This window comes from Paenibacillus sp. FSL W7-1088 (assembly GCF_037969855.1).
In the GTDB taxonomy this organism is placed as follows: Bacteria; Bacillota; Bacilli; order Paenibacillales; family Paenibacillaceae; genus Paenibacillus.
Genome location: NZ_CP150216.1, coordinates 6,801,778 through 6,859,448 on the forward strand (window position 1 = coordinate 6,801,778; position 57,671 = coordinate 6,859,448).

48 protein-coding genes (1 of these 48 running past the window's edge) are annotated in these 57,671 nt (G+C 49.7%); 23 read left to right on the forward strand and 25 right to left on the reverse strand.

Translation table 11 applies throughout. From position 1 onward, the window contains the following. Positions 1-863, reverse strand: the 5' portion of a protein-coding gene (uxaC, locus tag MKY42_RS30640) for a glucuronate isomerase (protein WP_339847143.1). Its footprint begins 580 nt before the window's first position; the window shows 863 of its 1,443 coding nt (coding positions 1-863); it begins with the start codon at positions 861-863; the stop codon falls past the left edge of the window. 204 nt (positions 864-1,067) lie between these two features. Between uxaC and MKY42_RS30645 the strand changes: the two genes are divergently transcribed. Further along, positions 1,068-1,814 (forward strand): MBL fold metallo-hydrolase, encoded by a 747-nt coding sequence (locus tag MKY42_RS30645; protein WP_339847145.1) that lies wholly within the window; start codon positions 1,068-1,070, stop codon positions 1,812-1,814. Between the two features lie 87 nt (positions 1,815-1,901). Here the strand turns inward: MKY42_RS30645 and MKY42_RS30650 are convergent, their stop codons facing one another. The 3 genes from MKY42_RS30650 to MKY42_RS30660 form a co-directional block, all read right to left on the reverse strand. Then, a complete protein-coding gene (locus MKY42_RS30650; protein WP_339847147.1) occupies positions 1,902-2,516 on the reverse strand; it encodes a hypothetical protein in 615 nt (204 codons plus the stop codon). 210 nt (positions 2,517-2,726) lie between these two features. Next, positions 2,727-4,205, reverse strand: a complete 1,479-nt coding sequence (locus tag MKY42_RS30655) for an alpha-amylase (RefSeq protein ID WP_339847149.1) — start codon at positions 4,203-4,205, stop codon at positions 2,727-2,729. Positions 4,206-4,371: 166 nt separating this feature from the next. After that, on the reverse strand, positions 4,372-6,693 hold the full coding sequence (locus MKY42_RS30660; protein ID WP_339847151.1) for a helicase C-terminal domain-containing protein: 2,322 nt from the start codon (positions 6,691-6,693) through the stop codon (positions 4,372-4,374). A gap of 138 nt (positions 6,694-6,831) precedes the next feature. On the opposite strand from MKY42_RS30660, the gene MKY42_RS30665 reads away from it, so the two are divergent. Then, entirely contained in the window at positions 6,832-7,329 is a 498-nt protein-coding gene (locus MKY42_RS30665; RefSeq protein ID WP_179262591.1) for an antibiotic biosynthesis monooxygenase, read from the forward strand. A 311-nt stretch (positions 7,330-7,640) separates the two neighbouring features. After that, the gene (locus tag MKY42_RS30670; protein ID WP_339847154.1) at positions 7,641-9,629 is read left to right on the forward strand and encodes an LTA synthase family protein; all 1,989 of its coding nucleotides are present in this window, start codon (positions 7,641-7,643) and stop codon (positions 9,627-9,629) included. A gap of 503 nt (positions 9,630-10,132) precedes the next feature. Here MKY42_RS30670 and MKY42_RS30675 read toward each other — a convergent pair. The 4 genes from MKY42_RS30675 to MKY42_RS30690 all read right to left on the reverse strand — a co-directional run bounded on the left by MKY42_RS30675 (position 10,133) and on the right by MKY42_RS30690 (position 13,403). Beyond that, complete coding sequence (locus MKY42_RS30675; protein WP_090903309.1) at positions 10,133-10,804, reverse strand: GNAT family acetyltransferase; 672 nt, start codon at positions 10,802-10,804, stop codon at positions 10,133-10,135. Between the two features lie 45 nt (positions 10,805-10,849). Beyond that, a complete protein-coding gene (locus tag MKY42_RS30680) occupies positions 10,850-11,524 on the reverse strand; it encodes a GNAT family N-acetyltransferase (protein WP_339847158.1) in 675 nt (224 codons plus the stop codon). 72 nt (positions 11,525-11,596) lie between these two features. Continuing rightward, the gene (locus MKY42_RS30685; protein ID WP_339847161.1) at positions 11,597-12,454 is read right to left on the reverse strand and encodes a carbon-nitrogen hydrolase family protein; all 858 of its coding nucleotides are present in this window, start codon (positions 12,452-12,454) and stop codon (positions 11,597-11,599) included. 64 nt (positions 12,455-12,518) lie between these two features. Continuing rightward, positions 12,519-13,403, reverse strand: a complete 885-nt coding sequence (locus MKY42_RS30690; RefSeq protein WP_090903303.1) for a LysR family transcriptional regulator — start codon at positions 13,401-13,403, stop codon at positions 12,519-12,521. A gap of 157 nt (positions 13,404-13,560) precedes the next feature. Here MKY42_RS30690 and MKY42_RS30695 point away from each other — a divergent pair, with 157 nt between their 5' ends. From MKY42_RS30695 to MKY42_RS30715, 5 genes are all read left to right on the forward strand, one after another. After that, on the forward strand, positions 13,561-13,932 hold the full coding sequence (locus MKY42_RS30695; RefSeq protein ID WP_090903301.1) for a CidA/LrgA family holin-like protein: 372 nt from the start codon (positions 13,561-13,563) through the stop codon (positions 13,930-13,932). Then, on the forward strand, positions 13,929-14,609 hold the full coding sequence (locus MKY42_RS30700) for a CidB/LrgB family autolysis modulator (RefSeq protein ID WP_090903299.1): 681 nt from the start codon (positions 13,929-13,931) through the stop codon (positions 14,607-14,609). Before MKY42_RS30695 ends, MKY42_RS30700 begins: the two co-directional genes overlap by 4 nt. A gap of 105 nt (positions 14,610-14,714) precedes the next feature. Continuing rightward, a complete protein-coding gene (locus MKY42_RS30705) occupies positions 14,715-15,233 on the forward strand; it encodes an AbrB/MazE/SpoVT family DNA-binding domain-containing protein (protein ID WP_090903297.1) in 519 nt (172 codons plus the stop codon). A gap of 127 nt (positions 15,234-15,360) precedes the next feature. Then, the gene (locus MKY42_RS30710) at positions 15,361-16,056 is read left to right on the forward strand and encodes a Crp/Fnr family transcriptional regulator (protein ID WP_339847168.1); all 696 of its coding nucleotides are present in this window, start codon (positions 15,361-15,363) and stop codon (positions 16,054-16,056) included. 79 nt (positions 16,057-16,135) lie between these two features. After that, complete coding sequence (locus MKY42_RS30715; RefSeq protein WP_339847171.1) at positions 16,136-16,972, forward strand: DNA alkylation repair protein; 837 nt, start codon at positions 16,136-16,138, stop codon at positions 16,970-16,972. A gap of 117 nt (positions 16,973-17,089) precedes the next feature. Here MKY42_RS30715 and MKY42_RS30720 read toward each other — a convergent pair whose 3' ends face one another. Next, a complete protein-coding gene (locus MKY42_RS30720) occupies positions 17,090-17,476 on the reverse strand; it encodes a DoxX family protein (RefSeq protein WP_090903292.1) in 387 nt (128 codons plus the stop codon). Between the two features lie 419 nt (positions 17,477-17,895). On the opposite strand from MKY42_RS30720, the gene MKY42_RS30725 reads away from it, so the two are divergent. Next, positions 17,896-18,183 carry a helix-turn-helix domain-containing protein gene (locus tag MKY42_RS30725; RefSeq protein WP_062321783.1) on the forward strand — a complete coding sequence of 96 codons (288 nt, stop codon included), beginning with the start codon at positions 17,896-17,898 and terminating at the stop codon, positions 18,181-18,183. 117 nt (positions 18,184-18,300) lie between these two features. Here MKY42_RS30725 and MKY42_RS30730 read toward each other — a convergent pair whose 3' ends face one another. The 5 genes from MKY42_RS30730 to MKY42_RS30750 form a co-directional block, all read right to left on the reverse strand. Then, entirely contained in the window at positions 18,301-19,305 is a 1,005-nt protein-coding gene (locus tag MKY42_RS30730; protein ID WP_090903290.1) for a Gfo/Idh/MocA family oxidoreductase, read from the reverse strand. 68 nt (positions 19,306-19,373) lie between these two features. Continuing rightward, positions 19,374-21,032 (reverse strand): FAD-dependent oxidoreductase, encoded by a 1,659-nt coding sequence (locus MKY42_RS30735; protein WP_339847177.1) that lies wholly within the window; start codon positions 21,030-21,032, stop codon positions 19,374-19,376. Positions 21,033-21,424: 392 nt separating this feature from the next. After that, positions 21,425-22,912, reverse strand: coding sequence for a glycerol kinase GlpK (glpK, locus tag MKY42_RS30740; RefSeq protein WP_090903286.1), 1,488 nt, complete (start codon positions 22,910-22,912; stop codon positions 21,425-21,427). A gap of 23 nt (positions 22,913-22,935) precedes the next feature. Beyond that, positions 22,936-23,514: a glycerol-3-phosphate responsive antiterminator gene (locus MKY42_RS30745; RefSeq protein ID WP_110002207.1), complete on the reverse strand. Its 579-nt coding sequence runs from the start codon at positions 23,512-23,514 to the stop codon at positions 22,936-22,938. 257 nt (positions 23,515-23,771) lie between these two features. Beyond that, a complete protein-coding gene (locus tag MKY42_RS30750) occupies positions 23,772-24,539 on the reverse strand; it encodes a GTP cyclohydrolase II (protein ID WP_090903282.1) in 768 nt (255 codons plus the stop codon). 372 nt (positions 24,540-24,911) lie between these two features. Here MKY42_RS30750 and MKY42_RS30755 point away from each other — a divergent pair, with 372 nt between their 5' ends. The 4 genes from MKY42_RS30755 to gntK all read left to right on the forward strand — a co-directional run bounded on the left by MKY42_RS30755 (position 24,912) and on the right by gntK (position 29,713). After that, positions 24,912-26,135 (forward strand): extracellular solute-binding protein, encoded by a 1,224-nt coding sequence (locus MKY42_RS30755; RefSeq protein ID WP_339853180.1) that lies wholly within the window; start codon positions 24,912-24,914, stop codon positions 26,133-26,135. Between the two features lie 129 nt (positions 26,136-26,264). Continuing rightward, positions 26,265-27,131 (forward strand): sugar ABC transporter permease, encoded by an 867-nt coding sequence (locus tag MKY42_RS30760; protein WP_090903630.1) that lies wholly within the window; start codon positions 26,265-26,267, stop codon positions 27,129-27,131. Positions 27,132-27,152: 21 nt separating this feature from the next. Further along, positions 27,153-27,980, forward strand: coding sequence for a carbohydrate ABC transporter permease (locus MKY42_RS30765; protein ID WP_072733733.1), 828 nt, complete (start codon positions 27,153-27,155; stop codon positions 27,978-27,980). Between the two features lie 182 nt (positions 27,981-28,162). Then, positions 28,163-29,713, forward strand: a complete 1,551-nt coding sequence (gene gntK, locus MKY42_RS30770) for a gluconokinase (protein ID WP_339847185.1) — start codon at positions 28,163-28,165, stop codon at positions 29,711-29,713. Between the two features lie 628 nt (positions 29,714-30,341). On the opposite strand, the gene MKY42_RS30775 is transcribed toward gntK, so the two are convergent. After that, complete coding sequence (locus tag MKY42_RS30775) at positions 30,342-30,716, reverse strand: polyketide cyclase (RefSeq protein ID WP_090903272.1); 375 nt, start codon at positions 30,714-30,716, stop codon at positions 30,342-30,344. Between the two features lie 161 nt (positions 30,717-30,877). On the opposite strand from MKY42_RS30775, the gene MKY42_RS30780 reads away from it, so the two are divergent. Then, the gene (locus MKY42_RS30780; protein WP_256222296.1) at positions 30,878-31,195 is read left to right on the forward strand and encodes a metalloregulator ArsR/SmtB family transcription factor; all 318 of its coding nucleotides are present in this window, start codon (positions 30,878-30,880) and stop codon (positions 31,193-31,195) included. Positions 31,196-31,258: 63 nt separating this feature from the next. Continuing rightward, the gene (locus MKY42_RS30785; RefSeq protein WP_090903271.1) at positions 31,259-32,074 is read left to right on the forward strand and encodes a hypothetical protein; all 816 of its coding nucleotides are present in this window, start codon (positions 31,259-31,261) and stop codon (positions 32,072-32,074) included. 241 nt (positions 32,075-32,315) lie between these two features. On the opposite strand, the gene MKY42_RS30790 is transcribed toward MKY42_RS30785, so the two are convergent. Both MKY42_RS30790 and MKY42_RS30795 read right to left on the reverse strand, forming a co-directional pair. Continuing rightward, positions 32,316-34,640: an FtsX-like permease family protein gene (locus MKY42_RS30790; protein WP_339847191.1), complete on the reverse strand. Its 2,325-nt coding sequence runs from the start codon at positions 34,638-34,640 to the stop codon at positions 32,316-32,318. Further along, the gene (locus MKY42_RS30795) at positions 34,640-35,344 is read right to left on the reverse strand and encodes an ABC transporter ATP-binding protein (RefSeq protein WP_179262577.1); all 705 of its coding nucleotides are present in this window, start codon (positions 35,342-35,344) and stop codon (positions 34,640-34,642) included. Before MKY42_RS30795 ends, MKY42_RS30790 begins: the two co-directional genes overlap by 1 nt. Before the next feature lie 248 nt (positions 35,345-35,592). Here MKY42_RS30795 and MKY42_RS30800 point away from each other — a divergent pair, with 248 nt between their 5' ends. From MKY42_RS30800 to MKY42_RS30815, 4 genes are all read left to right on the forward strand, one after another. Beyond that, entirely contained in the window at positions 35,593-35,979 is a 387-nt protein-coding gene (locus tag MKY42_RS30800; protein WP_339847196.1) for a GntR family transcriptional regulator, read from the forward strand. Between the two features lie 19 nt (positions 35,980-35,998). Beyond that, complete coding sequence (locus tag MKY42_RS30805) at positions 35,999-36,856, forward strand: ABC transporter ATP-binding protein (protein ID WP_339847200.1); 858 nt, start codon at positions 35,999-36,001, stop codon at positions 36,854-36,856. 1 nt (position 36,857) lies between these two features. Further along, positions 36,858-37,535: a hypothetical protein gene (locus MKY42_RS30810; protein ID WP_339847203.1), complete on the forward strand. Its 678-nt coding sequence runs from the start codon at positions 36,858-36,860 to the stop codon at positions 37,533-37,535. Positions 37,536-37,639: 104 nt separating this feature from the next. Then, positions 37,640-38,599: an MraY family glycosyltransferase gene (locus MKY42_RS30815; RefSeq protein WP_090903258.1), complete on the forward strand. Its 960-nt coding sequence runs from the start codon at positions 37,640-37,642 to the stop codon at positions 38,597-38,599. Between the two features lie 202 nt (positions 38,600-38,801). Here the strand turns inward: MKY42_RS30815 and cydC are convergent, their stop codons facing one another. The 4 genes from cydC to MKY42_RS30835 are packed head-to-tail and all read right to left on the reverse strand — an operon-like array spanning position 38,802 to position 45,044. Continuing rightward, positions 38,802-40,751 (reverse strand): thiol reductant ABC exporter subunit CydC, encoded by a 1,950-nt coding sequence (gene cydC / locus MKY42_RS30820; RefSeq protein ID WP_339847206.1) that lies wholly within the window; start codon positions 40,749-40,751, stop codon positions 38,802-38,804. Position 40,752: 1 nt separating this feature from the next. Then, positions 40,753-42,627: a thiol reductant ABC exporter subunit CydD gene (cydD, locus tag MKY42_RS30825; RefSeq protein ID WP_339847208.1), complete on the reverse strand. Its 1,875-nt coding sequence runs from the start codon at positions 42,625-42,627 to the stop codon at positions 40,753-40,755. A gap of 1 nt (position 42,628) precedes the next feature. Further along, entirely contained in the window at positions 42,629-43,645 is a 1,017-nt protein-coding gene (cydB, locus tag MKY42_RS30830; RefSeq protein ID WP_090903628.1) for a cytochrome d ubiquinol oxidase subunit II, read from the reverse strand. Then, entirely contained in the window at positions 43,629-45,044 is a 1,416-nt protein-coding gene (locus MKY42_RS30835) for a cytochrome ubiquinol oxidase subunit I (protein ID WP_110002215.1), read from the reverse strand. Before MKY42_RS30835 ends, cydB begins: the two co-directional genes overlap by 17 nt. A gap of 429 nt (positions 45,045-45,473) precedes the next feature. Here MKY42_RS30835 and MKY42_RS30840 point away from each other — a divergent pair, with 429 nt between their 5' ends. Genes MKY42_RS30840 through MKY42_RS30855 form a run of 4 tightly spaced genes read left to right on the forward strand, consistent with a single transcriptional unit; the run spans position 45,474 to position 49,864 of the window. Then, positions 45,474-46,772, forward strand: a complete 1,299-nt coding sequence (locus MKY42_RS30840) for a hypothetical protein (RefSeq protein WP_339847209.1) — start codon at positions 45,474-45,476, stop codon at positions 46,770-46,772. After that, the gene (locus tag MKY42_RS30845) at positions 46,769-47,761 is read left to right on the forward strand and encodes a glycosyltransferase (protein ID WP_339847211.1); all 993 of its coding nucleotides are present in this window, start codon (positions 46,769-46,771) and stop codon (positions 47,759-47,761) included. The genes MKY42_RS30840 and MKY42_RS30845 overlap by 4 nt, the downstream gene beginning before the upstream one ends. A gap of 1 nt (position 47,762) precedes the next feature. After that, positions 47,763-49,196 (forward strand): glycosyltransferase family 4 protein, encoded by a 1,434-nt coding sequence (locus tag MKY42_RS30850; RefSeq protein WP_090903247.1) that lies wholly within the window; start codon positions 47,763-47,765, stop codon positions 49,194-49,196. After that, entirely contained in the window at positions 49,193-49,864 is a 672-nt protein-coding gene (locus MKY42_RS30855; protein ID WP_090903245.1) for a class I SAM-dependent methyltransferase, read from the forward strand. The genes MKY42_RS30850 and MKY42_RS30855 overlap by 4 nt, the downstream gene beginning before the upstream one ends. A gap of 91 nt (positions 49,865-49,955) precedes the next feature. Here MKY42_RS30855 and MKY42_RS30860 read toward each other — a convergent pair whose 3' ends face one another. The 4 genes from MKY42_RS30860 to MKY42_RS30875 all read right to left on the reverse strand — a co-directional run bounded on the left by MKY42_RS30860 (position 49,956) and on the right by MKY42_RS30875 (position 57,647). Continuing rightward, entirely contained in the window at positions 49,956-51,968 is a 2,013-nt protein-coding gene (locus tag MKY42_RS30860) for a glycosyltransferase family 2 protein (RefSeq protein ID WP_339847213.1), read from the reverse strand. A 45-nt stretch (positions 51,969-52,013) separates the two neighbouring features. Next, positions 52,014-53,918 (reverse strand): glycosyltransferase, encoded by a 1,905-nt coding sequence (locus tag MKY42_RS30865; protein ID WP_339847215.1) that lies wholly within the window; start codon positions 53,916-53,918, stop codon positions 52,014-52,016. Then, positions 53,875-56,247, reverse strand: a complete 2,373-nt coding sequence (locus tag MKY42_RS30870) for a TPR domain-containing glycosyltransferase (protein ID WP_177185823.1) — start codon at positions 56,245-56,247, stop codon at positions 53,875-53,877. The genes MKY42_RS30865 and MKY42_RS30870 overlap by 44 nt, the downstream gene beginning before the upstream one ends. Before the next feature lie 80 nt (positions 56,248-56,327). After that, positions 56,328-57,647, reverse strand: a complete 1,320-nt coding sequence (locus tag MKY42_RS30875; RefSeq protein ID WP_179262563.1) for a DUF6385 domain-containing protein — start codon at positions 57,645-57,647, stop codon at positions 56,328-56,330. Positions 57,648-57,671 lie beyond the last annotated feature (24 nt).

Below are 57,671 nucleotides of genomic sequence, written 5' to 3' on the forward strand. Positions count from 1 at the left end.
TACAGCTTGCCGAGGAAAGTCAGCGTTACCGTCTTGTACTTGTCCTCTTCCTCACGGCTAACCTTCTGCCCAGCGAGAGCCTTCGCAAATATTGCCCCTGCTTCCTCCCGTGTAGCGACACCGAAAGGTACATAATCCAGTGCATGGTCAGATACCCGGCCTCCTACGGAATGGAAGAACTCTACCCGTGATTCCAGAGCGGAGAGGAACGAGTCATAATCGGAAATGGCCGTTCCGGCTGCCTGCGACAGCTTGCCTACCCATTCCGAGAAGGTATCGCGGTTTAGTTCCAGCCCTTTATCCGGACGGAATGAAGGCAGTACAGCTGTATCGAATCCTTCAATCTCCTGAATCTTCAGGTGATATTCCAGGGAATCACATGGATCATCCGTCGTGCATACCACGGTAACATTGGATTTGGTAATGAGATCACGTGCACCGAATCCGTCACTGTTCAGCTTGGCATTTACTTTTTCCCAGATCGCCGGGGCGCTCGTCTCATTCAACACTTCATAGACACCAAAATAACGCTGTAATTCCAAATGGGACCACGCGTACAGCGGGTTACCAATCATCATCGGGACGGTTTTGGCATACGCCAGAAAACGATCGTAATCGGTTACGCCCTCTCCACCCGTAATGTACTGCTCCTCAATTCCGTTTGCGCGCATCAGCCGCCATTTGTAGTGATCACCGTATAACCAGGCCTCTGTAATATTGCCAAAGGTTTTATTCTCGTAGATCTCCTGTGGACTCAAGTGGCAGTGATAGTCAATAATCGGCATGTCCTTCGCATAGTCCTCATATAACTTGATCGCCGTTTCACTGTGCAGCAAAAATTGTTCATCCAGAAAAGACTTCATTCGCCTCGCACGCTCCCTTTAGGTGAGTTTACGTTCATATGGGTTCACTTCCCAATCTTTACGCTACACTGTTTGCCCACAAAGTTCAATATAAAATGATAGCGTTATCACAAAAGGTTGATTTAGGCATATTTCCTGGAACGAGGTATACTGGTTTTAATCTAATTGATGCTGATCTGAAGATGATAGAAGGAGATGAAATGGATGAAAATAACATTTCTCGGTACGGGAGACATGTTCAGTGTAGAGCAACACCACAACAGTATGCTGGCCGAATTCAGCGATACACATCTGGTGATTGATTTTCCGGAATCCAACGCAAAAGCATTAAAGGAATACGGCTATCCCATGACGGATATTCATAATGTGTTTATCACTCATCTGCATGAAGATCATATTAACGGAGTACAGATGCTCGGATATTATTCACAGATTGTGGGCGACCGCAAGCCACGTCTGTTTATCCACGAAGAACTGGTTGATCCGTTATGGAGCATTTTATCCCCAGGCATGCGTTATACAACCGATGGGGAGCGTACGATGAGAGACTATTATGATATCGTACCTTTACCGGATGGAGGCACATTTGAGCTGGGGGGCGTGGCGTTTGAGACTTTTCGAACACAGCACGTGCCGGGTATGGTTAGCAATGGCCTTCTTGCAAAGCCCTACTTCTACTATAGCGCAGACAGCACGCTGGATCAGAAACGGGTAGAGCAGGCTGCCGCAGATGTACAGCTGATTTTCCATGAATGTCATATGCATGATCTGGTGATCAAATCACACACCTCACTGAAGGATCTGCAACAACTGCCTGCCGAAGTGAGACAGAAAACCGTGCTCATGCATTATCATGATGAATACGCGGATGCGGATATACGGACACAGTTCAACCAAGAACATGATCTAAGAATGGTGGGCACGCTGGAGTCGTTTGAACTGGAAGTGTAGTACGTAACTTGACCTATATGTATTACCAAAATGAAGAGGCAGCATCCATTCAGGTTCCTTTGCAGGAGCTTTTCGGGTGCTGCCTTTCTATTGATCTGTTTTCCATGATTTCATATATTCAATAGTTTCAGGAGATGGTTCAGCTTTCACATGAACGTAATCTTCCGTACGCTGATCATTTGGTCCGTAAGAAATTTTGATATACATATCCTGATAAGTATGAATGATATTGCTATGGATCTCCGCTTTGGGCTTCAAAATATAATCTCGGAGTAAACTCAATCCCAACGGTTCTTTTCCAGGACCCAGAGTCGTCTCGTGCGTATTTCCCGTATTGGAGTTAAGGAGCTCTGTGGCGTTAATGCTATTCATCAAGGATGGATCAAGTGTAAAAGACTGTATCACATTGACCATCGGCACCTTGGCCTCGTTAACAGAAATCTCATATATAATGCGGTCCAGATCCGATTCATGATGAACGCTAACAGTAGCAGTCAAGCTATAATCATCTGGCAAACGCTCCTGAAAGGAATCCGGATTTTTCAGCAAACGCTGGGTCAAATCTCTTCGCTCGGTATTCAACGTATAATCATCCGTTCGCTTCGGTTCTCCTCTTGGCCCTTGGTTTGTTCCCAAACCGCAAGCCCCCAGACAGACCGCCATTACAAGCAGCCACACCCCCAAGTGTACTAATCTCCTCATCCGATTTCCCCCCTCGGTATGATCTATCTAAAATGATCCCTAATCGATTCTAATTGCAATCATAATATTGGTTTATTATTCCATATAAGGATAACACGAGTAGACTCACTCCACCTAACATAAAAAAACCACCTGCCTGGCAGATGATCACCAGTTCAGATGGTTTAACTGTCTATATGAAGATTCACTAATCAATGATCCCTCAACGTATTATTGAGCGGCAGATTCCTCACTCTGATCCGGGAGAGCCCACACGGAGACGCCCCCACCACATACATGAAAAGTGGCCCAGCCGTCTTTCTCAATAGTAATGCTGTCCTTACAGCTGTGCGTCAGATCGGTCCAGACTTCGCCAGCACGGTGTTCGCCAACAAACATTCGTTTCTCACCATCATCCCCATTCGAGATAACTACTGCACAACCGGAGCCTTCAATTTCGTCCACCCCGCGGCGTACCCACCCAATCGTGTTCGCGTGATCGAAGTAATCCTCCTGCTCTCCATAAGCTTTTTCGTAACGGGCTGACATCAGAATGTCCAGAATGTCCTTCTTGCCCTCAACAGGTTCGGGACCTCCTATGCCGTAATAATCACCGTAAAAGACAACCGGATAACCGTCACGACGCAGCAGTGTCAGCGCATAGGCGCTCGGCTTGAACCAATCGCCCACCCAGGATTCCAGCGCTTCATGCGGCTGGGAGTCATGGTTATCAACAAACGTTACAGCATGCGTTGGATGTGTCTGCACCAAGGTGTCATCAAAAATTTTGGTAAGATCAAAGTCCCGGCCAGCCAGAGAGGCTTCATGAAGTTTGTAATGCAGGGACACATCGAACAGATCAATCTGATAGTCCACCGTATCCAGAAATTCACGGCATGCATCGAGATTGGAGTTCCAGAACTCGCCTACAATGTAGAAATCCTGCCCCCGTTTGCGGAGCATCTCAGCTGCGAATTCCTTAATGAATTCGTGATTGATATGTTTGATCGCATCCAGTCGAAAACCGCTGCATTGCAGCGTATCGATGAGCCATTTTCCCCATTGTAGCATTTCCTGCCGGACATCCGGGTGATTGTAATCAATATTGGCGAACATCAGGTAATCATAGTTGCCAAACTCATCGTCGACGTTCTGATTCCAGTTCTTGTTCTCCCCTACAATGCGGAACACACCATTTCGTTCTTCCTTGGCATTAAAGTCGGTACCGTTGAAATGTTCGGCGTTCCATTTGAAGGAGGAGTACTGATCCCCGCGGCCCGGAAATGTGAATTTGGTCCAGCCCTCAATCTCGAACGGTTTGGAGATTTCCTTCAATCGATCATTGGGATCAACCTCAATCACCTTGAAGACTTCCGTCTCATCCGCACCCGCCTTATGGTTCATCACCAGATCCACATAGACGGCAACACCATTCTTCTGGCACTCGGCAATCGCATCGACCAGTTCCTGCTTGGTGCCATATTTGGTACGCACACTGCCTTTCTGGTCAAATTCGCCCAGATCGTACAGGTCATATACGCCGTAACCGGTATCCTCGGCAGATACGGCTTTGGTCACCGGAGGCACCCACACCGAGTCTATGCCTTTGGCTTTCAGCTCTGGCGCCATTTCGGCCAATCTTTTCCAGTGGTTTCCGTCTGCGGCCAGGTGCCATTCAAAAAATTGCATCATCGTATGATTTCTCTTCATTCCCAACCGACCTCCTTGATTGCTTTCGAAGCGGACCACGGCACGCATCTGTATCGTCCTTGTTCGTTCGTATGCTATCCAAGTAATACCCTTTTCGGCCTATCCTTCAATCATGCACAGAAAAGAAAGCTGAAAAAGTCTATGATCGTTCTTTAGCTAAATATCCTTATTGGGGTGAAATCCGTGTGTAGTCCTGCCATTCCTCGGGCAGCAATGAACGATACGGTTCCTCGGTGAAACGATCGTCGACCAGTACCAGTACGCCCTTGTCCTCTTCTGTACGTATCAGCCTTCCACCCGCCTGCAATACCTTGTTCATCCCGGGGAAAACATAGGCATAATTGAATCCGTTTCGCCCTGTACGACTATAATAATCGCGGAGTACGTTGTTCTCCAGACCAATCTGGGGAAGTCCGGCCCCGACCACCACAACTCCATTCAGACGATCACCCGGCAGATCCACACCTTCGGAAAACACACCGCCCATAACAGCAAATACCAATCGTGTTCGTTCCGGATGTGGCTGGAACGCGTTCAGAAACGCCTCCCGTTCCTCTTCACTCATGCCCTGCTCCTGCATCACGACTTCTGCCTCGCCCGGCTGTTCCATATACGTCCCATGGACTTCGCGCATATATGGATAGGATGGGAAAAAGACCAGCAGGTTGCTATGCGGCCACTCGGCAACCAATTGGCGCAGCATATTGGCAATAGGCTGTCTGGAACGTTCACGATCCCGATAGCGAATCGATAATGGCATCAATCTTACATCCAGCTGTTCTCGCTGGAAAGGCGAAGGTATACGCAAGGTATAATCCTCTTCCTCCGCACCTAACATATCCCGGTAATAACCAAGAGGTGACAATGTCGCAGAGAAATGAATGGTAGAACGGAATCCTTTGGCAGTCTGGCGCAGCAGTACGGACGGATCAAGGCAGAACAGCTTCACTCGTACTTCACTTCGTACACATTCCGCATAGGTAATGAAGCGTTCATCGTACAGCTTGGCAATACGCAGGAAATTCTGTGCGGTGAAATAGGCTGCCAGCAGCAACTCATCCGTCTCCGCATTCCCCGAACCGCCTTCAACAAGGCATTGCTCCGCAACCATGACAAAAGGCTCCAGCAGTTCAATCAGTTCCTCCGGTGCCTCCTGTTGCAGCAATTTACCCTCTTCCCCACCGTTTTTGCGGAGCGTAATCAGGTATTTGTCGATAGCGCCCGTACGATCCGCGATGGCTTTAGCGGCGGTCACACTGCTGCCCAGGGTTTGGAATTCCCTTTTGACATCCAGAAAGACGGCCTTCTCCAGCTCCGCCGAAAACATCATTCGGCCCCGATCGACCAGATTATGTGCCTCATCGACCAATAATACCGTCTTGCGCTTCTGCTCCTCCAGCATGCGTTTGAGCGAGATACGCGGGTCGAAAATATAGTTATAGTCGCAGATCACCGCATCGGCTGCATACGCAGCATCCAGTGAAAATTCAAACGGACATACCCGATGCTTGCGTGCGTACTGTTCAATAACCGGGCGTGTCATTAACGTCTCATGTTCCAGCATATCCAGCACAGCTCCGTTAATACGATCATAATATCCTTCGCACATGCCACACTGTCCCGTATCACAGGCTTCCTCTTCCTTGAAACAGATCTTGTCCTTCGCGGTCAGACTGATCACATGCATCTTCAATCCTTCCGCCTGCATCCGGGCAAAAGCCTCTTCTGCCGCCACTCTCGTCGTCGTTCTCGCGGTCAGATAGAACAATCGTTTGGCTTCTCCTTCACCAATGGCCTTGACCGTGGGAAACAGGACGGACATCGTTTTGCCAATACCCGTTGGCGCCTTCGCCATCAGACCCTGTCCCTCGCGGATGGTCTTGTATACGGCTCCTGCCAGCTTGCGCTGTCCCTCCCTGTATTTGCGAAAAGGAAAAGGCAGCTCTCGCACGCTTATATCGCGCTTCTCTTCATACGCCACAATCATCTCTGCATATGGCGCGTAACCAGCGACCAGCTCTGCTGCAAACTGTTCCAGCTCCTGCCGTTCCAGCATCCGCCGAAACCGTCTTTCTTCATTACTCACGGTGTGCACGTATGTAAGCTGTACCTGCATACGGGGTTCATCATGCTGAACGGCGTACATATAGGCATACATCATGGCCTGTGCCCAGTGTACGGGGGCCCCATCGCCCAGATCGTCCAGATTGCCCGCAGTTGATTTGATCTCATCCACCGTCAGCTGACCCTCCAGACGAATCAAACCGTCACATCGCCCCTCCACCACGTAGGTCAAGTCTCCATGCTGCAGTTCCACTTCGAGAACCACTTCCTTCAGATCCTCTTCTGTGTAATCCTTCTGCACCCGCTGGTGTATCCGGGTTCCCTCCTGCATCGATGCATTCGTGCGGAACCCTGGACGTATGCTGCCACTACGGTATACATATTCCACCAAAGGCCTCACTGATATTCGAATTGCGGTTGTCATGCGATCACCCGTTCTGTTTGTAGTGACTATACTTTATCATGAAAAGCAGTGCTCAAACCAGCCAATCAGCCGATTGGACTCGTCCCTTCCCATATGCTATGTTGAAGTAGAATGTACTTAAATGAGGAGGCATCTTCTATGTATATCTATTTGGTCCCTTCACCGATTCCGGATGCACTTGCTGCATATCCGCATCTGACGTTGCGCAGCGAGGAGCAGGTTCGATTGGCCTTTGAATCGACAGAACGTCTGATGAACATCGAGTCCGATGACAACGTAGCGGCGTATGAAGCCTTCGATGCCGCAGGCTCCTGGACAGGCGGCGGTTATGCCGTTCTCAACAATATACCCGTAACCGAAGATGGACGGAACGACTTCGAGGAACGCTTCAAGAACCGTGCGCGCAAAGTGGAAGACGAACCCGGCTTTGTTGGCATTCGTGTGCTTCGTCCGCTAAAGGACGATACGTATGTCGTACTTACATTGTGGCAGTCCGAAGATCATTTCAAAAACTGGCAGCAGTCTCAAGCTTATAACCATGCTCACCGCAACCGCAGCACGAGTGAAGGGCTGACCGCACAGAAGCCCACCATGTTTCCAAGACCTTCTTTCGTCACGACATTCACCATAGAGTAAACGAACGGGAGCAGACCTGATGTTATGTTATGCTGCAGAACCTGTATGCAAGTTTACAGATATACTGTGATCACATTTGGACTAGCATCATTTAATTATTTGTACTTTAAAATGACGCCCCTTCCGTCTCTTCCTCAATGGAAGGGGCTTTTTGTATACGTGAGGTCATGAATGACCCAAATTCCTCTCTGCTTTTTTCCAATAATTTAAAAAATTGAGCAACCAAGAAGTTCGGTGCTTTTGACACGACATGCCATGAGATAGCATAATACTTGTTAAATGAAACTTCGGAAAGGAAGGAAGGTGGTAACTTGTCACGCAATTCACTCACCCGGTTTCTAAGCGGACCGTTTATCGTGTTCACCGTTATTATGATGATCAAAAGCTCTCTGGCCTGGATTGTGATCTTCGATGACATCCCCGTCTGGAAACCGCTGCTGACAGAGTTGCCGCTGATCTGGATCTGCTTCTGTCTGATTGAATGGTTCGCAGCCAAACGCCGGATGTGGCTCTATCTCGGACTAAATCTGGTGTTATCGGGCATCTTCTTCGCAGCGATCATGTATTACAAATATTATGGTGTCATTGTCAATTATCACGCGCTCGCACAGGTTAATCAGGTAACCTCTGTCAAGAGCAGCATGTTCTCTTTGCTCGATCCGTATTATTTGTTTATTTTTGCAGATGTTCTGGTTATCGCGGGAATTCTGATTCGTCGGCGGATTAAGCTCGGCGGGACTGAACGTCCAGGCAGAGTGCCGCTTGAACGAAGCGCCAGAAGACGGATCGCCTCGGTCATTCTGGTTCTGTCGATGATGCTGTGCATGCTCAACATATACCCCAATCGGGCGAGTATGAGCGAGATTACACAGGCGGAGCAGATGGGGATTCTCGGTTACGAAGCGTACACCATCCTGGCTGATCGGCCTGACAAACCCGTGCCCCTCGATCAAATCGATCAGAATCATATCGACGAGATTAAACAAACGACAGCACTACCCGCTGTTGTGGAGGAAGGTGCAGCCAAAGGACGCAACGTCATTGTCCTCCAGCTCGAATCATTTCAGAACTTCCTGATCGGATTGCAGGTGGATGGACAGGAAGTCACACCCCATCTGAATAAGCTCGCTGGTCAAAGCCTGTATTTCCCGAACTTTTATCAGCAAGTGGGACAGGGAAATACGTCGGATGCCGAGTTTGTGGTGAATACATCGTTTTATACACCGCCTAACGGAGCCGCAGCTACTGTCTATGCCAATAAGGAATTGCCAAGTCTGCCCAGACTGATGTCCGCGAACGGTTATCAGACAGCCACATTCCATACGAATGATGTGCACTTCTGGAATCGCGATCAGTTATACAAGGCGCTTGGATTCGACCAGTATTATGACATCAATTATTTCGGAACAGAGGATTCCATCGCCTTCTCGGCATCGGATGAAGTGTTGTACAGCAAAACACTCGACAAACTCGAGGCCATGCAGGCATCAGGGTCACCTTTCTATGCACAAATTATATCTATGTCTGCACACCATCCTTACCATTTGCCAGAAGATAAAAAAAGTCTGACGTTGCCGAAACGGTACGTTAATACGTTGCCAGGGGATTATCTTGTGTCCCAGCATTATGCCGATCAGGCGGTGGGGCAATTTATTGAGGGACTTAAGGAACGTGGACTATGGGAAAATAGCTTGCTGGTCGTTTACGGTGACCATCTGGGTCTGCCTATCTACTCGCTGGATCGGACTGACGAGAAGCTGATGCAGGAAATTTACGGTCGGGAGTACACATCTGCGGACATGATCAATATTCCACTCATTATCACGGCTCCTGGCATCACGCCGGCAGCTCAGCTGGAACAGATCGGAGGACAGGTGGATATTCTGCCAACGATCGCCGGGTTGACCGGTGCCTCTCTCCAGAACCAACTGCATTTTGGACAGGACTTGCTGCATGAGGGAAATAATCTGCTGCCAGAGCGCTATTATCTGCCCTCCGGTTCCGTACTGAATGATGCTTCACTGTTCGTTCCTGAGACGGGATACGGTGATGGTACCCATTACTCTCTTGCGGATGCCGGGAGACAGGATGTCGTTTCGGCAGAGCTTAATCAGAAGAAGGGGGCGAATCCGGACAGTCTGAAGGATGAATCGTCCGTGCCCGCATCTGCCCTACCACCTGAAGAGGAATCAACCTCTTCCGAATATATCACGAAGGAACAGTACGAATGGGCTTTGGATCTTCTACACTTGTCCAACAGTTATCTGAGTCAGTTACCGAATCGAAAAGGCGTTAAATAAAAATTAATCGTTAAAATATTTGTTTATAGGCTTTATTAACAATGAACTAATTCTCTAGGGTATGTCTTCAAACTCAGGTAAGCGATATGATGCTAGATGTCAGGATGTCAGCATACCGAAAGTAATGTTTCGCCCCTCTGAGGTACGATCTTGCCGATCCTGGCGAATGGGTAGACGATTTTCTAAGGAACTCGGGACGTCTTATTTGACCTTTAGGTCCTCTTTATACATTGTAAAGAACATCAGACACGTTATTTTCCAAAATACCCCGAAAAAACGCTGCAAACAGCTGTTTATTCTGATATAGCGTGTCTCAGGTTCCTTAGATTTCGGCAGACGTTTCAAATCCCTGAATAAGGCACCTCAGATTCGTTAGGGCAATAACCTTAATGAAACCGGAAAGGCCCATTGAACAGAACCGATCACGGTCTGATTAACGGGCCTTTTCTTGGTTTTATTGCTGCTCAGAACATTACAATCACCAGTGACGGTCCTGCTCCCGTTTACAACGGCAGTAGTGCAACCGACTTGCGAGCAGTCAATTTCTCTACCATGGCAAGCCATTCTTGCGGTTTGTTCGGTAGCACCGCATAATATCGATTCAGGAAATCAGCCACCAGACTGGCTGGCAGTTCACCAAGCGACTCATCACCCGGCATAAAGCACAGGTCCAAGCCGCCAACCGCTTCCCCGTCCCCTTGCCAGGATGGATGAACATACGGGAAGTCCAGACGCTGGTATCCCAGATGAGACAATACTTCGCGACGTACATACGGGTCCATTGGCTTGATGCCGCCAAACTCGTGATCTTGACTCAGATAAGGGTTATAGATTTCGGCAAACATGCCGAACAGCTCTTTTCCGTTTGCCGCAGCCAACTTTTGCAGATCACGCTTGCGGTGATTCGCCAGGAAACTGCCGATCCCCAGTCCTTCGCGACTAATAATGGTAAAGTCTGTCATGGCTACGTTCCAATCCTCGTAATAACGGTACTCTGTCGCTCCCACAACTTGTCCTTCATGCACAGCCACGAACACCCGAATACCCGGATCTTCCAACGGTTCTGCCCACAGGGGGAAGTCCAGCACTTCTTCTCGCGGGAAGATCTCCTGCATCAGCTTGTGCATCTGGGCAAACAGTGGATCGTTGATGGATGTAATGCGCGTGAATTCCATGGAAAAATGCCTCCTCAATTGATGATGTATTTCATTTGATATTTTTTATTTAAACGGATTCCGCCACTCCATCAGGGCTGCATAGTTGCAGGATTCCTCATCGTCCAGATAGTCTGCGGTCACACCAACCGGCATGCGGCCACAGCGAAGCAGGAACGATATCACCGGATCACGCCTCTCGCCCGCCGCCACTTGGTCCAAATATTCCTGCGCAGACAGTTGGTCTGCAACCAAATGATAACCGGGCATTCTACCAGCACCTAGTAACCGATCCATACCCTGTGCAATCACTAGGTGGTACATCGCCTGCATCATAAGCTGAGCCAGTCCCCATTTGCGGTACTTTGGACGAACACAGAGATCGACAATATACAGCGTGTTGCCATCCGGGTTGTGGTTACGAATATAGCCGTCATCCGTTACTTCGGCCCAGGTATGACTTGCTGGATGTGCAGGGTCCCACTGCATCCGCAGCGAAGTCATCGAGCCGGCCAATTCTCCATCCACTTCAATACAGATGGCACCTTCCGGGTAATGCTGCACATGACTGGTGAGCTGCTCGTGACTCCAGAGCAGCTCTTCCGGATAAGGTGGAGGGAAACTCTCCGCCTGAATGCGAATGAGTTCCTCATAGTCGGCTGCAACATAATTGCGAACGACTGCTTTTACCCTTTTGCCACTTCGCTCCGGGTCGGTAATCAGCATTTCTTTGGTATACATGTTACCGGGTCGCCCCTTCCCACTGACATATGAATATCCTGTTCTGTTTCGTTCGGTTTTAAAAGTAGCTCGCTACTCCCAATCGGTATACAGATCAGTGCGGCGGTCACGCCAGGTCGTTACCGATCCACGTTCGCGCACCTCATACAACAAGTCCAAATCCAGATCGGCGGTCACGATCATATCATTGTTAATCTCACCCTCGGCCAGAATGCCACGTGGCGGGAATGGGATATCATTCGGCGTAATAATTGCAGCCTGTCCGTAGTTGGCACGCATGAAATCAACCGTCGGCAAGTTGCCTACCGTTCCGGTTAACACAACATACACCTGATTCTCCACCGCGCGGGCATGACTCGTATAACGCACACGGTAGAATCCGTGACGATCGTCCGTACAGGAAGGACAGAAGATCACGTCAGCGCCTTTGGCTTTGGCCATCCGTACAATTTCCGGGAATTCAATATCGTAACAGGTCAGCATGGCAATACGGCCTTTATCCGTGTCGAACACCTCAAGTCCATCTCCGGGAGCCATATTCCATTCCTGTACTTCGGTTGGTGTAATGTGAATCTTGTCCTGGCGCGCGATGCGACCATCCGGATAGAAGAGATGGGCTGTGTTGAACAGCTTCCCTTCACGGCGAATGACGTGGGTTCCCCCAATGACATGCATGCTGTACTGGGCAGCAAGTGATGTGAATAGTTGCTCATATTGCTCCGTAAAGTTCGGCAGATCCTCAATTGTCAGCGCATTACCTTGTTTGTCCCCAATGGACATTAACTGCGTTGTGAAAAATTCCGGGAACAGCACAAATTCGGTTCCGTATTCACTCGCTGTCCGTATGTAATGCTCAGCCTGAGCGGCGAACTGCTCAAACGAGCTGATTGTGTGCAATTGGTATTGTACAGCGGATACCCGCAGTTTCATGTTCGTACACCTCCACTATAATTATGCTTCCATTGTAACAACGATCCGGGGTCAACAAAAGAGTTTACTCACTCAGCATGGACTGTGTAAAACTGATCCACTCCCGGGTTGCGAAGGATAAATATCGGTCTTTCCGCCAGATCATGCCGAGCTGCCAAGGAATCACAGGTTCCATCACGGGTATAATGCGCACACGCATATGATCCACCTCACGGCAGATCGTCTCTGGCAGCAACGCCACGCCCAGATTGGCCGCTACCATCGCACTGAGCAGATCCCACTGGGAGCTCTCATACACTACCCGAGGTTGAAATCCCACATGCTGACAAGCGGCGATAATCCGGTCATGCAGCGCAAAATCCTCCCGGAACAGCACAAATGAGTCATGCTCCAGTTCACGCAGCGCGATCGACTCTTTACCCGCAAGCGGGTGCGAAGGATGTACGAGCAGATTCAGCTTCTCTTTTACAAAAACAAAATGATCCACCAATTCATCCACCGTCGGAAGAACGGCAACACCAATATCCAGTGCACCGCTGATCACGTCGGCCTCCACTTTTTTCGCACCATCCTCGAACAGCTGAATGGTCACCTGCGGATAGGCTTTGTGAAACTCACCGATAATCATTGGGAAAAAGCTGGACCCCACCATCGGTGGCAGACCAATCCGAAGATGTCCTTTCTTCAGATTCATCAGATCGTCCAGCTCGGACGATAAGCTGCGGAATGACTTTTCAATCTCCAGCGCCTGCCGGAAAAAGACATGCCCAGCATCCGTCAGCGCTACCTTCTTGCCATACCGATCCAGCAGCGTTACGCCCAATTCGTCTTCCAAGCTTTTGACGGTTTTACTAATGGTCGGTTGTGTAATGAACAGCACTTCGGCCGCTTTGGTGAAGCTTTGCTGCCGAGCGACTTCCAGAAAATATTGCAAATGGCGGATATCCATCGTCTGATCCCCGTCTCTCATAGATAAATGGAATGGTAAACATTCTTAATATGCATTTTACTCATGAAAGAATGCGATGTAAAATTTGTGATATCAAGTGAAACATTTTCATAAACAACTCAAAATCATCACGTTCATTATACAAGGAGGGATTGAAGTGAAGAAATGGGGCCTTGGCATTTTGCAAGTTGCGCTCTTGATGGCCTTTTCACTGCTCATGGACCAGTTGGCCCGTGCTCTCCATCTACCTATACCAGGTTCCATACTTGGCATGATCGTACTGTTCATTTTGCTTCAGACCCATGTCGTGAAGCTGCGCTGGATCGAAATTGGAGCCGCCTGGCTGCTCGGTGAGCTGCTGCTGTTCTTCATCCCGTCAGCCGTTGGAATTATGAACTACATGCCCATGCTGGAGCAAGACGGATTGCAAATTCTATTTATTGTTCTGCTTAGCACATTTCTGGTCATGGCCTGTACGGGCCTTGTTGCCACCCGAATCGCCAAACGAAAGGAGCGTCACACCGGATGATTGGGTTCCTCTGTCTCTTGTTAACCGTCGGTATTTACTGGGTCGCCAAACGCATGTATCGCAACCTTCCCAAAGTGTATCTGTCTCCGCTGCTGATTACGCCACTTCTTGTCGTCGGTGTGCTGCTCGCAACAGGTACGGATTACGCTGCCTACAGCAGTGGTGGTAAATGGCTAAGTTTGCTGCTTCAACCGGCAACGGTGGCCTTCGCCATACCGCTTTATACGTTTTTCCATGTACTCAAAAAACATATTTCCGAGATCGTCTTCAGCGTTATGACAGGCTCCGTGGTAGCGGTCCTCTCGTCTGCCCTGCTCGCCAAATGGCTGCGCCTGGACTCCGGACTCATTCATAGTCTGATTCCGAGATCGATCACGACCCCTATTGCGATGAACGTATCGGCTACCATTGGAGGCATTCCGGCCGTTACCGCGGTTTTTGTCATCATGACCGGTCTGCTGGGGGCGATTATGGGGCCATCCATTGTAAAAATGCTGCGTATTGATGGCGAGATTGCACGTGGTACGCTGCTTGGAACCGGTGCCCACGGAACAGGTACATCCAAAGCATTTGAGCTCAGTTCACTGACTGGAAGCATCTCCAGCATCTCCATGGTACTGGCTGCATTGTTCACATTGGCGGTTGCACCCCTACTATCTAAACTTATTTTCCCATAATAGATGGAATTAACCCTATTTCTTGAAATATTATTGTTGTATTAAAGCCCTTTCTTCCTTACAATAAGGACAGGTTTTAATTGTGAATATTGCGGGGGAGATGCGATGAAAAGAACCGGAATGAAGAGATCTCTGGACCGCCTTGGACGAATTGTCCTTCCCAAAGAAATGCGGGATACGATGGAAATCCATATCGGCGATCCGCTCGAGTTTTTCATTGAAGGGAAAGAGTTGATTTTGAGAAAGTACAAATCAACGTTGTGTGTGTTTTGCGGTGATGTGGATACGGAAATGTATTTCAAAGAGCAATTCATCTGCCGGACTTGTGCAATTCAATTAAAACACCCGGATGACACTCCCGAATGGTTCGTTCCTCAGAACAAACAGGCTCCTGCACCCGTGGAGCGTCCTGCTACCGAATCCGCCACAGTCTCGTCTCCCGCATGGGAAGAAGGGGCTACAGCTGCCAACCAAGAGTACCCGGACCTGCGGCCGAAGACGGCACGCATGCTGCAACAAATGAAGGAAATCGTTGAACAGAATCCCGGTTTGGCTCAACAGCAAATTGCGGAAAAGCTTGGCATTAGCCAAGGACGCGTCTCCCAACTTAAAAAACTACTATAATAGGAATTAATTCGATTATTTATAATCAGGAGACCTTCCGTTTCAAGAAGTCCCGTTGCAAGAGAACCCGTTGAACTCCGTGGGTTCTTCTTTTTTTTATTTTCATTCGGTAAGGGAAAGGAATGCTATGGATAAAATCCTCTATTTATCACAATTCAATCTGATGTCCTCTTTGTCCGAGGCAGACCTGATCGAAATGGACAGCATGACGTCCATCACGACCTTGGCCAGGAATACGCTGATCCAGACACCGGATACATTTGCGGAAGGTTTTTATTTTGTGAAAAAAGGGAAAGTCCGCCTGTACACATTATCGGAAGAAGGGAAACAGTTTACTCTCGATATTTTGAAGGAAGGAAATGTGTTTGGGGAAATGAACGGCATTTCACTTGGCACACGTTCCGTATATATCGAAACCCTGGAGGAATGCGATATTTGCCTGATGAACAGGCAGCGTTTCGAACAATTTCTGATTGAACACCCCGAGTTTATGATGAATCTGATGAAAGTACTCAGCGAACGGATCAAGGGCATGAGTGCATTGACACAGCAGCTGGCCTTGGGTAATCTGCATGACAAAATTATGCATAATCTTGCTCGACTGGCGGATCAGATGGGCTGGGTGGAAGAAGGAGAATACTGTCGGATCAACCTTGTACTGACTCATCAGGAAATTGCCTGGATGGCTGGAGCCACGCGTGAATCTGTCAGTGCTGCCCTGCAAGATCTTGCAAGGGTTGACCGTGTTCGTACCGGATTCAAATCCGTTGCCCTGCATCGTAATGAACTTTCCACGTCATGCACAGCTAACACCCAGTTGTAAGCCACATTACATCTCTATCCTGCTGCCAATTGTATCGTGTAGATGATGAATCTACATACATGCAAGGAGGAGTACGGCGATGGATGTACAGAAAGAACTACATATTCCCGAGGATGTTCTGCTTCGCAAAGGCGCCCGTAAAGGGATTGATATCCCGGATCATGTCCGCAACCTACTACAATCGGGGCATATCGAATCCGTAAATTTGACGGAGTGGCTCGCCGTTGATCACATTCTCCTTTTTCAGCAGGTCGCTCATGAAAGGGGAATGGATGCCGATACCCGGAAAATGACGGAACAGCTAATACAGATGAATGAGCAGCGAATCATGAAAATCATTCCGACCATCGCCGCGAACTGGCTCAACCTTCTGGAACGAATGGAGGAAAAGGAGCGAGTACGTCATTTTCGTTCCTTTGCAGAGCACCGTTCAGACAGTGTACGCTGCTGGGCAGCCTATATCATCGGATTGGATTCCCGCTTAAGCTTGATTGAAAAACTGGATCGTATCCGTCCCTTTGCCGCAGATCATCACTTTGGTGTACGAGAAATTGCCTGGATGGCTGTTCGACAGCCGATTACGGCTGAATTGTCGGAAGCACTCGCGTTTCTTATGGACTGGGCCATCGATTCCGACCCACTGATCCGACGGTTTGCCATAGAGTCGACAAGACCACATGGTGTGTGGGCCAAACATATTCAGGAGTTGAAAGAAAACCCTGCGATAGCTCTGCCTCTGCTGAACCATGTGAAATCGGATGCTCATAAATATGTACAGGACTCTGTCAGCAACTGGCTGAACGACGCCGCCAAAACCAACCCGGATTGGGTTCGTCAGGTGTGCGACACCTGGATCGAGCAATCGGATACCAAGCATACGCTGCGGATTATCACCCGTGGCCAAAGAAGCCTGTAATCTCAAAGCATTCCTTTCGAGGGACAGCCCCTTCGATAATAAAAAAGATGACTACCGCTCCATTGCAGTGGTCATCTTCTTCATATTGGAACATTTGAATCCAAATCAATCAAACTCTTAGACCTGCACGAGATCCATATCCATTTCTTCTGCTTCCAGTTTACGCATCCCCATAATAAGAACGACAATGTTGGCAACCAGCAATACCGCTGGGAAAGGAACAGCCGTATATTGCCCGTAAATTAGATGACTCCCCACAGCCCCAATCAGAATGAACGTCAATACGCCTGAAGCCAGAATACGAGTACGTGGAATCAACAGACCCACCGCACTGAGCAGCTCTACTGCACCAATGAGATACATCGTCCATATAGGATAGGAGAAACCTTCGAAAGTCTGTACCATCATCTCTGCTCCACTAACCTTGTTTAAGCCTGCCATTACAAACATACCTGCAAGCACAACCAACGCAATATATCCTAAAATTCTTATGCCTTTGTTCATATGTATAATCCTCCTGAAAGTGAATGTCCATATCCATCTGTTGTATAAAAAGCAATCTATGTAAAAGTTACAACGTAACTCTATTTTTAAAATGGGTAATTTGCACTGCGAAATTGATATGTGCTGATATTATACATATTAATAATCATTAACTTACTTTTATGAAGTGAGTATATAATAATAACATTATTTATTCAAGTAATTTTTTGACGAATAGTGTATAATACATACAAAAGGTATGTTACAGTACATTTTGTAGTAACATGTTGACTTCATTGTCCCTTACTTTGGTCAGAGCGGCAGAAAGCCACGCACTTTTATATATACGAGGAAATCCATCCATACTTAATTGAATCGAGGTGAACACGTTGAAGCTGAGAAAAGTAAAATCACCAAGTCCTTGTCTCATTACTCAGGCCATGGATATCATCGGTAAGAAATGGGTGCTGCTCATCATGTACCAACTGTTATCCGGACCCAAACGATTCACAGAACTGGAAGCAGAAATGGCGATTAGCGGTCGGTTGTTATCCGAACGTCTGAAGGAAATGGAAATGGAAGGTATCGTAACCCGGCATATGTATCCTGAAATTCCGCCTCGCGTAGAGTATGAATTGACGCCCAAAGGCAGAGCTATTGAACCCGTCATCAATCAGATTTACAACTGGTCCTCAGACTGGTTGAAACAGCAGCAGTCTACTAAGTAGCCAGATTCTGATTCATGTACAACACAAAGACGCCTGAATTGAACTGATCTTCGGATCAGTCCAGATTCAGGCGTCTTTTTCACGCATTTATATTTCTTGTTTAAGTTATAAAAAGGATTAATGCGAGAGGTGTTTGGATGGCTGAAGCTGTACCGGCAATCCCGAATCTGCCGACACCAATGCCGCCGTTGTAATTTCCTGCGTACGGCAGGCATCCGCATAATCGGACAAAATCCGTGAACGATCTCCGGTACGAAGGGCGTGAATAAACGCTTCATTTTCCCGCTCATACGGGTTATGCCCTGCGGGAATCTCCAGACCTGCCATCGCATGAGGGGCAGCACTTGGCAGAAGAAGACGTTCAGGTGTCCAGTCCCATACTCCGGCATCCGTGTAGAACTGGAGCCCTGCACCGCCCTCACCATCTGGCAGCAGGCAGGTGTTGGCAATGCTTGCGATCGCTCCATTCTCCAGCTTAAGCGTTACATTCGCCACATCAGCTACCGTGACATGCTCATGCTTTTCATGCATACTGCGTTGGGCCGCTACAGCGTATACCTCTGTCACTTCACCCGCACAATACCGCAGCAAATCCACGATATGGGTCGTCTGTTCCACAAACTGTCCCCCGGAGCCTTCCTGACGGCGCCACCAGGCGACTCCTGGCATTCCGCCCATCCAGCGCCCAAGCGCCATGCCGACGGTCTGCTCTTTCATCGCTTCTTTCAGTACCAGTGCAGCCTCCTGATAACGGAAATGATAACCTACCGAGGTCAACAATCCAGACTTTTGTACCTGATCCAGCACCTGACGAGGGATATCCATGCCTGTACTTAGCGGTTTCTCCACCAGGAACGGGATACCCCGACGAATCAATTCAGTTTCAATCGATCCATGAGACATCGGAGGCACACAGATATAGACTGCATCCAGCTTTTCACCATCCAGCATATGTTCAAGTTCACCGTAGCCAACAGCATCATAGACGGAAGCCATAGCCTCCGCCTTCTCCAGCGTTGTTCCACAGACAGCTGCTACACGAACGCCTTCCATTCGTGCCAGAATATCTGCATGTACCTTGCTGAACCAACCTGTTCCAATGATGCCAATCTGTAAAGTCATAGATGTAATCCCCTCTCCTTGTTACACGCTTACATGTTCCATTCGACCCCCAGATGCGAAATCCTGCATTACATTTTGCCCGATGCTTCCCAGAGCAGCTGATCCAGTTCATTCGCAAACCGTATCGCTTGTTCCTCCGGCCAATCCAGGCGTTCAGCCATATACTGAATAACCGCTGCCTTATACTGACGGACTTCGTCAATGCGGAAAAACAGGTCTCCGGTGCGTCTCACAAAAAAGTCCGCCGGTGTCACAGCCATCTCCTCGTCAATGGCATAACGCAGCATTAGCAGCAGTTCCTGTGGCATACCATGCAGCTCGGCCTTTGCCCGCGGATCAGGCATCCGCTCATACAATGCGTCCACATTGGAACCATATACTCGTGCTAATCGCTCAGCAGCAGATCGATCAAGTCCAAGTGCGACGCCATCCTTAATCTTGCGTTCAGCATACGCACCAAATCCGGCGGAACCGCCAACATGACCTCCAGAGATCGGCATCTTTTTCGTTATACATGGTCCAACGGATCTCCCCGTCTCCTGCTCCAATTGGCGAGCAGCGAGATCAACAACCATCTCGGCCATTTTCCGGTACCCTGTTAATTTACCCCCGGCAATCGTGATCAACCCCGAATGGGCTACCCACACTTCGTCCTTGCGCGAAATTTCGGAAGGCCCTTTACCCTCCTCATGGATTAACGGACGCACGCCTGCCCAACCGGACTCCACGTCCTCGGCTCGAATCCGAACACCCGGAAACATGCCGTTGACGGCATCGATGACATAATCACGGTCTGCCTCGGAGATTAGCGGGTGTGCGGGATCATCTTCGAAGACGGTATCTGTGGTTCCTACATAGGTTTTCCCATCCCTCGGAACAGCAAAGACCATTCGTCCATCCGGTGTATCAAAATATACAGCCTGCCTTAACGGGAACCGCGTACCGTCGAATACCAGATGAATACCTTTCGTCATCTGCAGCGTTTTGCCCTGGCGGGACCCATCGATCTTGCGCAGCTCATCCACCCATGGACCGGAAGCATTAATCACCTTTGTTGCCTGCAAATCATACGATTGACCGCTGATCTGGTTCACAGCCTGAATACCTGTAATAACGCCATTCTCCTTCAGGAATGCTGCTGCTTTTACGTAGTTCACGGCCTGTGCACCGCGCTGCACTGCTTCCTTCATCACTTCAATGGTAAGCCGGGCATCATCCGTTCGGTATTCCACATAGCGTCCACCACCCAGCAGTCCGTCCTTGCGCAGCAAAGGTTCACTGTCTGAGACGGCCCCGGCTTTTAACATCTGACGTCGTTCACTACGTTTTACTCCGGCAAGTCGGTCATACACCATCAGGCCAATGGATGTGCTGAAGCGGCCAAAGGTACCCGCCGTATAGATGGGGAGCAGCATCGGTTCGGGTGTCGTCACATGCGGTCCATTCTCGTACACCACCGCTCGCTCCCGTCCCACCTCAGCCACCATTTTCACTTCAAACTGCTTCAGATACCGTAGACCGCCATGCACCAGTTTGGTCGAACGACTGGATGTGCCTGCCGCAAAATCCTGCATTTCCACCAGTGCTGTCTTCAATCCGCGGGAAGCTGCATCGAGCGCAATCCCGGCTCCCGTGATTCCCCCACCAATAATCAATATGTCAAAATGTGCATTCGCCATCCGATCCAAATATTCCGTACGCTTTTCCGCCGAGAACGATGCTGTCATGCCGATCCCTCCCATTCATTACCTTTGTTTTACCCACAAAAGCACAAAAAAAGACCACGTCATTCGCTTCAGCAATTGCTGAGCGGTACGTGGTCTCTCCCGATCTCCAGACATCATTTTTTTAACTTGTGACTTAATCCTATCACACATTTAAGGCGGCGTGAAGGCCTGAAATGACACATTATTCAAAAAAATTTCAAAAAGTTGTTCTGCCTGCGGATGGAATTTCAAACTGATCCACTAATCATTTATTTTTCCTTATAGTGGGTATATGTTTTCTCTTCTCCAGGAAAATAACCCCTGTAAGTTATGCATCATTTTCCACCAATAAATATCATTTATTGTAGAACTTTATCGAAAAAGTACAAATGCCCATTTGAAATATAATCCACTCATTTGAACACCATCGCTGCCTTCACAGCACGTTGCCACCCTGCATACCGTTCTGTACGCTCTTCCTCCGCCATAACCGGATGGAAGACACGCTCCGTATTCTCGTGATTCGCCAATTCATCCGCGCTGTCCCAATATCCTACTGCCAGTCCTGCCAGATAAGCCGCACCTAATGCCGTCGTTTCGTTCACATTGGGGCGCTCCACAGGAATATTCAGAATATCACTTTGGAATTGCATCAGAAAATCATTGGCAGCCGCTCCCCCATCCACACGCAAGGCATTCACCGGCATACCTGAATCGGATTCCATTGCCTCCAGTACATCCTTGGTCTGATACGCCAGTGCTTCCAGAGTTGCACGGATAAAGTGTTCTTTGGTGGTTCCACGCGTCAAACCAAACACCGCTCCCTTAACTTCACTGTCCCAGTAAGGGCTGCCCAGACCCACAAATGCAGGCACCATATAAACACCGTCTGTAGAGGGTACACGTGCCGCATAGTCCTCACTGTCTTTTGAGGAACGAAGCATCCGTAAGCCGTCACGCAGCCACTGTACCGCCGAACCTGCGACAAAAATACTGCCTTCCAGCGCATACTCGATCTTGCCATGAATGCCCCAGGCGATGGTTGTAATCAGCCCATGGTTGGACTGTACGGGTTGTTCTCCAGTATTCATGAGCATAAAACATCCGGTGCCATACGTATTTTTCATGCTCCCCTTCGTATAACAGCCCTGACCGAATAATGCCGACTGCTGATCTCCTGCTGCTCCGGCAATCGGAATCCGATGACCGAAGAAGTGGTAGTCAACCGTATGTGCGTAAACCTCGGATGAACCGCGCACTTCCGGCAGCATGGCTTTGGGAATATCCAGAATGTGCAGCAATTCCTCATCCCATTGCAGATCATAGATGTTGTACATTAAAGTGCGAGAAGCATTGGATACATCAGTGACATGTGTACCACCGCTCAGCTTCCAGATCAGCCAACTATCGATCGTACCAAACAGGAGCTCACCCTTCTCGGCACGCTCGCGAGCATCTGGCACATGATCCAGAATCCACTTTACCTTGGTTCCCGAGAAGTAAGGGTCAATGAGTAAGCCCGTTTTGCGATGAAAAAGGTCACCCAGACCCTTCGCCTTCAACTCATCACAAATGTCAGCCGTTTGTCTGGACTGCCAGACCACTGCATTATAGATGGGCCGGCCCGTTTCTTTGTCCCATACCACAACCGTTTCCCGCTGGTTCGTAATGCCGATGCCGGCAATCTGGACCGGCTTGATTCCACTTTCGGCCAGACATGAAGCCATCACTGCCAGAATGGAGCTCCAAATTTCATTGGCGTTCTGCTCCACCCAGCCCGGCTTGGGAAAATACTGCGGAAATTCCTGCTGTGCAATATGCACAATCTCCCCGCTCCGGTTAAATAAAATCGCCCGGGAACTCGTCGTCCCCTGATCCAGTGCCATAATATATTTTTCCATACAGACAACCTCCTGTTGTGGGATTACTGCTTATATTCTGTATGCGAGTTCTTGTAGTGCCGAATCAGATCCACGTTGGAAGTGGTTACTGCGGTAGCCCCGGCTTCCAGCGCCAGTCCAACCTCTTCCGTTGAGCGGATCAACCCACCTGCAATAATGGGTATTCCTGTCCGTATGGATACTTCTGCAATAATATGCGGGATAACACCGGGCAGTACTTCAATATAATCCGGCTGGGTCTTGGACAGCAAAAGATAACTTTTCTCCAGTGCATTTGTATCCAGCAAGAAAACGCGCTGAATGGCCGTGATCCCTTTTTGCTTCGCCTTCTGAATTACACTGGCCCGCGTCGAAATCAGTCCTGCCGGGCGAATATGCTGGCATAAATACTCTGCTGCATATTCATCGTTCTTCAGCCCCTGTACCAGATCGGCATGCAGTAATATTTTCTTCTCACGCCGCCGCGCTTCCTCCATCACACTGTGAAGCTGCGCGATGTGCGTATCCAGCATAACCCCATAGGTGTAAGGGCCTTCAATCATTGCTTCGAACTGCTTCATGCTCTTGGCAGCCGGTAACACATACTGTCCCTCAAATGGCACCTTCGTTCCTCCCGCATAAATCAGATGCCTATATTGTATAGTTCGTATGGTATGAACGGCAAGCAAAGTCAGGACCGTCAGATTAATTCTTGGCGTGAGACGGGGCCATTCCATTCTCTAAACTCAAAAAAGCTGTTCATGTATACCCGGAGGAGTATACACAAACAGCTTAAATTGTCTTGTTTATTGGACCGTATGGCAAACAGGCTTTATGCCAAAATCATATTGAACAATCGATCGGGATCGGGATCAGCCTTTTAGGCTTGGGCATGCGGAAGCAAGGTCTCTTCACCAGCCCATGCATCATTTTCTGCCAAGTGACCGGAACGGCTCACTTTGGTCTGCAAATATTTTTCGTTGAAGGACGAGCGATCTCCCCACAGTGGCACACGTCCACCCACATTCAGTCCCGCTTCCTGCAAAGCAGCGAGCTTGCGTGGATTGTTGGTGATCAATGTAACGGGTGCTGTACGAAGCGCACGCAATACGGCAATGGCATCATCATAATTACGCGCATCGTCTGTGAACCCAAGTTGCAGGTTCGCGTCAACGGTATCCAGACCTTCCTCTTGCAGCAGGTACGCCATCGCTTTGCTGAACAGACCGATGCCACGACCCTCATGGTTCGCCAGATAGAAGAGTGCACCTGCTCCATGGGCAGCAATCATCTTCATCGATTGCTCGAGTTGGAAACCGCAGTCACAGCGTTTGCTACCAAAGATGTCGCCTGTATGACAGATGCTGTGCATCCGAATCAGCGCTTCCTGTGCTTCGGCAAACTCACCGTACACCAATACGCTGGATTGCTGACGTTCAGCCAGTTCGGCAGTAGCGAGAGATTCAATCAACTCGCGGCTTTCCATGACTTTCTCCGATTTCATCCAGCTGTACCACTGGAAGGTATGTGTCTCTCCATCCAGATTCACTGGGAGTTTAATCGGCCCAACGAGATAAATGAATTCTTTTCCACTCGGAAAAGTCTGAATTTTGGGGGCAAGCAGTTGAATAATATGTGAATTAATCATTAGTAAGTTCCTCCTGTTAAGCCATCTTGTTATGAATTGATTCGCATCCAGACGGAAAATGGATCACTGAATTGCATATCATACGTATCTATATTATTGTCATCATCATTAGTTACTTTATGTAAGCAAGTTTAAAATAAAAATTATGTTGTGTCAAGTAACTTTTGTTTCTAAAGTAACTAATAAATTTATGATACGCAACCGACACAAATTTGTGTTTCATTTCAGGAATATTGGGTATGAGTTTATAAACTGCTCATACACTTATGTTGTAGTCCATCGCACTTCATGCCTCGAACTTAACGATGAGGGGGTTATCACATGATCCGCCGGAAAAGAACATGCTGGACAGCCATTCTGCTAGTCTGTGTCATGCTGGTGAGCGGATGCTCCATCTGGCCGGGACAGAACGATTCATCGAGCAACAAAAAGGTAGCGCTTACATTGTGGTACTGGAATCGTTCCATCGATGATAAGCTGATTGCCAAGGCCAAGGAAAAGTTCCCCAATATTGAACTGACCGCCCAGAAAATCGGTGGTGATTTCAAGGCAAAACTCAAAACGACACTCGCTGCGCGCTCAGGTGAGCCCGACATTGTCGCATTGAACGATTGGATCATGGAGCTCTTTCCCAGCGAGGACCGTTTCTATAATCTGTATGATCTCGGCGCAGGTGACGTCGAAGACCAATACCTGGCATGGAAATGGAAACAAGGTGTTACACCGGACGGACAGATGATCGGCTTCCCCATGGATACGGGACCGACAGCCCTCTTCTACCGTGCAGATCTGTTTAAGGAAGCCGGATTGCCTTCCGAGCCTGAAGAAGTGGCTCGTCAGATCAACAACTGGGATGCCTATTCTGCTGCAGGAGAAAAGATCAAGGAAAAGTTCGGAGGCAAGGTTTTTCTAACCGACAATATTGGAACCGTTTACAATCAGATGTTATCGCAAGGCACCGAACGGTATTTCCGTCCTGACGGCTCGTTTATCGGCATGGATTCTCCACTCGTCAAGCAGAGCTGGGATACCGCTGTATCCTTCAAGCAAAAAGGGCTGCTCGCTAATGCAGACGGCTGGACCCCGGGCTGGAACGCAGCGATGAATAATGGTGAGATTGCTTCCTTTGTGGGGGCGGTCTGGATGAAGCAGGTACTGCAGGAAGCCGCGCCGGATACATCTGGCAAGTGGCGAGTCACTCGCGCTCCTGGTGGAGACGGCAATAACGGAGGATCATTTCTGTCCATTTTGAAGTCGAGCAAACACCCAAAAGAAGCGTTCGAAGTCATTCAGTGGCTGCAAAGCCCGGATAACCAGCTTGAACAATATAAAACGTTGAACCTGTTTCCTTCGGCACCTGGTGTGTTTGATACACCGGCGATAAAAGAAGAAGAACCCTTCTTCGGCGGGCAGGCAACAGGACCTGTATTTGCTGAATCGGCACAGCATGTGCCAGAGGCTTTCTTTGGCGAACGATACCCTTCGGTACACAACATCATTACTCGGCGGCTGAATGATATTGCGAAGCAAAATGCCAACCCGGAGCAGGTCTGGCCTGATACGGTTCACCGTGTTGAGCGGGAGTTACAGCGTTAATTCAGACACTCTAATGAGATGGCAATCCGCAAAGGAGGAATTCATATGGCTGTAACCGAACCACGCCTCACTCCGGATCCGGGGAAGGTAAGTCCGGATTTGGATCGGCAGAAACCACTCTTGTCCCGGATGTGGGAACATCGTGCACTCTATGTGGCGATCTCCCCGTTTTATATTCTGTTTGCCGTGTTTGGACTGTTTCCCATCGGTTTTTCCTTATATCTGGCCTTCCACAAATGGGATGGCATTGGTGTGATGACCTATAACGGACTAAATAACTTTAAATATATGCTGACTGACGCTGAATTCTGGCAAGCGGTGGGCAACACGTTCATGATCTGGGTTTATTCCACCATCCCCATGTTGTTCTTCGCCCTAATCATTGCGTTTCTGCTGCATGCACCTTTTGTGAAGTTCCGTACGCTGTTTCGGGTGGGGTATTTCCTGCCGAACGTGACGTCCATCGTGGCCGTCGCCATTATCTTCGGTGCCCTGTTTGCCAACAACTATGGCTTCCTCAACTATCTGCTACAGTCCGTCGGACTTCCCGTGGTGGAATGGCTGAATGCACCGTGGGGCATCAAAGTGGCAATCTCCTCCATGGTGGTCTGGCGCTGGACAGGATACAACGCAGTCATCTATCTGGCCGGACTTCAGAGCATCCCGCAGACATTGTACGAGGCAGCCAAAATTGACGGCGCATCCGGGATACAGTCTTTTTTCCGAATTACGATTCCGATGCTGCGTCCCGTCATTCTGTTCACTGTGATCACATCAACAATCGGCGGCATGCAGCTATTCACCGAGCCACAAATTCTCGTAGGTAACGATGGCGGCGCAGGTGCAGCCGGGATGACCATTGTATTGTACCTTTACCGCGAATCTTTCATTAATAACTACTTTGGGTACGGTGCTGCGGTTGGTTGGGGCATGTTCCTCATTATCGCCCTGTTCTCGATTGTGAACTGGAAGCTTGTTCAAGGCAAGTCATCCTGATGTGACAAGGGGGGAGCACTCATGACGTCCAAATCTCTCAAATCGCTGGTGTTGTATATCGGTCTTATCGGGGGCATGCTCATTTCCATGTTCCCGTTCTATTGGCTGATTGTCATGTCTACCCGGACGACGTCCGACATCTATAAATTCCCGCCTCAGCTCTGGTTCGGGGGCGAACTGTGGAACAATATCAGTCGGGTGCTTCAGCAGATTGACTTCTGGGGCGCATTCATGAATACGTTGTTTGTGTCGGGCCTGGTGACGGTACTGGTGCTGTTTTTTGACTCATTGGCGGGGTTTGCGTTTGCGAAGTTTGAATTTCCGGGTAAAAAATGGCTCTTCGTCCTGCTGCTCGCCACCATGATGGTGCCTTCCCAGCTGTCGCTGGTACCTTCCTTCGTGCTCATGGCGACATTCGGTTGGGTCGGCTCCTTCAAAGCCCTCATTATTCCGGGCATGGTGAACGCCTTCGGCATCTTCTGGATTCGCCAATATGCCACGGAGTCCATTCCGAATGACCTGCTGGATGCCGGACGAATCGATGGTTGTAATTTTTTCCGGCTCTATTGGAACGTGGCGTTGCCTATTCTGCGGCCTGCATTTGCCTTCCTCGGTGCGTTCACGTTTATTGGCGTATGGAATGATTATCTCTGGCCCCTGATCGTCCTGACGGATGCGCGAAAGTATACGCTGCAGATTGCGCTGTCTCAATTAAACGGACTGTACAATACGGATTATGCGATGGTTATCGCGGGTACACTGCTGGCTGTTATTCCGTTGATCGTCATGTTCCTGTTCATCAGCCGCCAGTTTATCTCCGATATTGCCGCAGGAGCTGTGAAGGATTAAGGATAGCCGCATTTTGATCCATCCCTCAAGTCTGATATTCTTATCTATAGATAAAATACCAGATGCCATATAAGTTGGATGAATAGCGACAAGCGACACGTTGACGGAAGCTTTCTGTACCCGGAGTGTAACGTGTAACAGCATTCATTTCACTTATATATTCAAGAAAGAGGGATGACAAAATGGCTTCTTCACCCTATATGATCGGCGTAGACATCGGCACCACCTCCACGAAGGCCGTCCTGTTTGAAGAGAACGGAACCATCGTGGCACAAGGCGGTGCCGATTACCCGCTGTATACCCCTACCCCTGCGATTGCAGAGCAGGATGCGGAAGATATTTTCAAAGCGGTAGTTGAATCGGTTAAACAAGCGACCTCCAAGGCGGGCATCAAACCGGATGAAATCCTGTTTGTGTCGTTCAGTTCAGCCATGCACAGCATTCTGCCTGTGGATGAACACGGCAAACCGCTGATGCGGGCAATGACTTGGGCAGACAATCGCAGTGCCGAGTGGACGGAAGCGCTCAAAACCGAAATGAACGGTCACGAAATCTATTTGAGAACCGGTACACCGATTCATCCGATGTCACCTCTGACCAAAATCATGTGGCTAACCAGAGATCAACCGGAACTGTTCAAACAGACGCACAAATTTATTTCCATGAAAGAATACGTATTTTATAAATTATTCTCCGAGTATGTGATTGACCACTCCATGGCCTCTGCCACGGGAATGATGAATCTCGAAAAGCTCGACTGGGACGAGGAAGCTCTACATGTCGCAGGCATCACCCCGGATCATTTGTCCCGCCTTGTGCCGACGACACATGTCCTCAAGAAAGGTTTGAATCCTGAGTATGCCAAGGAAATGGGTATTGCGGATACGACGCCATTTGTCATCGGGGCAAGTGACGGCGTGCTCTCCAATCTGGGCGTAAATGCCATTGATCCAGGCGTCGTGGCCGTCACTATCGGAACCAGCGGAGCGATTCGTACCGTCGTGGACAAGCCAGTCACCGATCCGAAAGGGCGTTTCTTCTGTTATGCGCTCACTGAGGATGTGTGGGTAATTGGCGGTCCAGTCAACAATGGCGGAGTCATTTTCCGCTGGATACGGGATGAATTTGCAGCGTCCGAGGTAGAAACAGCGAAACGACTCGGGATTGATCCGTATGAAGTATTGACCCGTGTCGCCGAAAATGTACCCCCAGGCTCGGAAGGCCTGCTGTTCCATCCGTACATGACCGGTGAGCGGGCTCCACTATGGAATCCGAATGCACGCGGCTCATTTTTTGGCCTGACGCTGCATCACAAGAAGGAGCATATGATTCGCGCTGCTCTTGAGGGTGTCTTGTTTAACCTGTATACCGTCATGCTGGCAATTGAAGAGAAAATCGGGCGCCCCAAAAAAATTCAGGCTACGGGCGGCTTCGCCCGTTCCGAGCTATGGCGGCAGATGATGGCTGATATTTTCGATCAGGATGTTATCATTCCCGAAAGTATCGAGAGCTCCTGCCTCGGGGCAGCTGTGTTGGGGCTATATGCCCTTGGCCGCATCGATTCCCTCAGTGCCGTCTCCGGCATGATTGGATCGACGCATCGGCATCAGCCAGACCCGGATAGCGTTCGCATCTATCGCGAACTGCTGCCGATCTTCATCCGCATCTCCCGCAAGTTTGAAGAGGAGTATGCCGATATCGCTGCTTTTCAGAATAAAACGATGCAGAAGTGAGCGGCATTGGGCCGTGAGTGAGTGGGCAAGTGGGTGGGTTCATCACAGACCGCGCCTTCCTTCTTCCAAACGCCATACTCTAACGAACCGTGTACACCTTATTAGAGGTTTATTGCTTGATTTAGTATTCTAACGAACTTCAGCCACTTTATATCAGCTGATTGAAGCATATATCTGCCTATAATTTGAAAATACAGGGCAATAGCCTGCCTGAGATTCGTTAAAAATTTGATTATGCCGAATACCCTCCAATAGCGTGTGTGAGGTTCGTTGGAAGCAGCCGTCCACCCTATCCATTCTAGAATGGCCGCTGGGGGGCTGTGCCCGGTTCGTAATAACATATGACATCCCGATGACCGGTCAGATGAACATTCATGAGGGCCGTCCCCCTGGTGCAATGGGGGACGGCCTTTTTCATGCAGACTTTTTTCCACAACGTATAATCAAGAATGATCCACGTTACTCCTTCGCTCCCTTCACACTTCATAACGTGCCGATGAGCATGTTTAAGCAAAATAGTGCAATCAGCATGCTGAAAAAAAATAATGATTAATATATATGGGCATAACAAAACTCCACAGCATGGAGCTGCTGTGAAGTTACAGGTTCTCTTCAGGTTACCTGCGAATTACTGGTTATATTTACTGAATGCATCCTTGTCTGCCTGCACATTTTCCAAATATACAATCTGCCCCGCCTCGTTCACACGAGCGATATCGATGCCTGTTTTGGCATATACGGTTCCGTCCGCCGCTTGTCCGCATACCGCCCAGTTTGTTTGATAGCTGCCATCCGGTTGAAGCTTCCACTCGTCCCACATGTGTTTCACATCGCTATTGTATTCATAGAAAGCCTTCATAAAACCATCGAATCCTGTTCTGCTGGTGCCGTTCAGCACAATCTCGGCATCCGGTGTAAACAGGGACAACAGATCCTGCATCGCACGTTCGTCTGTACGGGAAGCGTCAAATAAACGGAAATAGTTGTTTAACAAGGTAGTCATGAGTATTCCTCCTGAGATGTATAAGCCGATTTGGATTTCACTTCGAAAAATTTCAAACTAACTGAGATGAAATGTACCACACTTTCCGTCCCCAGAACAACCCTCAGTTCGAAAAAAATCAAACATTGAAAGAGATTGTCGAATATGCTACCGTCATAGATATGAAAACTCCCACGATACCTATGGCTTCGGAATTGAATTTGACCGCGGTCTGCAACGCACTGGGCGATCCAGTACGGATGAAAATTGCACACTGTCTGGCCAGCTCTGGCGAGAAAAACTGTTCCGCCTTCGAAGTAGACCATATTTCCAAGTCAACGTTGTCTCATCACATCAAAATCTTACGTGAAGCAGGCCTTATCCGGCCTCGCATTGAAGGTAAACAGCACTTTTATTCTCTGCGAAAGGAAGACTTGAGCACCCGTTTCCCCGGTCTCGTTGAACTGATTCTGAATACAACCGAGGAATATGTACATTAAGGAAAACGAAGCTTGAATCATGCGATACATCATCTTATGGATTGCATAGAGGAGGATGATTTCTTGGATAAAAAAGCGGCAAAAATTCTGCTGGGCACCTTCTGGGGAAGCGGCGGCTGGAAAACAGCATCTCTTCCCTTCTCGGGGGATGACTTTGAATATGCCAAAAGCAAAGGCGTTATGTTCGATCCGCTAACCATTACCCATGATGAGATTGTCGCACGTTTGCATGAGATTCATCAGGACAACTCCATCAAGCGACGGGTAGTATCGGCATTTTTACACAGTTTGTCTACCAAAAAAGTATATCTGCGGAGCGCGCTTTCCAGCTGGGCTCTAACATCACAACTGCCTTTACATACCTACGAGGAACGCCGTGCACTGCATGCCAACACCAGCTCCTGCGGGGATTGCAACTTCCTTCACCTGCAATCGGACAAGACGTACACGGACGTCGATCTGAACGTATTGAACTTTGAACGGGTGAAATGGGGCGGGGTCCGCCATAATAACCTGTTATACTGCCTGATGGATCTGGAGCTACTGCTGGCTAGCAAGGAAGCCACCTATGAAGTCACTGACGCAGACATCGCAATACTTGTGAGCATGCTTGAAGCAGCGCAGACCTGCGAGCCTCATGAGAGCGCACGCGGGCTAGAAAAACGGTGGAAAGGCTTGTTTCCTTCGAGCAAACAGGAACGCGACGCCATCCTCGAAATCTGGGGTGCATCCGGTCTTCTTGAGCCGCAGGATACGCCACGGAAAAGCCGAGGTGGGTACAGCGACTTCCACTTTGCCGCAACCTGGCAGGGCGATGACGGTTATAGCGCAGATGCGGCAATTTCCATCTTTGGCTCCTATCTGCCCCAGAAACTCTAAGACCTTAACCAGCCCTAGGTCTGCTTAAACCTGGTTATATGAATGACAAACAAATACTTAGGTGGATATAGTAAAAACACTGTAGCTCGAAGGCTTGCAGTGTTTTACTGAAAACTGACCGATAATTTTCCGATAGGCATCAAGAATCAAGACATATTTGAAGGACAACTTACTATGTGTGGAATCAATCACACTTGTCGTTTTTATATAATTGGAAATAATTCACTCTTTATTGCCCGATTTATTCTAAACTTTTTAACGATTCAATCATATTAATTCGAGAGACCTTTCTCTGAAGCATCAAGTTAGAGAGCGTTGTAAGTAAAAATGCAATCATGATTGATACCAGCATAACCAAAATATTTATTTGATCTGGGATTTGTTGATGGGTACTCGACAACGCCTCAATAATAATCGAATACATGTATACACTGATCGGCAGAGCTATAATGACCGCAAAGGTGGTGAGTATCATATTCTCGGAAAAGATAAGTCGATTTATTTTATATTTTTGATAACCCAGTACCTTAAGAGTAGCCAGCTCACGATTCCTTTCGTAAATGTTGATGGAGGATATGGTGTAGATGGCGCCAAACGAAAGAATAACAGCACTAATGATAAACATAATGAAGATAAAACTATTTTGCTTCATAATAAATTGTGCGGACTTTTTCAAATCATCTTTATCCGCGATTGTATCTACCTGGTTATCTTGTTCAAAAAACTGTCGAACGTTGGGAAGCTCTGCGGCATCGTTGGCTTTTACTAGAATCGATGTTGGCTTATAGTCGATGTCAAAACTATTCAGATACGCTATCGAACAAAAGAAAGATGGATTGGAATACTGATTGGATATTTGTGCAACCTTCATATCGACCGTTTTATTTTCAAACGACGGATCGGTAAATCGAATTTGAATCGTGTCCCCTATCGCAACTTTATATTGATTTGCATACGATTTGGGTATCAGCACACCATTGTCCATGAGTGTCATGGGATTATCTTTTTCGTCGAAAAATTGGATAAGAGTATTGTCCTTCTCCGTAACGGTCAACGTGGCATTCTCATGTTCATCGCCCTTGGTAAACTCCACAGGAAAGGTTGATTGAACATAGCTGCTTTTAATCCCGGTGGGTAACTCCATCTTTTCTAGCTCTGCCCCTTTCCCAAATTCGACCTTCAGATCATAAGTATTCACTTCTTCGATCTGGTCGGCGACCCTTTGTAAGGACGTTTGAGTACCGAACGCAGTGATTAACAACACTGTGCTCACCACAACACCTACGGAGCTTGCTATTGCCTTTTGCTTGTTAAGAAAGATGTTTCTCAAAATAAGTTTATTGCTATAGGAAATACGTCCCCACACTTTCGGAAGCCGTTCAATAAGCAATTTTTTCATCTTCCTTGGCGGTTTAGGCCTCATAGCCTGTGCTGCGTGTTCTCGCAGAATACCTATGCCGCTCAAATAACAAGCCAGCATGCCGAATGCACTCGAGAATAGGATAGGCATAATGATCGAGAAGGGGGATAAGGAGAATGTTATGTTCGGCAACGAGTAGGATCTAGCATTTGAAGCCTCAATCATTGGAACAAATATGATTGCCGAAATGATACAACCAAGAATGGAACCTATGATACCGACAAGTATCGGGAACCCCATGTAATGGAGCATAATGCTGCTGTTCTTCACGCCTAATGCCTTCATAATTCCTACCTGGTTCCTTTGCGAATCGATGATTCGAGACATGGTTAGGAAGAGAATGATCGCTTCGATGATAAAGAGAACCAGCGGAATAACCTTGCTCATCAATTTATTGTTATAGACTGTTTGTTGAAGCTGCGAGTAATTGAATGTTCGCTCTTTACTTATTTGACTTACATAAGAAAGTTGTTGAGACTGCGCTTCAACATTTTGGCCTAATCGGTCTATATCGTACCCTTCTTCAGCGTCAATCAAAACCTCATTATAATAAAGGTTACCTGCGATTCGAGGAATTCCCGCTTCAGCCATATATGCAAATCCCGAAGTTTTATGATCCTGGGTTTCGTTCTTTTTGGCATATTCCACATTTTCGCCCAAGCCGCTAATGGTGAATACCACATTCTCGTTATTGACGCTTAACTTCATTTGATCCCCGACTCTGTACTGGTGCTCCTTGGCGTAATGGGAATCAAGCAAGATTTGATCCTGGCGAGACGGAATGTTGCCCTCAATTATAGTAGGCGTATTAATGCTATTGATTTCGGGGATCGAGTGGATCTTTAAGGTCGCTTTCGTATCGCCAAACGATTGCGTCGCATCAAAGGTGTACCGTCCTTCAACCTTCTTTATCCCTTCAATTTCACTCAACTTCGACATATCCTGCTTGGATACTTGGTCGTAGTAAACGTTTAAGTCACTTAAATTATGTGTTTGAAAGTAATCCTTCGAATAAGAGCTAAGGTTATTACTTAACGTAACCAGCCCCGTATAGAAAAAAGCCCCTATGGTGATAACCAACACAAAGGCCAGAAATTGACCGATGGATTGCTTGATATCCCTTATCAATTTTTTGAATAATTTCATCACCACTCAATCCCTTCAACGCTTTGTTTATGCTCATTGACCGTTACGCTTTCAATTTTTCCGCTTTTCACCCGAATGATTTTATCCGCCATCGGCACAATCGCAGAGTTATGCGTGACCAGCACAACACATTTTTTCGTTTCCGTATTCAAATCCTGAAGCAGCTTCAAAACCGACTTGCCAGTTACATAATCCAACGCACCAGTGGGCTCATCGCATAGCAATAGCAGAGGGTTCTTTGCAACAGCACGTGCTATTGCAACTCGCTGCTGTTCTCCTCCGGAGAGCTGAGACGGGAAGTTTTTTATCCGATTCTTCAAGCCGACTTTATTTAATATCTCTTTGGCATCCAAATGGTCTTTGCATACTTCAGTGGCGAATTCAACGTTCTCTAAGGCATTCAAATTGGGGATTAAGTTATAGAATTGAAAGACAAAACCTACCTTCTCGGCGCGATATCCCGTAAGCTTCTTTTCGTTGAAGCTAGTAATATCCTTATCGCCAACAGTCACTTTACCCGAGGTTGCTGTATCCATGCCACCAAGTATATTGAGAATCGTGCTTTTACCGGCTCCGCTTGCACCTAGAACAACAACGAATTCACCCTCGTTAATGGTAAAGTCAACACCGTTCAGCGCTTTGATCGGCACTTCACCAATTTTGTATTCTTTCGTTACGCTTTTAAATTCGATTAATGTTTTCATAAATTCTTCTCTCCCCGTTATCTATTTGTCATACTTCTGGTGCTCCCTTTGGCAAGTATATTTTTATTTATGTAAGTATGTTAGTGTATGAGTATGTCACTCATGTAGCATACTATAATTCCACCGCAACAAATTGTCAATAACTGGACTCCGTGTAAAAAAAATCATCATCTACTCCTACCTAATTGTTTATTGACAAATTTTCGCATATAAGTTATGTTTTCCTGCTAGATGTGTAACAAACTACAATGCTGAGTGGTGAGGTAATGAGCGTCACTTTCGACGAAAAGCAGCCAATTTTTCAACAAGTAGCAGATATCATTGAGGACGATATTCTCAACGGAACTTACCGAGAGGACGAGCAAATTCTTTCCGTTGCTCAGTTTTCTCAGCTCTTTCAAATCAATCCAGCGACTGTTGTGAAGGGAGTTGGCCTGCTCGTAAATGAAGAAATATTGTATAAAAAAAGAGGGCTTGGCATGTATGTCTCGTCTGATGCCAAACAAAAGATTAAGAATAAGCGAAGAAATCGTTTTTATAAGGAATTGCTGTCCAATCTCATTTGTGAAGCTGACAAACTTGAACTGGCAACCGAGGATATCATTGAGATGATTAAACAATTAAGGAAGGAATGAATTCATTGTGAGCATCTTGGTGAGTTGCGACAAATTGAATAAGAAATATGGTCGAACCTACGCATTACGGGATCTGGATATACAGCTCGAGGAAAACGTTATTTATGGCTTGCTCGGACGAAACGGCGCAGGCAAAACTACCTTGCTAAACATCATAGCAGGTGGACTCTTCGCGAATGACGGCACCATTGAGATAAGAGGTGAAAAGTTGGGTAAAGGAGCCCTACCAGAAGATTGCTGTTTCGTACGGGAGAATAACAAGCTATTTGGCGGAGCTAGATTGATTGAGATTTTGCAGTTCGCTGCAAATTTCTATCCCAATTGGGACTGGACGTTTGCTCATAAGCTTCTTCAAACGTTTGAGCTTGATCCCAACAGAAAAATCAAACAACTCTCAAGAGGCACAGAATCACTCGTAGGAAACATCATCGGTCTGTCTAGCCGATCGTCGTTGACATTATTTGACGAACCGTTGCTTGGACTTGATGTATTGATGCGGGAAAGGTTTTACAAGGAGCTTTTGGAGGATTACGCCAATCATCCTCGTACGATTTTAATTTCTACGCATTTGATTGATGAAATCGCCCCAATCGCAGAAAGAGTCTATATCATTGATGAGGGCTCTCTCCTGCTTCATGACGAGATGAATCGGATACGGATGGCAGCTTATTTGATTCGTGGAAATTCAGATGCCGTAGCTTTGTTCACAAAAGGAAAGCGAGTATTACATACAGAATCTTACGGCCACGGAAAGCTTGCCGCCATCTACGAAAAATTTAACGATGAGGACAGGCTTCAGGCCCGCAAACTAGACATAACTATTGAAAATTTGACGCTTCAGAAGTTTTTTTCGTATTTGATCGAAGGAGGTCGTTAAATTGGGTGCATTGACCGTTCATTTAAAGGCGACCTATTTGCAAATGAGGATTTATATATGGATGGTCATTACTTTAATCCTCCTTGGCAGGTTGGCGGAATTCATTGTTGGCCTCTTTATAGACAGCAGTCAAAACACAGGAATCGCGGATGGCAACCTGCTGCTGCTTATTTTGCTCATTTTCGCAATCGTACTTCCGCTTAGCTATTACAACCGCATCGTACATTTAGGAGCAAGCCGAAAAAAATATTTTTTCGGTCTTCAATTCGTTTATGCTGTGTGGGCAGTGGCCCTCGCTTTATTTAATTCTTTATGGCCTATACTCGAAGTGAACCTACTCCACAAAAGCACCATAAACCTTATAGAAGCGTTTCATTGGAATGACTTTGGCGTGGCAGGTTCTTTTCTCTATCAAACCGTTTTTTATTTAATGACGATGGCGCTCCTAAGCATGCTGATCTCCGGCTACCACCACCTTGTTGGTTGGCTGCTGTGGGTGCTAATCATTGTGGCGATTCCAACCGGAACAGCGATTCCTGCGCTACGCGTTCATGTTGTTTCTTTTTTTGAAGCATTGTTATTCAATGGCTCACTACTCAAGGGTGTTGGATTTAATCTTGTACTTTTCATCGTGTTCGTGGCCGGTGGTTGGTTTTTCACAAAGGGGAGAACATACTAACGATCTGGGTAGAAGCTTTGGTTACAATAATGACATCGACAGATTTCCTGTTTAGCTCGTATAATAGGGGGAAATGGGTAGATAGGAGTGAATCAAGCGAAGTTATGGTATACATACTGGCTTTTATGCTGTCTTTTGCTGTCGTGGTTCTGCTTATTCCGCCGCTTGGTCGACTGGCACATCGGCTGGATTTTGTGGACAAGCCCCGAGAAGATGTGGAGCGTAAGCTGCACAGGCAGCCCATCCCACTGACGGCAAGTTACGCGATATTTACTGGATTCTTCCTGACATACATTGCTCTTACGAAAGAAATTTCATGGGAAACGGCGGCCCTGGTCGCCGGCGGAATGCTTCTATTAACGATTGGTACAGTCGATGACTGGTACAAAACAAAAGGCAAAGATTTTCCTGCCCTGCCCAAGATGCTCGTACAGGTCTCTGCCGCAGTGCTCGTATTTGCTTCCGGCATTGCGTTCACCGGGTTCGTAAATCCTTTCAATTCCGAATACATCATGCTCCCGATCTGGCTGCAATTCATTCTGACGATCCTGTGGATCTTCGGTGTAACGACAGTCATTAACTTCACGGACGGCATGGACGGACTGGCAGGTGGTTTGTCTGCCATCTCAGCCATTACTCTGTTTATTGTTGCAATGACCAAAGGCCAAACCGATTCTGCCCTCATGGCCATTACGCTAGTCGGTGTAACCCTCGGTTATCTGAAATATAACAAAGCTCCAGCCAAAGTGTTTATGGGCGATGCAGGGGCTACGTTTCTCGGCTTTATCCTGGCGGTCATCGCCCTGGATGGTGCTTTCAAACAAGCGACCATGTTGTCTATTTTTATCCCGATTTTGGCGCTCGGTGTGCCAATCTTCGACAACATTTTTGTGGTCATCAAACGTTTCATTCAAGGCAAAGCCATTTATCAGGCAGATGCAAGTCAAGCTCACTATCGCTTGCTGCGTGCTGGCCTGAATCACAAACAGGTGGTTGGCGTCCTGTATCTTATCAGTACCTGCCTTTGCCTCTCGTCCATTATTTTGATGCTGGTGGAGATGTAATATTAGAAACAAACGTTTCAACAAAAGGTGTGAAAAAAGAGACGAGCCTACTGATCCTGTGGCTCGTCTCTTTGCTATGCGCTGATGAATCGAACTAACATTATAAGAGAGTAACAGCTACCATGTCGTACACAAGCCTCTGCAAACGCCCCATACCCTTCCGATACCCGCCCCTGCCTGCACCTGCACCTTATATTCGCTATTATCTGGAGGCTACAGGTGGTAGCGGGACCACAGGTTGCTGCCCATCAGACCATCCCGGTCGATCCAGTTCGAGCAGACGGCGATAACGCTCTTCCCGGGCCAGCAATTGTTCGTGAGAACCCTGCATGGTGATCTGTCCATTTTCCATAAAAATAAGTTCGTCCATCCGTTCCGCTCCCATCAGGTGATGGGTGACCCAGATCATTGTTTTGCCCTGCATGCTGTCCAGAATGGTTCGCATCAGCGCTCGTTCCGTCACAGGATCAAGTCCTACCGTCGGTTCATCGAAAATAACGACAGGTGTTTCGCGAAGAAGCACCCGGGCTAATGCAATTCGCTGTCTTTCTCCACCAGAGAAACGAAGTCCTGTCTCCAGCATCGGGGTATGATAACCCTGCGGCAAAGATTCAATGAGATCGGATAAACCTACTTGCGCAGCCACTCGCTGGATTTCTTCGTCTGTGGCATTCGGACGGCCGATCCGCAGATTGTTGGCTACCGTAGTATCGAATAGATGTGGACTTTGGTTCAGCACCGCAATGACATCCGTTATATTTTCACCCATCGTTTGTACCGGAAGATCATTGATGAATACATTCCCGGCGGATGGGAGTAACGCTCCCTGAATGAGCTTCATGAGGGTTGATTTCCCACCGCCGCTGCGACCGAGTACAGCCAAGCGTTTACCCTGAGGAAGATGTAGGGACACCTCCTGCACCGCATACGGAGCATCAGGCGTATAACGATAACTCACCTGATCGATCTGAATGTCGGCTCGCAGCCTGGGCGGAATGCGCAGGCGGATACGTCGGTCCGAAGCTTTTTCCTTACGTTCCAGAGAACCCCGCTGTTGTCCAGCTACCAAATTGCTGCCTGATACACCTAAGTTCATGTCCTCTTTGGCTCCAGCCGCTGCATTCGCTTCTTCGGTTCCAGACTGTTCTGGTTTAATCTCTCCACCTTCCAAGTGCTGCAAGCGTTCCAGCGATTCACGATACTGCGGGATATGCTCCACCGCATCTCCTACGGGCAGCAGCGCTTCCGTGAGTGGAAACAACACCAGCACAAATGCTGCAATCATAACCGCAGGCAGCTGTCCGGCAGAAGCCGCACTTCCCGCCCATAAGGTCACGGATACCACCATTAGTCCAATCACGCACTGCGCAACCAGATCACGCCAGCGCGTCCATTGCCGCAAGCGAAGTCGAATCATATCTGCCTGACCTTCAGCCTCATCCTGCCGACGCATAAATTCTTCAGCTCGTCCACTCGCTATCCAATCCCCGAGGCCAAGCACACCATCGGTCAGACGAGTGTACAACTTGGCATTTTCCCGCTTCAGCCGCACCCGCAACTTCCACGTCACTCGGAGGGAAATGACAGGAAGCACAGCAACCAGAAACAGCATATACAACCCTATCCACAGTGCAAATCCCAGATCAACGCTGCCAAAGGCCACAACAGCTCCACCGTACATCATGAGCGCTGTAAACGCCGGAAAAACCGTACGCAGATAAATATCCTGCAGTCTCTCTACGTCCTCTGCGAGAGCACCAAGTACGTCTCCCGTCTGCATGTGAGAGCGCAGGAACAGTGCCTGCGGCTCCAAAATCCGATACAGCTTCACGCGCTGATCCGCGAGTATGCGCAAAACCGCATCATGTCCAGCCAGACGTTCGACATACCGGAATACGGCACGAAAAATCCCAAATGCACGAACACCCACGATAGGTACATATACCATCAAAATATTTTCAGGACGTAGCGCTGACTTGGAGATCAGAAACCCGGAGGTGAAGAGCAGCAATACGGCACATAGCGTAGCGCAAATCCCCAACGCAATGACTGCTATGAGTCTCCAGCGGTACTGTGCCACGTACGGAGTGATCCAGCTATTCTTTTTGTCCCCGCTTCGGGCTGTTTCTGTCTGCTCGTATCCGGATTTCATCTTACACCGCCTCCATCTGGGCCTGAATCATCTGGTAATATACGCCTTGTCGGGCCAACAATTCCTCATGTGTTCCTGTCTCTGCAACCGTACCGCCATCCATCACGATAATCCGGTCCATATGCGGCATCCAATGCAGTCGATGTGTTGCCAGAAACACCAGCTTGCCCTCAAACAGTGGTAACATCGTCTGTTTCAATTCATACTCGGTCTCCACATCCAGATGCGCAGTCGGCTCATCCAGCAGCAGAATCGGGCGCGCACTAAGCAGAGCTCTCGCCAAAGCCACCCGCTGCTCCTGCCCGCCGCTGAGCTGCCTTCCCCCAGCCCCAATCGGCTCCTGCAACCCATTCGGCAAGGAGGAGGCAACCTTATGCAGACCTGCTGCGTGAATGGCATCAGCCACCTCCGCATCCGAAGCCTCGGGCATATAGAACCGAACATTATCCACCAGACTTCCACTGAAAATAGTTGGATGCTGCGGGATCGCCGCCGTTTGTTTTCTCCAATCTTCCATCATCTCTGGAGATAAGGGCTGACCGTTATATAAAATCTGACCCGAAGTAAGCTGCTGAAAACCTGCAAGTACATCAATCAGGGTTGATTTCCCTGCTCCGCTCGCTCCGATAATCCCTACTTTGCCCAGACCAGAAACCTGAAATGTCACATCGTTCAGCGAGCATGGCCCGTCTTCCTGATGTCGTACCTGTACGTTGGTAAGCGCCAGTCTACTCGTCGCCTCCCAAGAGGGTTTCGATGAGGAAGCAGCCATGCCACTTCGGGCATTTACCTCACGTAAAACCACCCGTATGGTGGATGCGGACACGTCACCTTGCCCAAAAGTAGGCTCAGGCGAAGAGAATTCTCCGTTCTTTTCTGACACACCATGTATAACAGCACTCGTGTATGCTTCCTTTTGCTTACGTTCGGCCAATTTACCTCGTTCAATCATCTGGCTGATCGCTTCCCCGGCCTCTTTGCCGTCCAGTGTGGCGTGGTAATCTGCGCCTACCATTCGTACAGGAAGGAAGTATTCCGGTGCGAGAATAAGTACGGTCAGCGCTGGTCCAAGCAGCATATGTCCTTCCGTCAGGCGCAGCCCCAAGCCAACCGCCACCGAAGCCACCGACAGCATGGTGAAGAAATCGAGTGCGAAGGAGGACAGAAAAGCCATACGCAACGTAGACATCGTGGCCTTGCGATAACGCTGACTGACCCGAATGATCGTTTCTCCATGCTTACCGCTTTGTCCCAGTGTTTTGAGTGTTTCCAGTCCATGCAGCGTATCCACAAAATGGTTGGCCAGCGCTTTGTACGACTTGAACTGTCCATCGATCTTGCGTTGTGCAGCCAGTCCCACCAAAATCATAAACACAATCAGGATCGGCAGCGTCAACGTCAAAATAACCCCGGACATCATATCCAGCTTGAAGACATAGAACAGAATAACGATTGGCGTGAACCCCATCCCTAGCATTCGGGGAATAAACAGTTCCAGATACGTCTTATACTTGGCTGTTCCTTCGCGTGCCAAGGTTACCAGGTGCCCTGTTCCTTCCGTTTTGGCAAAACGCGGCCCCAGCCGGAACCACTGCTCCACCATCTGTCTGCGCAGATCGTTTCCTGTCTTCTCCGCGTACCGCGAAGCGATGAGCTGCAACCAGAACGACAGGGCATAGCGGGCGGCAAAAGCGGCCAGGAACAACAGCAGTACCGAGTACTGCTCTGTTACGGGTGAACCTTCAAACAATGCCGTAATCGCCTGTGCCAGCCATTTGGCCTGCATGATAATCGTCATCGCCTGCAACAGTACCAGCGTTGAGGCCAGCACAAGTACTGGCCGGATGCCCGGCAGCTTCAACAGCCCCCGTCCCATGTCAGTACTCCAGGTGATGGTGATCGTTCAGACGTTTGCGGAAAATGTAATAACTCCAGATCTGATAGCCGAGTACAAACGGAAGCAGCGTACAAGCCACAATCGTCATCACTTTGAGCGAATATGCACCGGATGAAGCATTGTAGACCGTCAGGTCAAACGCCGAACCCATTGAACTCACCATGACCCTTGGGAACAGACCGATAAATACGGAGGCAAACGCGATTGCAATTACAGCTCCCGTCATGCCGAAGGCCCAGGCTTCTCGTTTCTGACGCACGAAGTAAGCCGCCAGACCCAATGAAGCAGCACCCAGAACAACCATAATCCAGAGAGCCCAGCCGCGTACGGCGAACACATCGGTCATGAAGTATGTCATCACAGCGTAGATCGCGAGGATCGCGGCGAGCGGCAGCATCAGTTTTTGGGCCAAATTCAGGGCACGTTCTCTAAGATCTCCCACGGTCCGCAAGGAAGCAAACAGCAGACCATGCACCAGACACAACAACGTCACGCTCAACCCACCTACCACCGTATACGGATTGACGATGTCCAGGAAGCCGGGACGAAGCTGCATCTGCGCATCAATAGGCAGGCCTTTCATCAAGGTAGCGAAAACAACGCCGAACAAGAATGGTAGTAACGCACTGGAGACTACAATGATGATGTCCCATGTTTTGCGCCAGCGTTCATGTCTCATTTTGCTGCGGAATTCAAAGGCAACTCCGCGTCCGATCAAGGCCAGCAGCACGACGACCAGCGGCAGATAAAACCCGCTAAACAGCGTGGCATACCAGTGCGGGAAGGCTGCAAACATTGCACCCCCTGCCGTAATCAGCCATACTTCATTGCCATCCCAGAACGGACCGATCGAGTTGATCAGGGTACGACGTTCACGATCCGTTTTGCCAATCATTGCAGTAGACATGCCCACACCAAAATCAAAACCTTCCAGAAAGAAAAAACCAACAAACAAGACGGCAATCAGCAAAAACCACAACTCACTTAGTGACAACAGAATAACCCCCATCCACGCCGAACGGATCGGCCGACTCATCATGCTCCTCCGGCTTTTCGACTGCATATGGCCCTGCCTTGATTTCACGAACGAACAGGTAGACCATCACAATGCCGAGAACCGTATACGCTGCGGTAAAAGCAATGGTGGAGAACAAAATCTGGCCTGCGCTTACGTTCGGGGATACCCCGGCTGCGGTTGTCATATAACCAAATACCGTCCACGGCTGCCTTCCCACCTCAGTCATAATCCAGCCCGACGTATTGGCGATAAACGGGAGGGAAATGGCAAACACCATCAGACGCATAAACCACTTGCCTGCTCCCTCCAACTTACGGCGCATCGCCAGGAATGTACCGTATATCGCTAGCAAAATCATCAATCCGCCCGCAGCAATCATGATGCGGAAGCTCCAGAACGTCGTCCGTACCGGTGGAATATAGTCCCCTGGTCCATACGTTTGCTCATACTCCGCTTGCAGCTCCTTCATGCCTTTGACACTGCCGGAAAATTTGCTATAGGACAGATAACTGAGCAATCCAGGGATTTTGATCTCGCCGGAATTCTCCTGTTTGTTCGGGTCAATAAAGGCTACCACGGTCCATGGTGCGGGGTCTTCCGTCGTCGTCCATGTTCCTTCACTGGCTGCCATTTTCATTGGCTGCGTCTCCACCAGATATTGCGCCTGGAAGTGACCTGAGAAGGCAACCCCCAGCGAGGAAACCAGGCCAATAATGATGGCAATGTTGAACGATTTGCGGAAAATCTCCACATCCTGCTTCTTCATCAACTTGTATGCACTAATTCCCGTTACCACAAATGCACCTGTCATCAGGGCACCAAAGATCGTGTGCGGGAACTCTACCAGCAGTTGACCATTCGTAATCAGTGCAAAGAAATCATTCATCTCGGCGCGGCCATTATTAATCTCGAAGCCAACCGGATGCTGCATGAATGAATTGGCTGCCAGAATCCAGAGCGCAGACAGGAATGTGCCGACAAATACCAGCCAGATACAAGCTAGGTGCACTTTTTTGGACAAACGATCCCATCCGAAAATCCAGAGTCCAATAAAGGTAGACTCCATAAAAAACGCCAATAAGGCTTCTACAGCCAGTGGCGCACCAAATACATCCCCGACAAAACGGGAGTACTCCGACCAGTTCATGCCGAACTGGAATTCTTGCAGAATGCCTGTGACTACACCAACGGCGAAGTTAATCAGGAACAGTTTGCCCCAGAATTTGGCCATCGTTTTGTAAACTTCCTTACCCTTCACTACGTACAACGTCTCCATAATCGCTACCAGCAGCACAAGACCGATGGACAGCGGCACAAAAAAGAAATGGAAAATCGTTGTGAGCGCATATTGGATACGCGATAACATAATCGGATCCATACCGTTACCCCTTCTTTCTGTTCATATCGCAGTTTTCGTATTTGGCATTGAAGCCCCTTCTTCCGTTTCTGTCAGCCAAACACGTATTGATGAACGTATTGTGCCAGATAGACTATTTTATACATGTGACAATTATCACAAACCCTGCCATGACAGCAAAAAAAAGTGACGATGGTCACACAATAGAAAAAATTAAACCTAATCTTTGGGCTTGCCAGCTTCGTCTATTCACGGAAGATGCTCATGTTTGGGACGGAACGCCCATATGTTAGTGTCAGGCATAAAATACGCTGGGCAAAATGGGCATTACATATTGAATCAATCGATTCATTGATATCATTCAAAGCAGCGCCAATCCGATATTCATCAGATAGTGCTGCTTCAATCCATGAACGGACAAAAATGCAAATCAAGTGAGGTGATTCATCGATGGAAGAGCTGTCTCCGATCCCGGACCCGGAGCCTCATCAAGGGGTAGATGCAGAACAGCCAAGTACGGACCTGCCTGCCTTTCGTTATATTCTTTTTCCCCGGAAGGGAGGATGGTCTGCTTTTCCTTATCCAGACATCGCTGCTCTGATGGTTGCGGAAGGGCCTGTCTACTATGTCAGCAGTCTGGAGCGCTCCGAGGAAATGCCTGCGAATATCACCGTCATCACGCTTCCCGAAGCAGAACAATTGCTGCAGGAGCCCCATACGGTTGCTGTGGTTGCTCATCCCTACTGGCTTACCGCCACAGCCTCGCTCCATCCGGAGCTCTGTATTGTACTTCTTCCCGAGCCGGTTGGTGAAGAAGCCGAGTCCCCCTTATGGGAGAGCTGTATTTCAAGACTGGTCGGTATCGCCGATCTGGTGGGCACTACTTCAGAAACACGCTACATGAAGCTGGTATTCCAGGGTGTACGTGTCATCTGGCTGAATGGAGAGGATTCCTCCCCTGCTGGCGTCATGCAAAAGGATAACCTCGAAGTCCCTCTCCGGGACTATGAACTGCTATTCCTGCATGCGCTGCGACAGACCCTCTCGGGTGTTCAGGATACGGTCACCCAGCTGCAATGCAGTGTGCGGGCCGACTTCTATCGTCAGCTTCGGTCCAAAGCTGGAGCGCATGAGACGATTTCCTTTTTGCTGGCAGCCTATGAATATGTGCTAGAGGATTCCAGAGCGGCCGCTTCACTCAAGGAGGCCTTCTCTCACGCCGTATTAAACGGGCGCAATGATTGCGTAAGCTCCCACTATCGATTCCTCTCCGCGATTCATGCAAGGGCCGGGGAAATCGAGAACGCGCTGCAGGTGTATGGAATCAGCGCAGGTAACGAGCAGGAACGGCACCATTATGAACAACTCTGTCGCTGGCTGGAGGCCGGGGAGGAACAGCTTGTCCGGGCAGAACTGCTGCGTCTGAATGATGATTATGGAAACGCATTGCACATTCTGGATGAACTCGGAGGCGAAACGGCACGGCATTGGAAATTTCGTATCTATCAGGAGACTGGACGTGTGGAAGATGCATTAGATTTGGTGCATGCAGTGGATATTCAGGATAGCCCCAGCCGACAGGATTATCGGCAATTATCAGGTCTGGCTCTGGCTCTGCGCGGAGAACGTCACGGGGCGGTGAGACAATTTCTGGAGACGGCACTGGAGGATGAAGATGTTCTTGCGCGAATCGTCGAGATGGAGCTGTTGGATCAAGCCGTCCAGCAATTGCTGGGGGAGGTGCCATGATGCTGGACCCGAAGAAGCGCAGACAACATGTGAATGGACCGATGGTGCATAAGGATATACGATCCGAAACAACTCATACTCTAACGGAAGCGCCGGAATCACCACACGCTGAGCCACTGGAAACTGGCGATAAGCATCTGGAAAATGCGCTGAGTCCGTTGGATATCCGAAGTGAAACCCATCAAAGATATAGCACAGAGCACCCAGGGGACCAGGATGCTGTAAAGCACAGAGATATAGGCCAATTCAGAGAGCCGTTTTCCGTTCGTCGCGTTCGTAAAAGTCAGGGCAATAAACTGACCGCCATGCTTCAGGTACGCAACGAGCGCGGGCGATATCTGGAGGAGGTGCTGGACGATTTAAGTGAATTTGTGGATGAGATCGTCATTGTGGACGATGCCAGCACAGATGGAACACCTGATATATGCAGAGCCTATCCAAGGGTTGTTCGTCTGGAAGTGCTGGAGAAGCCGTTATTTGCGGAGGAATGGCGATTACGTAACGCTCTATGGCAAGCAGCAGCAGGTACCTCGCCGGATTGGCTGCTATCGGTTGATGCTGATGAGCTATACAGCACAGATGCGAAGAAAGCGATACGCGCTCTGATTAACCAGGACCATGCGGACTGGATCGCTTTCCGTTTCTACGATATGTGGGGCGGACGAACCCACTATCGGGAGGATGACCTTTGGGGGCTTCACCGACGTCATACCGCTTCCCTGGTCCGATATATGCCGGGTTACCCTTACTTTTACCCGCAGCAAAATCATCATGTGCCTCGCCTTCCCTTGCCCTGCACTGTATTGCCCGGAATCAGCACGGAATTGAAAGTCCAGCATCTTGGCTGGGCAGGAAGTCTGGAGGATCGGGTTCGGAAATATTTGCGTTATAAACGAATTGATCCACACGGCGAGTGGGGCAGCCTGGAACACTATGAATCGATTCTTGATCCGGAGCCAAGGCTGATTCCGTGGAAGGAGGAGCAGTGAGATGGGCGTGGTCAGCATATTGACACACAGCTTCACCGACGGATATAACCGGGAATTCAGCCGGGTGTTCGGGGGCGGTCTGGAGCGTTACGTCCTGGATTTGTGCAGTGTAATCCGCGGATTGGGACACATCCCCGAGGTCCATCAGTTGTCCTATTTTGAAGCTTTTCAGACTCGTACGGAACAGATCGATGTATACGGGTATGCCTACGATATGAATGATGTGCCCGAAGCTTTTGCCCGAATGGCTGCCGCAGCGCGAGGGCCTGTGATCTATGCAAGCTGCCTGTGGCAGCCCATTGCCTACAAGCCGGGCAGCCTCGGCATCTGCCACGGGATTAACTGGGATCGTCCCGCGCTGCCGCTGGGGACCAAGCAGCAAGTCGCGGAGCATATTCAACTGGCACTGGATGGACTTGTACGCATCGTGTCGGTGGATTCACATTTTCAGACCTTTTGCCGTGCTGCTTGTACGTTTGCCGATCCAGGTCAGGTCGTGCTCATTCCCAATGCAGTGGATACCTCCTACTTCACACCTGCTCCGCCAAGGCGTACGTTCGAGCATGAACAGGAAGAAGAATGGCTGGCAGCATGGAAGAAAGATCTTGCAGGCCATGAAGAGCATGCTGAAGCTGCCATCTCGGGGTTGAATGCTGCGTCATCCGTGGGGGAAAGAAACGTTGGAAACGGCATGGTGCGGGCGGACAGATCCGAGGTGACAGTAATCGCTGAAGAACTGGACTCAGCAAATATTAGACAGGGGCTAGCTGGTCGGCAGCCAAATGATCTATCGGATGATTATTTGAAGGAGCAGGATGAAGATGTAACAACTGCGATTCAAGTGAGCCCTTCGCGTCCACTGCGTATTTTATATCCGCGTCGGATCAGCATGGAACGGGGCATTATTCCGATGATGCTGGCAGCTGACCGACTGCTTGGTGCCTTTCCCGATCTGGAGGTCGAATTTGCTGGAGAGCTGGTTGAAGGCAGCACGGTGGGCCGCTCCTTCCGGTATTGGCATCGCACGCACCCCCATGCAGATCGAATCAAACATCGCACGTATGATTTTCGGGATATCCGCGAGGCCTACCATCAGGCAGATATCGCCGTGATCCCGACCGTCTTCTCGGAAGGAACGTCCTACGCTTGTCTGGAGGCGATGAGCTGTGGGCTTCCGGTTGTTGCTTCCAATGTTGGCGGACTGAATGATTTGATTCAGGATGGCTTCAACGGACTGCTGGTGCCTCCAGGGGAAGAAGCGCTGACCGCCGCGCTGGTGCGTCTCGTTCAAGATAGGGCCGAACGGGAGCGGCTGGGTATCTATGCCCGCGAGACAGCGCTGTCCTACGACATATCCCACTGGCGGCGCAGGTGGAGTTCGGTATTGGAATCTTTTTTGGCAGAAGCAGGATTAAAGGAGGGAATTCGGGGATGAGGGATACGCCAAATGCAACGGATTTCATGGAATCAAGATACATTCGGGAGGGTGATCCCAAAACGGATACATTGGTTTTTCCACTGCATCCTGCGTGGTGGAGCCGTCCGTACGAGTACGAATGGGCACGCCAGTTTGCGCAGCAGGAGGACGTCGTACTCGACGCTGCCTGTGGTATATCCCATCCATTCAAATTTTGGCTGGCAGAGCACTGCCGGGAAGTTTATGCCTGTGATTGGGATGAGCGTATTTTGTCCAGAGAAGCGATCAGGCTGGATATCGCTTCTGATTTTGGCGAGCAGGCCGCACGCGACCTGCCGGAATCGAGCCTGGACCGACTGCATCTTGCGCAGGCCAACCTGGCTCAGCTTCCGTATGAATCCGAGATGTTTGACAGCGTATTCTGTATCTCTGTGCTGGAGCATCTGGATACAGGCACGATGCTGCGGGCCTTTCGCGAATTCGCCAGGGTGCTGAAGCCAGACGGACGGTTGATCGCCACGTTTGATGTGCCCGAGATGCGTCCGGACCTGCTGGAGACTATTATGGCTGTCACCGGACTGACGATCGAGGGCAAGCTAAGCGTGAAAGAACCGGAGGATGCCATCTGGTCTGACATGTATGGGCCGGTAATCCGTTGTTTTCGTGCTGTGATCCGTAAGGAATAATTGGGATGGATAAATGGGATCACTGATGAGGGCATGGATTGAGATTAACTCTATATCCTTAAATCCTTAAACCCCTTGGATTGCCTAAGCGTTAGAGATAAACCAGCAGCATGCTGCACTGGTTTACGTACGCTTCGGCGGATGCTGCGCCGGGTGATGTCAGGCGCAGCAGGGTGTGCAGGCCCGACGGGATTGTCGCCGGGCTGCCGGAGGCGGCAGGTTGCCGTGCAGTGACTTGGGCCGATTCGGCCCAATCACGCGCAGTGCGCCGCCGCCCGGCGAGCAAAGCGAGCGTGCCCGCCAGTACCATGGCGGGCACTTCGTGCGTGAAGGGCTGCTGCATGCCATGCGGCGTGCCGAACAGCGCAAGCAGCCCTTCACGCACGCTTGCGGGCGCGCGCAGCAGCCCGCAGCGGGCCGCAGGCGGAAGCGCCGCGAGCAGCGCCGGTGCTTGGCCGGGCGCCTGGGCCTGCAGCAGGCGCAGCCATGCGGCCCAGGCGCCTACGCGCGCGAGCGCAAGCGCCGCGGCGTGCACGGCCTGCGGCGCTGGCGCGGCGCTGCTGGCCGTGGCGCCGCGCAGCAGCGCATCGGCTGCGCGGGCTGCGGCGGGCGCGGCTGCCTGCTGGCGCGCCTTACGCCACGCCGCTGGCGCCAGTGCGAAGCCTTGCGCTGAGCCCGCCGCTGCACTGGCGCGATGCTCGCCGGGCTGCTTGTGGCCGAGCGCCCACAGCGCCAGCGCCGCCTCTGGCCCGTGCTGCGCATGCGTCGCCCAGGGCTGCAAAGCCGCCCGGGCAGCGGCGTCCTCGCCGAGCTGGGTCAGCGCCAGCCCGGCGGCGAGGGGCTGCGCCCGCAGCGCGGCGGGCAGCGATGCCGCGTGGCGCAGCAGCCATTCCGGCCGATGCGCATCCAGCGCGGCCGGGATCAGCGCCTGCCAGGCCGCAGGCGGCAGGCTGATTCGCTGGGCTGCGCTTGCGATGGCGTTTGGCCGCCCGGTAGCTGCGGCCAGCAGTAACAGCCGCTGCCATGCTTGCAAGCTGCCGGGCTGTACAGCGAGCGCAGCGGTATAGGCCCTAGCTGCCTCCTGCCCGCAGCCCAGCCGTTCATAGGCCATGCCTTCCAAAGTCAGGCTGCGATACGTTCCGGCACCGGAAACGGACGTATATCGACTGGCAGTGGAAGCTGCCGCTTTGGCCTGCTTGAGCCAGTCGAGCGCCGCAGCATCCCGACCCTGATCCTGCTCCAACACAGCACCAAGCTCCAGCAGATCGGGGAAGTCAGTATACACCGGCCTCCATTCCTCAACGATAGCGAATGCTCTCTCTGGGCGGCTGCATTCCCGCCAGGCATAAGCCGTTTTGAGTACCAGATCCGAATGATATCCGCAATCCGGCGTAAGCTTTGCCAGCAAAGGCTGCAGCAACCTGAGCGCTTCATCGTATCTCGCTTGCTGAAACCACTCGGCGGCCATCGCATATAACAGTTCCGGTTGATCCGGTGACTGCTGGAGAGCGGAACGAATCAGCCGCATATTCCGCTCAGGTTTATTTTTGCCAACAATAACGTGCTCCAGATATCCATCATGAATAATCTCAAGCCCGGAATCGACCACACCCCACGGAGCGAAGGACAGAATCGAAGATGCCACTTCTTCATGAATCATCCCTTGAAAAGCAATTCGGGGGTCATTCCGAAATAATCGACACACCGCATCCGTCACACGCTCTTCTCCAGACATTCCGAGCAAACTTGTGACCTGTATCCAGTATCCCCATACGTCTTCCTGACTTGAGGTCAGCAGCCGCTTCATCTCCGCCAGATTGTACTCGGTCTGCATCCAGACTTCATCTGCATCCAGTACCAGAATCCAAGGATGAGTCGCAGCGGCAAGGGACCGGTTACGAGCAGCGCTAAAATCTCCGGTCCATGCTGCATTAATGACAATCGCACCATAACGACGGGCAATGTCGATCGTCTCGTCCGTTGATCCCGTATCCACGATGATGATCTCATCCACAACATCCTGAATGGCATCCAGACACCGCTGAAGCGACCGGGCCTCATCCTTCACGATCATGCACAGGCTGATTCCTGTCTGCATGTTCATCCTCCGTCCTTCCTATACGGGGTTCTGCTCTCTTTCATTCAACCCTCAAAACTCAAAACCATCCGGCCCCGGTAAATCCAGTCTAATCTGCTGAACCACAGGCCAACAACGATGTCGCTGACCTTCTGTTCCTTGAGCGAACGCCTCCAGGTGATGATCGGCAGCACTGACAAGCCCTTTCACCAGCCAGCTGGTTCCCACACGTGAATCGGAGGCTCCGACAAAGAGCTCTCCCGCTTCCTGCCGATTGCCTTCCACCAATGGAGACACTCCTTCTGCCAACTGTCCCTGAGCAAGCTGAACCAGCGCATGCAGTACACCCCATTTCCCGGATTGCACACACCCCTCCATCATCAGTCCTATTGCCTGCCAGCCATTATACGCTGTTCCAGCAGCCACGTTTGAGTCGTCATTTTGGGCAACGGCTTGTGAACTCCCGATTCGTTCTGTCTGTTGATATCGCTCCGACTTCCTACCCGGTTGCGATTGACGATACAGCCACGCAGTCAGTTGATCTTTCCCCTCTATTGGTCTTCCTTCAATCCAGTTTAGTCGCTCCATCCAATGGGCAGCTGGTACAGAAAGCTCTCCTTTTTTTCGCCGTACCGCATCCAGCTTAAGGCGTGCCTTGTTCCATTTCCCCTGTTGAATCTGGAGCAGAGCCTCAGCCATGGATAACCTCCCCCTCATCTCCGCTGAAGGATGTGAAGACATGTCTGGCAACAACTGCACAGCTGTATCATAGCAACGGCACTGCTCCAGAATGCCCAATACTTTCTGGATCGCCTCTTCTGAAGTGATTGCAAATCGCTCCTTAATCAGCTCCACCAGATGTTGCTCTTGACCGGAAATCCGCATGATCCGAAAAATCCGGTACAACGGCGGCAGCAGGCTCGATTTGGCACGGACTGCTTCCACATAAGCATCCACTGCGCCTTCAAGGTCCGCCCGACCTTCCAGCAGCCTCCCCAGCGTATACCAGGTTTGATAGGTTCCGATTCCTTCTTCTGTATGAAATATGGGTGGTGGCGGTCCCATACGAACTGCTTCACGCAGCGATAGCTCTGCCTTTTCGGTCTCGCCCAACGCCTCCTCACATACTCCGCGATGATGCAGCAGGTCCGTGTATTCTGGGAAGAGTTCAAGAGCAGCATGGATGTGATCCAATGCTTCCTGCCAGCGACTCAAATGCTGGAAACAGCGAATCTCATATTTGAACAACAGATGTGCATAACTTGTCAGGGTGGGATCAATTCCCGCTTTAGCTACGCCAAACGTCTTCAGCGCCTGTTCCGTTTCCCCCATCCGCAGATACTCGACGCCCAGGTTATAGTGATGGAACGGCTGCTCCGGCTCTTCCTCCACCGCCTGTTGAAGCAAACGTAAATTCCGGTTCACCTTATCCTTGAGCTCCACGATGGCTGTCTGATACCCGTAATGGTGAATGATCATATCTGTCACGTGAAAAGCAGCCTGAGGATTCTTCCGACAGATTGCCACCGCTATCTGCTCATGAATCCGACCCTCGAACCGATGCTCCGGCTCGTTCCTGAAGAGGCGCAATACCGGATTTACCGTCACCCCTTGCTGACCCGAACCTGTATAGTTATGGATATTTAAAAACAATCCGTCACATCCGCTGGCTGCCGTCCAGCTTCTGATCTGCTCCCGTGCAATCTCATCCAGCGCCTCGTCCGCATCCAGAAAAAGAATCCATTCGCCCGATGCTCGCTCCAGGCCAGCGTTCCGTGCCGCGGCAAAATCGTCGCTCCACTTAAAAGGCACAACCACTGCCCCATATTCCCTGGCAATGGCAGCACTTCGGTCCAACGAACCGGTGTCCACAACAATAATCTCGTCCACCGCCCCGCGGACACTTTCGAGACAATGAGGCAGCAGTTCTTCTTCATCCTTCACGATCATGCATAATGAAATGTGCTTGGTCGGCAAGCTGGTTCCTCCTCTCCCTTGCACAGAACACCGTGCGCCAAGGGATACCCTCTGCGGTGCGTAGTTGCTGCTCCAAAACAGTCTGTTGTGCCATAAGCACCTTATCAGCGGGAGATCGAGTTCGTTCCTGTCTGATAACCCCCAGCGCCAGCTGCATATAACAGACAGCAGCTCCAGCACTCGCCTGCCGCTGTTCTGAATCCTTCTCCAATGCCTGCTGGAAAAGAATTAAGGCCTGATCATAGTGCCCTTTGGCATAAACGGCTTCCCCTAGGTAGAAGAGGCTGTCCGCATCCATATCGCCTTGTGACATAGATTGAATCAGCAGCTCTGCAGCCGCCATGGTGTATCCCTGGCGGTAAAGAGCCGCGGCCAGCCATCGGCTATGAACACCATTTTCGTGGTGTTCAGGGTTAATAGCAGCCACCTTCTCATACAGCATCCTGGCAAACGCCAGTTGCCCCGTCTGCACTGCCCGAATCCATATGTTCTTACTTAGCTCCGTTGCAGCCTGGAGCGTCTGGTGAACTATTTTTCCATCTCTGTCATCCTCGACATGCACCCTTTTCCCCGTATCCAACAGGTCATTCAGCAGTCTCCAGCCTTCCCTCTCCTGTGGTTCTGCTGCTGCCATAAATGATTCGGATACAGATAACTCATTTGCCCAATAGGTCAATGCCAAATCCAATCGTTGCTCAGGCTGGAGGTTTACACCCGCACGATGCTCCTCACTCCACTGATTCTGCACATACTGCAGCGCATCTGAAACCCTGTTGGCACATAACATCCAATACAGATAATCTTCATGTTCTATACGCGTATTTCGGGCATCTCCATGTAGCAAGTTCAATGCCTGCCCATATGCACCGCTGGAGGCAAGTGCGTAAACCACAAGCGCCAGATCATCCTCGTATGTTATTACGCTCGGATCTGAATCCTCTTTCTTTGAGCCCTCTTTCTTTGAATGCTCTTTCCAGTGTGCAAGTAAAGTCTCTGCTATGCTCTCATCCGTCTCTCCGCATTGCTGCAATACATCGGCTAACCCTGTCCATGCAGGAGCATACGTGATCTCGCTGCTCAGAGCCAGGCTGTACAGATGAGCAGACTCCTGTAGAAAGCCTCTTTTCTGTGCAAGCCTTCCCATGGATGTATAGGCTTTGTAGCTATCGCAACCTACGTCCGTTACGTAATGTCTTTCCATTTGGGCCGGTTCTTGTTGGACTTCATCAAAGGACTTGCCCTCACGTAATTCAACGCTATCCGGTTTACCTGTTTGCTCAATTGCCTGCTGATGTATGCCTCGAATCTCTGCCTTGCTTTCGCCCTTGAGATCAGCTCCATCGAAGCCCTCCCGGCAATCTGTTGCTCTTGCATAGGATTTGTAGGCCCTCTCCTCTAGACCCTGTTGCTCCAAAATCTCTCCATATATCAGATGCAGGTCGGCATACTCCGCATAACGCTGTATTTCTCCCGCCAACAGCCCATGAGCTTCGTCATAGCGTCCCATCGCCAGAAGAACCTTGGCGTAGTCCCGAACCAGGGTGGAGCGATACGGCGCGTGCAGCGGTGTATGAAGAAAGGATTCAGTAAAGGCTTCTGCTGCCTGTTTGATATGACCTAGCTGGCAGTACGTCACCCCCACATTATAGAGGTGGAAAGGCTGCCCCGGATGATCGGCTAGTTCCCGCTGCAAAAGCTTTAGATTACGCAATGGTTTATGTCCTTGAGCAATCGTGGACGGCAGATAACCATCATGGACCAAACGCAGTGGAGCCAGGGGTTCATGCTCAGCAATCCAGCCTTCTTCACGGGTAAAGAAGTCGTTTATGTCCGGATCGTCTCCTTCCTGTTCTCCACCATCCCTTCTACCGCTACGAACCAATTGCTCATGGATACGCCCCGCATACCGATATCCTTGTTGAGCGCGAAAAAGACGCACAGGATGGAAGATGACATTCTCTCCCGTTCCCTCACCAATTCGGTTCTCTATCGTAATCCGCAGTCTCGAAACGCTCTTATGGACCTTGGGAAGATAATTCAAAAGCTCTTCCAACCCCTGTATGACATACTCATCGGCGTCCAGACACAGAATCCATTCTGTGCTCGCGAGAGGCAAACTTATATTTCTGGCATATGCAAAATCATCTTCCCAACGGGCGTGAAGCACCGTTGCTCCATAATGTCTGGCGATCTCCGGTGTACGATCTGTTGAGCCGGTATCTGTAATGAAGCATTCGCTGCCAATCGGCTTGAAGCTGTCGAGACAGCGGGCAAGTTGATGTTCTTCATTTTGCACAATCATATGAATTCCGAGTAACCTGTTCTGCATATGCAGCCACCTCCAATGCAAAAAAAAGTACATGAAGCCCATCAAAGGGACTCCATGTACCTATATGACGATAAACCTGGTTATGTGCCTTGTCCATTGAAGAACACGTCAATCGTGCTGGGTGCTCCCAGCAGACTGGAGCGGTAGGAAAGACGTGTATATTTGAGAAAACGCTGCGGCACCAGAACATCCACCGAACCTGGCAAAATCCCGGTCACCGTGTCCACATCATCGTACCAGTTGGTACCGTTAGCACTGATTTCGACGCGGGCATCAACCCGGTTAAGCCCCGGCCCCCTGTTATATACAAAGAAAGAATAAGTGCCAAACACACTCGTCGTGACCGCCGGAAGAGGTGTAAACGTGTTTGCCGTCGGCGTGCTAAGAAGCTGTGATTCCTGAAAGCTCTTTTGCGAGATGGACGTTACGCTGCTGAGTGTACCCGCTGTAATGGTGGCTCCCAATACGCTGGTAATGGTACCATTCAACAAATTGGTCAACGTTCCGGCTGTCACGGTAGCTCCCAAGACACTGGTGATTGTACCCGCCGTGATTGTTGCTCCAAGCACACTCGTGATCGTTCCGGCTGTGATTGTCGCTCCGAGTACACTCGTGATGGTACCATTCAGCAAGTTCGTCAGCGTTCCTGCAGTCACCGTAGCCCCAAGCACACTCGTGATCGTCCCTGCGGTAATCGTCGCTCCGAGTACACTCGTGATGGTACCATTCAGCAAGTTCGTCAGCGTTCCTGCGGTCACCGTGGCTCCAAGCACGCTGGTGATCGTTCCTGCGGTAATCGTCGCTCCGAGTACGCTCGTGATGGTACCGTTCAGCAAGTTCGTCAGCGTTCCTGCGGTCACCGTGGCTCCAAGCACGCTGGTGATCGTTCCGGCTGTAATCGTCGCTCCGAGTACACTCGTGATGGTACCATTCAACAAGTTGGTCAACGTTCCTGCGGTGATTGTAGCTCCAAGCACGCTGGTGATGGTACCATTGAGCAGGTTCGTTAATGTGCCCGCCGTCACGGTTGCCCCGAGTACACTCGTGATCGTTCCGGCAGTAATGGTGGCTCCCAAAACACTGGTGATCGTACCATTGAGCAGGTTCGTCAATGTTCCAGCTGTGATGGTTGCGCCAAGCACGCTGTTAATTGTACCCGCCGTGATCGTTGCTCCGAGGACGCTGGTAATCGTTCCGTTCAGAATATTTGTGATGGTTCCGGCATTAATGGTAACGGTAGTGAGACCTGATATATTACTGATCGTACCATCCAAAATAATTCCGATTACGTTACCGCTTGTATCGGTGTGAACCGGCTGGGCTGTGCCTGTACTATCTTGACCAAAAATCAAGGTTCTGAGATTATCCGGATTCGTATTAAACGTTGTAAAGTTAGGCATATGCCTCGTCCTCCTCCCTGGTCA

Bases quoted from the DNA above. Each gene is read 5' to 3' on its own strand.
- MKY42_RS30660 (WP_339847151.1), bottom strand. From the start codon at position 6,693: ATGACAACCGCAATTCGAATATCAGTGAGGCCTTTGGTGGAATATGTA.
- glpK (WP_090903286.1), bottom strand. From the start codon at position 22,912: ATGGAAAAATATATTATGGCACTGGATCAGGGGACGACGAGTTCCCGG.
- MKY42_RS30780 (WP_256222296.1), top strand. From the start codon at position 30,878: ATGAAAACTCCCACGATACCTATGGCTTCGGAATTGAATTTGACCGCG.
- MKY42_RS30650 (WP_339847147.1), bottom strand. From the start codon at position 2,516: ATGAGGAGATTAGTACACTTGGGGGTGTGGCTGCTTGTAATGGCGGTC.
- MKY42_RS30725 (WP_062321783.1), top strand. From the start codon at position 17,896: ATGGATATCATCGGTAAGAAATGGGTGCTGCTCATCATGTACCAACTG.
- MKY42_RS30800 (WP_339847196.1), top strand. From the start codon at position 35,593: ATGCTGAGTGGTGAGGTAATGAGCGTCACTTTCGACGAAAAGCAGCCA.
- MKY42_RS30720 (WP_090903292.1), bottom strand. From the start codon at position 17,476: ATGAACAAAGGCATAAGAATTTTAGGATATATTGCGTTGGTTGTGCTT.
- MKY42_RS30755 (WP_339853180.1), top strand. From the start codon at position 24,912: ATGCTGGTGAGCGGATGCTCCATCTGGCCGGGACAGAACGATTCATCG.
- MKY42_RS30775 (WP_090903272.1), bottom strand. From the start codon at position 30,716: ATGACTACCTTGTTAAACAACTATTTCCGTTTATTTGACGCTTCCCGT.
- MKY42_RS30875 (WP_179262563.1), bottom strand. From the start codon at position 57,647: ATGCCTAACTTTACAACGTTTAATACGAATCCGGATAATCTCAGAACC.
- MKY42_RS30840 (WP_339847209.1), top strand. From the start codon at position 45,474: ATGGAAGAGCTGTCTCCGATCCCGGACCCGGAGCCTCATCAAGGGGTA.
- MKY42_RS30795 (WP_179262577.1), bottom strand. From the start codon at position 35,344: ATGAAAACATTAATCGAATTTAAAAGCGTAACGAAAGAATACAAAATT.
- MKY42_RS30790 (WP_339847191.1), bottom strand. From the start codon at position 34,640: ATGAAATTATTCAAAAAATTGATAAGGGATATCAAGCAATCCATCGGT.
- MKY42_RS30855 (WP_090903245.1), top strand. From the start codon at position 49,193: ATGAGGGATACGCCAAATGCAACGGATTTCATGGAATCAAGATACATT.
- MKY42_RS30690 (WP_090903303.1), bottom strand. From the start codon at position 13,403: ATGGATATCCGCCATTTGCAATATTTTCTGGAAGTCGCTCGGCAGCAA.
- MKY42_RS30645 (WP_339847145.1), top strand. From the start codon at position 1,068: ATGAAAATAACATTTCTCGGTACGGGAGACATGTTCAGTGTAGAGCAA.
- gntK (WP_339847185.1), top strand. From the start codon at position 28,163: ATGGCTTCTTCACCCTATATGATCGGCGTAGACATCGGCACCACCTCC.
- MKY42_RS30850 (WP_090903247.1), top strand. From the start codon at position 47,763: ATGGGCGTGGTCAGCATATTGACACACAGCTTCACCGACGGATATAAC.
- MKY42_RS30655 (WP_339847149.1), bottom strand. From the start codon at position 4,205: ATGAAGAGAAATCATACGATGATGCAATTTTTTGAATGGCACCTGGCC.
- MKY42_RS30870 (WP_177185823.1), bottom strand. From the start codon at position 56,247: ATGCAGAACAGGTTACTCGGAATTCATATGATTGTGCAAAATGAAGAA.
- MKY42_RS30710 (WP_339847168.1), top strand. From the start codon at position 15,361: ATGGATAAAATCCTCTATTTATCACAATTCAATCTGATGTCCTCTTTG.
- MKY42_RS30815 (WP_090903258.1), top strand. From the start codon at position 37,640: ATGGTATACATACTGGCTTTTATGCTGTCTTTTGCTGTCGTGGTTCTG.
- MKY42_RS30845 (WP_339847211.1), top strand. From the start codon at position 46,769: ATGATGCTGGACCCGAAGAAGCGCAGACAACATGTGAATGGACCGATG.
- MKY42_RS30675 (WP_090903309.1), bottom strand. From the start codon at position 10,804: ATGGAATTCACGCGCATTACATCCATCAACGATCCACTGTTTGCCCAG.
- MKY42_RS30700 (WP_090903299.1), top strand. From the start codon at position 13,929: ATGATTGGGTTCCTCTGTCTCTTGTTAACCGTCGGTATTTACTGGGTC.
- MKY42_RS30860 (WP_339847213.1), bottom strand. From the start codon at position 51,968: ATGAACATGCAGACAGGAATCAGCCTGTGCATGATCGTGAAGGATGAG.
- MKY42_RS30685 (WP_339847161.1), bottom strand. From the start codon at position 12,454: ATGAAACTGCGGGTATCCGCTGTACAATACCAATTGCACACAATCAGC.
- cydD (WP_339847208.1), bottom strand. From the start codon at position 42,627: ATGGGACGGGGGCTGTTGAAGCTGCCGGGCATCCGGCCAGTACTTGTG.
- MKY42_RS30835 (WP_110002215.1), bottom strand. From the start codon at position 45,044: ATGGATCCGATTATGTTATCGCGTATCCAATATGCGCTCACAACGATT.
- cydC (WP_339847206.1), bottom strand. From the start codon at position 40,751: ATGAAATCCGGATACGAGCAGACAGAAACAGCCCGAAGCGGGGACAAA.
- MKY42_RS30680 (WP_339847158.1), bottom strand. From the start codon at position 11,524: ATGTATACCAAAGAAATGCTGATTACCGACCCGGAGCGAAGTGGCAAA.
- MKY42_RS30760 (WP_090903630.1), top strand. From the start codon at position 26,265: ATGTGGGAACATCGTGCACTCTATGTGGCGATCTCCCCGTTTTATATT.
- MKY42_RS30715 (WP_339847171.1), top strand. From the start codon at position 16,136: ATGGATGTACAGAAAGAACTACATATTCCCGAGGATGTTCTGCTTCGC.
- MKY42_RS30735 (WP_339847177.1), bottom strand. From the start codon at position 21,032: ATGACAGCATCGTTCTCGGCGGAAAAGCGTACGGAATATTTGGATCGG.
- MKY42_RS30730 (WP_090903290.1), bottom strand. From the start codon at position 19,305: ATGACTTTACAGATTGGCATCATTGGAACAGGTTGGTTCAGCAAGGTA.
- MKY42_RS30665 (WP_179262591.1), top strand. From the start codon at position 6,832: ATGTATATCTATTTGGTCCCTTCACCGATTCCGGATGCACTTGCTGCA.
- MKY42_RS30750 (WP_090903282.1), bottom strand. From the start codon at position 24,539: ATGATTAATTCACATATTATTCAACTGCTTGCCCCCAAAATTCAGACT.
- MKY42_RS30705 (WP_090903297.1), top strand. From the start codon at position 14,715: ATGAAAAGAACCGGAATGAAGAGATCTCTGGACCGCCTTGGACGAATT.
- MKY42_RS30765 (WP_072733733.1), top strand. From the start codon at position 27,153: ATGACGTCCAAATCTCTCAAATCGCTGGTGTTGTATATCGGTCTTATC.